Genomic DNA, 56,827 nt, shown 5'->3' with positions numbered 1-56,827 from the left:
CGCTGCGCCAGGCCGCCGCCGACCGCGAGGCGAGCACCGGTGAGCGATGAGACTGCCGCCCCCGGAGAGGAGGACGGCGAGGACCGTATCCGGCTCTCGCCCGCCGTGCTGCCGCTGCTGGGCCCGGCCGTGTCGGCGAGCGTGTTCTCGGCGGCAGCCAACCTGCTGGCCGAACTGCGCGCCACACCCGTACCGCCCCTGGCCCAGCCCGTCCCGGGTCGGCCGGGCTGGTACTCGGCACCACTGGCCCGGGACATCGGTCTCGCCGAGTACCACGTCGGCGATACCGAGCCGGGCGCGGACGGCCCCACCATCTATGTCGCCCGCATCGTGATCTCGGATGACTGGCCGGACTTCTGAGCCGCCGCCCGCATCCTGACCGCCGGGCCCGGGAAGCCGTCACCGAAGACCAGGCCGCACCTGCGAGCGGGCCGCCCGCGGTGCCGTACGCCACCTGACCGCCCTGGCCCGCCTCGGCCGCGCACAGATCGCACAACTCGGCGACTGCGTCACCGAGGTCGACACCCGCAGGCAGGGCGCCGTACTGATCCCGGAAAAGTTTCTGAGAAGCTGTGTCATATCCCCGTTTCGAGCTCTAGGCAGGCTCCACCCAGACATCGAAGTCCAGGCCGCCGATCTCCACCTTCAGACCGACGTCACCCCGGTACTCGCGGATCTCTTCGACGCGGGTGACGAGGGGGTGAGTTGCCAGCAGCTCCATGACCAGGGCTCGAACCCCGGTGCAGCTCGGCCCCTTGGTCGATGTGATCTCTAGGTCCTCGGCATCCACGTGCAGCCTCCAGCCTCGCCAGCCGTTGTGTCCGTTCTTGCCAAGGATGGCCGGAGACGTGGGTGCCGGGGGATATGACACAGCTTCTGACCGAACTCGTCAGCTGACCCGGTACCGGAAGCGGTCCTTCGCGTCACGAAGGACCGCTTCCCCGGCCAGCGACCGCCGGCCGGGGGCAACCGCCCCTACACGCGCTGGTACTCGACGTGGGTGTGGCCGCAGCCCGCGGCCAGACGGCGCAGGGCATCCCGCTCGGCACGGTCGACGGTCAGCGACCATCGGAGCTTGGTGCTGACCCAGTCGGCGGCGTACGTACAGCGGGCATCGGCCAGCGGTGGGAGCCAGGTCGACGGGTCCTGATCGGCCTTGGACCGGTTGGTCTTCGCGGTGACCGCCACCAGCGACCGGTCGGCGCCGAGATCGTTGGCGTACGCTTCGCGGCGCGCCGCGGTCCACTGCGATGCCCCGGAGTCCCAGGCCTCCGCGAGCGGCACCATGTGATCGATGTCCAGGCCCTTGGGGTCCGTCACGGTCACCCCGTCGTAGTACGAGAACCAGCGACCGGAGAGGATCTTGCACTTCGGGCCGATCTCGGGACGCTCCCGGGATTCGGCGATCAGCACTTCGGCGCGGGTGTTGCAGCTGTCGTGGTCGGTGTCGACCCAGTGCTTGAACGAAGTGCGCTGGTAGCCGGTGCGGGACTCGGCGGACAGCGGGAGCGTTTCGATGCCGTCGTGCAGGCTCGCGTACCGGGTGGGCGCGTCGTGCTCGTCGGCCTGGGCCGGGGAGGCGGCGGTCAGGGGCAGCAGGGCGAGGGCGGCGCCGGCGAGGGCGCGCGCAGTCATCTTGATCACCGAATCTGGATACCGGCTCGCCAGCCGGCATACGGCGGGATCGGCCCGCGACGACCCGCACGGGTGACGGCGTGGCCTCACTTCTCTTCCAGCGGCTGAGGGCGGGCGGGCGCGGACAGCTCTCGAAGGGGGGCCGAGTGCCACGGTGCGCCCGCAGGCAGCGGTTCGGCGCGGTGTCACCGGTGGGTAGATTCACCACCTGACGTCGATTCAGTTTCACCTGGACCGGGAGCCGAATTTGCACCCCCTCCGCCGCGCCGCGGCCTTCGCCTGCCCTGTTCTGCTGCTGTCCGTGGCGGCCTGCTCCGCCGGTTCACCCCGTACGGACTCCAGGCCTCCGAAGCAGGCCCCGGCCCCGTCGGCGCCGGGCGGGCTGGCGCTGGCCAAGGCCATCGACCAGCTCAAGGTCGCCCGCGAGAACCGCCGCGGCTACACCCGCGATGCGTTCAAACTGTGGGTCGACGCCGACCACAATGGCTGCGACGCCCGCCAGGAGGTCCTCCTGTCGGAGGCGGTGAAGAAGCCCCGCCAGGGCAATGGCTGCAAGCTCACCGGTGGCCGGTGGACGTCGTACTACGACGGCAAGACCGTCAACGACCCATCGAAGCTGGACATCGACCACGTCGTACCGCTGGCTGAGGCGTGGGACTCGGGAGCGTCGAAGTGGCCGGCCAAACGCCGCGAGGCCTACGCCAACGACCTGGACGCCGAGCGCGGCCTGGTCGCGGTCAGCTCCGGGCCGAACCGCGCCAAGGGCGACAAGGACCCCGCCGAATGGCTCCCGCCCTCCAAGGCCGCGTACTGCACCTACACCAGCGACTGGGTCTCCACCAAGCTCCGCTGGAACCTGAGCGCCGACACCGCCGAGCGCGCCGCGCTGCGCAAGCTCGCCGCCGGCTGCCCGAAGACCACGGTGACCTTCACCCCGGCACCGTAGCCAGACGCACCCATCGGGCCTCCGTCGGGGCCCGGGGCATGCGTACCGGGGCGGGCGTTGCCGCTCAACTAAGGTGGCCGCCTCAACACGGAGGGGAAAACGTGCAGGACCGGGCAGTGGCCACACGGCGCACCATCCTGACCGCGGCCGGTGATCATCGAGCGCGGGTACGGAGGCGCGTCCATCTCGCAGATCAGCGCCCGGGCCGGCGTGGTGAAAGGTGCTCCATAAGCAGTCGCGCATTTCATCTCGTTCCGCCGTAACGCTGAGGCTGATGCTCCGACTGGTGGAAGCGTTCAGGTTTTCGCGTTCCCGGGGTGCAGGCATTTCGTTGGGGCGGGCAGACCAGATGACGTCGGGAGGCGAAGACGGTGGGCCGGAGAAAGCCGGGCAAGCAGCGTCGGCCGCGGCAGGCGGCGTCCTACAGTCTGCACCAGTTGCAGCCGCCGGGGGACCTGTACGCGGAGTGGATTCGGGTACCGGCGGACATGGATTTGAGTCACGTGCGGGTGGATCCGCGGCTGGACGAGGAATCTCGCGACTTTATGGAGAGACTTGTAGTGATCGCACCCCACTACGGTGGCGAGGCGCCGATGGCTGCCATTGTCCTCGACTCCGCTATCGACGTCGGCCATCTCGGAGTTCTGGAAGGACCCGATGGGGGCCACATCTTGCCCCTGCAGCAAGCCGCTGAATTCATGGGGGCCGACTCCAATGCCATGCGGGACAGCATGCATCGCCTGCACGCCCACGGTGCCTTCCTCGTGGAGGAGTACGAGGACAAACCTTTCATCCGTTTCGTCGCCAAGCGGCCCGACCGCCCGGGCGATCAGTGGCTGTTCGTCGGTGACGAAGCGGCCGCCAACCTTCCTCGGGTATGCCTTCCTCGAGGCGCCTCCGAGGCTCTTACGGCCGAGGAGCTCTCGGCACTGATGTATATGCGAGCCAAGCAGGCGGAGCTGGAGCGCCCGGATCCGGAGGAGTACGGGGCCTTCGACGGCGTCGGCGGCACCGAGCACGCGAAGGAACTGTTCGCCGCGGTCGAGGCGACAGGATGGGCGGACCAGCGAGGCTGTGAGGCCTGCCCTGCAGGCCACCTCTGCACGAAATCGGGCACATAGACAAAAGACGCCGCGAAACCTTCGGCAGCGCCTTCGCTGGCCGACCGTGCGGTTCTGCCGTTTCATCCGGTCGGCGCTGGGTGCGTCCGGTTTCGAACGCGTGGCGTATCGCTCAAAAGGACGGTCTCTGCCGGCCTGGCGGCGTGGTCCCCCGGGCCAGGGGGACACTGACCCGATGCTGTACGCCGCGCACACGTACGAAAGGCGACGAAGCAGTGGCGACAGCGACGGGCGGGCCCGGGCGGCGATGGATCGTGCGTCTTGATCCCTACGGTCGTCCTGCGGCGGGCGTGGTCGTCATCAGCTGCAAGGGCAACGGCTCCTGCCCACCGGACCCGACACGTTTCCGAGACCTGACACTGGCCCGGATCAGGGCGCGGGAACATGTGGGGCGGCACATCGCCGAGACGGGCCTGCCACGGCCAGATGCCAGGTGCCGTTGCCGCTGGGACCAGTGCTCCTGGCACGAGTCCAGCCGCCTGTCCCGGTGCAGCGGCCCCACGGCCCTCGTGCTGATCTTCGACCGCTTCGACCGCGTATGGATTCTCGCGGAGACCTGCGCGGCATGCGCTGAGGCCATCCCCCGAGCCAAGGTGCTGAGCGGTGGCCGCACCCCGCCGCCCGCTGTCCCTCCGCCTGCCGCGGCAGAACCGGCTCGGGTCGTCCCCAGCGCCCGGCCCAAGATCTCGGACGGCGAGCGTGCCCGCAACTGCCCGGTGTGCGCGGCCGCCGCACACGCTCCCCAGAGTGGCGCCGAGGAGGACGCCGGAGACAACTTCGCTGGCGCCCCGCAGCGGGGAAGCACACCGGCCGTCTTCGGCGAGTACGCCATGGATGTCCTGGAGTACCTCGACCACGCGGGCGTGGGCACCAGTCCCGAATCCCGCGTCGCCGCACTGATGTGTGCCCTGCGCGCCCGGCCGGGTGGCCACTTCATACTGGCCTATGAGGACCTGGGCGAGCAGCGGTGGGACCTTCCCGACGCGGCACTCACCGAACTCATCGGCAGCGGCTGGCTGGATGCATCCTTGGACCAGATCCGGTCGGCAGCCCGCCCCGGACCCGCTCCTGGAGCCGTCCAGTGCCGCATCCCCGACCTGGACCAGGGCACCAGCCGAATGGGGCTTCCCACGAGCGCCCGGCCCCGCTGCAACGGATGGGCTCAGCGCCTGTTCGTCCACCCGCTGCTCGCGGGCCAGACGGCGGGCGTGCGGCTGGGGGCCTTCTACATCACCGCGAACTGCAAGGAGACCGGGCGCGGACAGATCCGCCCCCGGGAGATGGCGGCCTTGTGCTGCTACACCTCCCACGCCTTGGCCGTCCCGGTCATGCGCCGGCTGCTCCGTGCAGGCTGGCTGACCCGATGCGAACCAGCTGCCCGACCCAGCGCCCCGGTCAGCGTCCTGGTCTCCCAACGCGTCCGGGAGTTCGTACCCGGCGCGGTACGTGCCACGCAGGCCTCGCGGAGCCCAATGCCTGCCCCCATCAACTTGAGCGGTCGTGAATACGCCGTAGCGCGTTGGGTCGACGAGTACGTAACCCGGCACGGCCACGGCCCTCGCATCAGAGACCTGATCGCCTCCCAGTGTCTCGAAAACCCCGAGGCTCCCTGGGACGAGGCGCAGATGTGGCGGGCCGCCCGCGAGCTCGCCGATACCGGGTGGCTCCGGCTGGACGGAAACCGGTGGTACCGCATCCGGCCCGGCGCGAGTTACGAGCGCCGCCTGGCCCGCCGACGGAGCATCGGCCAGCAGCCGGGCACGCCTCCCCGAGGCGCCCCGGCCTCACCGCACCACAGCACGTCCCTCAGAGCACCTTGCTCCAGCTCTTCCGACACTGCTTGCCTCGACATGCCAGCCCAAGCAGCACATCAGCCACGGGCTGCCAGAGCGGCAAGCGAGGACGACGAGAGCCGTCTCAGCGGCCTGTGGCTGATCCCGGGAGCCGAAGCCGTCCTCGGCCCGCGGCCCGAATGACCAGGCCCTCGTGCCACGGCCACGCCTGCGCCACCAGGCGCCCATACGCAGAACGCTCGGAACGTGAGAAGGGGTCGATCCCACCGGAGCGGCCACGGAAATGAGGAACGTGTGAGCCGAGCTGTATTGCCTGCCATCCGGGAACGGGCACGCGCCCGCACCTGCCCGGACTGCCGCGCCATGCCAGGGCACAAATGCACGCCCGACCGAGCCGGCCGCTCTCAGCTGCACCGAGGCCGCATCCGCGATGCCGAGCAAGCCTTGGCACCGCTGCCGCCGCGCCAGATCCTGCCGCCCGACGCAGAAAAGGACCGCAACCTCCTGGAACTGGATCCCCACTCCTCTGACACCTTGGTGCTTTCGATGCACCGGGCCGTGAGCCGGGAACTGGCCCGCTCTCCCTACGAGGCCGCTGCGCTGACGTGGCTGGCTCTGCAACTGGCGGGGAATTCCCGGCCCGAGGGGCCGTTGGACATCAGAAACTGGATTCTGGGCGTCATTCTCACGCCACTCGACTACCTGACATCCGAAGAGGTCCTCGAAGCCATCGACCGGCTCGATAGGCGCGGATTCATCGAGCGGCTCGATTCCCAAAGCGTGTGGATCAACCCCGCAGCCGTCCACGTCATTGAGCGACGAGAACTGCCCGCCCGGCTCCTGATGAGCTGGAACGCCGACAAGGCCAGATGGAAGGGCAACACGCTTCCTCCGTCACCAGATCACCTGGCCTGATCCCGCGTAACCTTATCCATTGCCCTCCGTTTATGAATCGACAACGGAACGTAATCCTGTGGAGTGGTGGGCATGGGCAGGAAGTCACGGCAAAAGCGGACGATCAGACGTGCCCAGGAGGAGCAGCAGCATTCGGCGGCATGGCGGGCCGTCACCTGCGAAAGCGCAGCACTACCGATGCCATTTCTTCCCGGCTCCATGGGACTGGGCAGTGGGCTCCTGGAGTCGCCGTGGGAGGAGTTCACCAACACCTACGCGTCGGTCACCGACGCGCTCTCGGCGGCGGAGGCGGCTGGCGGGGCCCTGTCGTGCTTCTCCTTCGACGACTCCGGCGAATACGAGCGCAGCCTGCGCCACGGCCCGGACGGGTGGCGGTACGAGGTAGCGCTGTATCCGCGAGGGTCCCTGCGGGAGCTGGTGAAAACGAGTTGGCTGGACGCCAGCGACCAGATCCAGGCCGCAGAACAGCTGCGCCGTGCCCTGGCCGCGTACGTGCCCAAGGACCTGCGCCATCCGGGGCTGGAGACCGTGCAACGGCCGTCGACGACGAGCATGCCGCGCATCGGCTGGGCACAGAACCTGGCGGCGGCCGGGATGCAGACGTGGGAGGACGTGCGCCTGGCGGAGAAGGAGATGCCCCTGTTCGACCTGGCGCCGCTCGCCGACGGCACCGGCGAAATCTGTATGGTGCTGCCCGAGGAAACCTTCGCCCTGTTCCGTGCGCACGGCCTGTCCGCCCGCGAGTGCGCCGGCTGTGGAGCGCCGGTGACCGACCGGCACCCGCACTGGCCGGGAGTGCTGGTCAGCGTGGAGAACGAGTTCGGTCCGGTGTGCGACCGCTCCCGCCTTGGGGACGAGTCCCTGCAGCGGGTCGGCCACGTCCTCGATGCCGCTCAGGCCCGCCCGGCCGGGAAGCTGACCGGCAGTGAACAAAAGATCCAGTGCCAGCACTGCGACGTGCACGTCACCGAGCAGCACCCCGACTGGCCAGGGGTGTGGACCGAGGCCGGCGGATACAGCAGTCCGGTCTGCGCCGTGGTCGGCTCCGGCTGCGACGATGACCAGTCGTACGACTTGGTCGACTGCGTCTACCCGCACATCCCGGTCGGTGCTGGCAGCCCGGCCGCCGCTGCCATCACCACCGCGAAGAAGGGCGGCTACTTCTTCCAGCCGACCCTGCCGAGCTGGGTGCAGTAGCCCGGAGAAGACATCGGGGAGCCGCAGGTTGCCGGAAGACGTGAGGCCAGGTGGCCCGGGGCATGACCGGGGACCCGGCCTCGCGCCTGTCCGAGGTTGTCGGTGTTGGACACCAAGCCCCGAAGATCTTGGAGCCGTTCCGGGAAACCGATATGGACCAGCCGCGGTGCTGGGATTGCGTGGCCGGGCTGATCCCGCTTCCGTCGGTGCCGCTGCTTCTGGGACAATCACACGGTGCACGTACCACCCGTCGACCCAGGGACTGACATGGCTTCCGAGGACCCCATCGCTCACAACGAGCTGGAGGCGCTCAGCCGCCGTACCGTGGCCGTTGAGGACCGGGTCGAAGCCCTGCAGGTGCAGTCCGGCGGAAACTTCGCCGCGGTCATCGAGGGCCAGGCGGCGCTGCGCCGAGAGGTCCGCGAGGGCTTCACCGCGATGAACGTCCGCATTGATGCCCTCACCGACGAGGTACGCGCCGGCAACGCCCAGATCATCGAGCTGCTCTCCCGCCTGGTGGGCAAGGATCCCAGCGCGAGCTGAAACTCCGGCCGACGGACCGGAGCTGTTCCGAGGCCCGGCAGGTTGCCCATCACGAAGCCGATGCTGCCTGCCGGCCTCGCTGCTGTCCCGGCCAAACACACGCAAGCAGACCTTCACGGCGGGGGAGTACGCCCCGCGAGCCGGCGTTGGCAGGGAGTACCGCCATGACCTATCGCCCTCACGAATCTCCGTACGGGCCGGATAGCCCGGATTACGGCCTGTCCTACGAGCCCGACCCTTGGGCTGATCCCGAGCCGGTCGATGATCCGGACGCTTGGGAGAGCACCTTCCAGGAACAGGACCCGCACGAGGACCACGCCGAAGCCGGGTGGGAACAAGCTCTACGCGAGGGCTTGATCACCCGGGAGCAGTTCGCGCAGCGTCGCCACGCCGATGCCCCTGTTTCTCCGCGGCCTGAAGCACCGGGTCAAGGGCCGGTGATCAGGTCGGCGGTGGAGAAGCTGCGTGTCAAGCTGGCCGACCCCGGCCTCAGTGCCGAGGAACGGGCCGACGACGAGCGGACCCTGGCCACGCTGGAAAGCTGGCTCCAGGAGGAGCAGTAACCCTTTGGGCAGTCCGGGCTGCGGATTTCAGCGCCGGTGTGCGCGCCGTGTGGTGACCAAAGCGCGCCAGCGGTCGCTGCCCTCGAGCCATCGCGGCCGCGACCGGGTCTCCTCGGCGGGGAGCGGGAGGCCAGCCATGAAGTGGGCGATGTCGACGTAGTAGGCGTAGTAGTCCGCGCGGGTCAGCTCCCGCAGTCGGCCGATGCTGTCGGCGAGCGCCGTGTGGTTGTCGCGGACGACGTGGTGGAAGGCGAGGGCCAGCTCGAGCTTGGCGCGGCTGAAAGCGAGCCCAAAGCCGATGCGCACCGCGCCGCCGCGCCGCGCCAGCACCTCCTGGAGCAGGTCGGCGAGGGCTGTCTTGCCCGCGCCCGGGGGCCGGCCACGAACACCGCCACCGGCCGCTCCTGTACGACGGCGTCCTTCGTCCACACCGGCAGGATCAGCGTCTCCAGGATGTCCTGGTGCTCCTGGTTTGCCAGCACGACCGGCGCCACGTCGGCGTCTTTCACCGGGCCTTACACCTTTCTGAGCACGTCGTACAAGATGCGTCCTGCCCCGTCGGCGGGAGTGCCGACGGGTCGCGCGGCGAGTTGGACGGCCCGCCGCGGTCAGTCCCGGGCGCCGTAGGGGTCGGCGTAGGGGGCCACGGACTGGCGGACCTCCTGCTGGGCGCTGTCCATCCGGGGGCCGGGAGCGTAGAAGCGGGCCCGGGCCTTGCCGTGCGGCACCAGCCAGCCCAGGCGGACCAGTTCGCGGATGTCGCGGATGGCCTGCTGGTCGGAGAGTTCGGCGTCCTGCTGGTAGACCGTGCGGCGCACCTTCGAGCCCCAGAAGGCGGGCAGCAGCGCGTAGACCACGCGTTCGTCCAGCCCGGACTCCTCGGCGGCCTCGCCGAGATAGACCCAGGCGCGCGAGAGCAGGTCGGTGCGGCGCTGGGCCTGCTGGGCCTGGCGGTGATGGGCTTCGAGGCAGAAGCGGATCCACGGGTGGGTATCGCGCCGTGGCTCCCAGGCGGGGCCGCCGACCTGCTGCAGGACGCGGTAGTAGCCGTAGGTGTTCTGCCCGCGGCCGAGCCACTCCTCGATGGAGGAGAACTCCGGCGGCAGCAGGCTGTCGGCCTCGCGGGCGAACACCAATGTGGACAAGGCGCGGGACATGCGTCCGTTGCCGTCCTTCCACGGGTGGATGTTGACCAGGTTCAGGTGGGCCATCGAGGCCCGTACGTGCACCGGTGCGTCCAGGTCCCCGGTGTTGAGCCAGTCGATCAGCTCCGCCATCAGGGCCGGCACCTCCGTGCAGGCGGGGGCGGTGTAGGCGGGCACCATCGGGTCGTCGGGGCTGGTGACGAAGACGGGCCCGTCCCGCCAGCGGCCCGGCCGCTTGTCCAGGTGGTGGCCCTGCAGCATGAAGTGCAGGCCGTTGATCAGGCCCGCGTCGTAGCGGAAGTCGTCACCGGCGTCGGCCAGGGCCTGGATGTAGGTCATCGTCCGCTGGTAGCCCTCCAGCTCGACCCGGGTACGGTCGGCGGTCTCCAGCGGCTCCTCGCCCGTCATCAGCGCCTCGACATCGTCCACCGTCGCGGCGTAGCCCTCGATGGTGTTCGACCCGGCGATCGCCCGCGCGGTCAGGTTCCGCCGCAGCTGCCCCGACCAGCGGGGCTGGGTGCGCAGCACATGCCGCAGCTTCTGGCGCATCTCCTCGATCTCCGCGAGAACGCGGTGATCCTCGGCATCCAGTACCGGAGTCCCATACAACATGCCAGGATGTCACCATGACTAGATAATACTGTCAAGGCGATGTGGTGGGTGCGCGTTGTGCAGGGGGCGGGGTTCTTGGTGGGGCCAGGCCCAGCAGCACACGTGGAAAAACAACGGTGCAGAACCTGACCTGCGGGGATGCGAGACCTGGGGCGACGTGGTCTGGGAGGACGCCCCAACGGGCGGCCGCTACGGCGGCGGCCCGGCATCGGCGCGAAACCGGGCCGCCGTCCTGGTCCGGCTGTGGGGGAGAGCCGGCGCCCTGGACAACGCGGCCGCGTTGTCGACGTCACACTGCCGCTGCCGTACGGCACCCCGGCGTCCCGTACCGGGTAGCCAGCCGCAGCAGCCGTCGTTCCGCATCGGTACACCCCTGCCAGCGTCATCGCCTCCACTGCCCGGTCTGACTTCCTCCCTGTAGTCCCAACCACACCATGCGGCGGTAAGAGAAGAGCAGGGTGACCTTCGAAGCGGACACCGCCCGGCTCGGGCACTGTCCTCCGCCCGGCGGCGCACCGGACGCACCAGTACGCGAGGCGCCGGTGGAGACGGTCAACAGGCATCTCGCTCTGCGCGAGGGCGGGGTGCCGCGATGCGGGGTGCGACGGGGCCTCGACGAAGGTGCGACGGACGCCCCCTACCCGCGACGGCGTCGCGGCCGTACCGCGTTCACCGCGGCGCATCGCGGTCTCGTCGCGGCTTCCGTCGGAGCACCGCCATACGCGTTGACGCAGGTCAGCTATCTCGTCAGCCCGCACAGCACGCCCTGTCGCGGCGTACGGCCGCAACAGCGTCTCCCGGCCAGGCCGTCGCGTACCCCCGCTTGGTGAACACGCACCGGGCCTGCTCCTTCCTCAAGCCCTTCCTTCGGGGCGGACAACGCCCCCTTCAAGATCGAAGTAACCATGGACAACTGGTGGGTGGACGTACTGCTGGACTTCGTGCGGCCCCTGATACTGACCGTGGTGGGGTGGCGCTTAAGAACTTGGTGCCGTGCTCGTCGGCGTGCGGCCGCAGGCGTGCGGGCTCAGGGTGGAGGCATGGCCGCACCGATCACCGTGCACCGGCCGGCGGACTCCGGCGGCCGCCGCGTCTCCGTCCGTACCTCCGGCGTCGACCGCGACCTGGGCATCGCGCACTCGGACGCCGATGTCGAGGAATTCCTGCGGCGCGCCGGGCTGCCGGAAGGCGCTGCGATCCTCGATGACCCCGGGTGGGTGGAATGGCGCGGGGGACGACCTCACGAGTACCGGGCGGACACCAGCGCAGACGACTCGCGGTGACCAGGTGGCGGCAGGCTCACGGGAAGGTGCGCTCGGCGGTGTCCTGCTCGTCACCGTCGGGCGCATGGATCGCGCGGGCAGTCCGGCGGATCACGGGACCCGGGACGCTTGCCGGTAGGCGCCCGGGGTCGTGCCCGTTGCGGAGCGGAAGCGGCGGCGCAGGTTGACCGCGGAGGAGAGGCCGACGCGGGCTGCGATCGCCTCGACCGGCAGTTCCGTCTCCTCCAGCAGGGCCCGTGCCGCGGCCACCCGGCGGGAGAGCAACCACGCACCCGGGCTCGTGTCGAGCTGGTCGGCGAAGCGCCGGGCCAGGGTGCGGGACGAGACACCGAGGTAGGCGGCCAGGTCGGCTACCGACAGCGGTGTGCCGAGGCGCTCGTCGACCCACTTGAGCAGGCCGTCGAACGCGTTCCCGGGCGGTGGGGGCGGCGCGTACGGCGCTCGGCCGGCCTCGCGGTGTGGCGGCAGCACCATGTGCCGCTTGAGCACAGCGGCGTACGCGGCCCCGTGATCCTTCCGGACGAGGTGCAGGCACAGGTCGAACCCGGCGCCCGCGCCGGCGCTGGTGGCGATGTCACCGTGATCCACGTAGAGCCTGTCCGGTTCCACGCGCACCCGGGGGAATTCACGCCGCAGTTGCTCGGCATGCGCCCAGTGCGTGGTGGCCGAGCGGCCGTCCAGTAGTCCGGTGCGGGCCAGTGCGAACACCCCAGAGCAGATCGTGACCAGCCGGGCCCCACGCGCATGCGCCCGCAGCAGTGCCCGGCACACCGGGTCGGAGAGCGGCTCCTCCACCGGAAGCCAGCCCGGGACGATCACGGTGTCCGCGGTCTCCAGCACCGAGAGGCCCTGCGACACGGTCATCGCGTACCCGCCCGTGGTCGGCACGGGACCGGGCGTCTCCGCGCACGTTTCGAATGCGTAGTACTGCGGCACCCCCGGCCGCTTCGTGCCGAAGACCTCGACGGCGCAGCCGAGCTCGAAGACCGACTGCACCGGCCGTACCAGAGCCACCACGCGATGCATGGCAGGAAAGTACCCCATGGCGTCATCACAGTCTCTGTCTGCCCCGGCCCGCGCACGGCACTGTTGCAGACATGCACCCTGAAATCCTCGCGCAGGAGGGTTACACCTCCGTCTCTGTCGACGAATCCCCGGCCCGTGAGCTCTTCCCCGGGATCCGGCTGCGCCCCTTGTGGCGGGGGCCGGCCGGCGCACACGCCAACGTGCTGGAGATGGAGGCGGGTACCTCCTGGCCGCACCGCGATGTCCACGAGCCGGGCCCGGAGGAGGTCTACGTGGTCGCTGGCATCTTCAACGACGGAGCACGCGACTACCCAGCCGGCACATTCCTGCACGCCCCGGCCGGGTCGTGGCACGTACCCTCGACCGCCACCGGCTGCACGCTGTTCCTCTTCTACCCAGAGGGCTAGGCCGTCTCTGATGGCTCTTGTCGGGCGGCGGACCGTGGTGAACGGGGTGTTGTTCCGAGCCCGCACCGGAGTGCCCTGGCCGGATCCGCCGGAGCGGTACGGCCCTGGCAGACCGTGTGCGAACGGCATCGCCGCTGGTCGGCGGACGGCACCTGACAGCGGATCCTGGCCGAGCTGCAGATCGAGGCCGATGCCCGCGATCCCGACGGTGTCCTGGCCCGTGAGCTGGAGCAGGAGTGGGCGGTGAACATCGACTCCACCACGTGCCGGGCTCATCAGCTGCTTGCCGCCACGGCGGTGTGTCCGGCGGTGCACCCTCTCGCGTGAAGGTGGCGCGGGCCTCGCGCGCGGTGGCACCGAGGCGGGAGCAGGCTTCCGTCGCTGCACCGCAAAACCTCAGGGCGATGCCTTTGGGACGGCAGCCGATGCCGCCCGGGTCCGGGCAGCGGTCTCCTACAGGAGACTCGCCTGGGACGGGATGACGGACGCCGGGGTTCGTGGCGCGGGCAGGGCGATGCCTTGGGCCTGGGCAGCCTTGCCCGGGCGCAGAGTCCACGGCACCGTGCCGGTGTCCGTCAGCCACTCATTCGCCAGCAGACGCTTCACAACGAAGCCACGCAGCGGGCCCTTCAGCCCCCAGCCCAGGCCCGCGCACAACTGGGCGTACGAGGGGCCGTGTCCGTGCTCGGCCCGAAAGGCCACGGTGAATGCGGCGGCCTGTGCACCGCGATCGGGATGGGCGTCTTTCCACTCGCCGTAGGCAAGCTTGACGCCCTTGGGGAAGAAGTGGGAGGGGTTGGAGCCCGTGAAGGCCTCTGCGACTCGCTCCACCGGAAGGGCGCACACGTCGCAGTGCTCGACGGCCTCCACGTGGCGTCGCAGTGCAGGGGTGGCCCTGCTCTTCCACTGGTCCCATGCAGCGGCATCGAACGTGGCTTCGGGAGTTGTGGACCGTTCCTCGTCGGTGGGGCGGCGCTGTCCCGACAGGTGCCGAACCGAGGGATCGAGAAGGCATTGGTCTTCGGACAGCTCGGTCAGGAACCCCTTGTGCAGAAGCTCTGGCAGGGCGGCCCGGCAGGCCGCGGGAAGGTCCGGCGGGATCCGTCCCAGGCGCGTGGACGTGCTGTGGGCTGCGAGGAACAGGCTGGCCAGCCGTGCGGCGGGTGGGAGTTTCTTGACCGGTTTGGCGGACAAGGCCCGTGTGGTCCATCCGGAGACCCGTGAGCGTGTCTGTTTTCCGAAGGACAGAGGGTGGTCATTCTCCCGGGCCAGGGCGGGAACAGTGATTTGAACGGGTGTTGACGGATCACCGTCGAAGAGCGCGTCCGGCATCTGCCAGCCGAGGCTGCGCAGGGCGTCAATCGCGACCTGCGGATCACTCAGCCGTAGGGCGGACAGGTCGTCTCCGGTGAGGTTGCAGACGCCGCCCCGTGCGGCGCGGATGGCCACCACCACAGCGGTCAACTGAGCGTCGGGGCCGGGCAGAGGCAAGGAGGCCGTGTAGCTCAGCAACGTCCGTGCCGCTTCTCCTTGCGGTGAGGTCAAGACGAACGGCAGCGCTGGCGGTTCGCTGGCCGGGGCAGAGTTGGCTTCGCTAGGGCTGGATGCAGTGTTCGGCACGCCGCGTCCAACGCGTGCTGCAGGTCAGGGGCACGCTTTATGCGCCATCTGGCGGCCGCCGGCCTCGGGGCTCAGGACCGGTTCGAAAACGTCCGGGAGCGAAGTGCCAGCTGGGTCAGGAGCCGAGACCTGTCTTGATCTCCGTCTCCCAGACGGTGTAGGCGCGGTCGACGTGCAAGGCCGCCAGATACGCGGACAGCCGGTCGTCCTCGGCATCGGCCAGCGCATCGCGGACGAGCACGGCACGCGCCTGAGCCAGCCGGTCCTTCACCCGCCACCACCGCTGGTCGACTCCGGCCTTCTCCTGGACTGTCTCATATAGGGCCTGCAACGCGTAACGGACCGAGCGTACATCTCCTGGAACAACATCCAGGCGGGGAATAGTGGGGTCGACGGAGCTCCGCCCCCAGGTGTTGATCCGCGCGACGATCCGCCGCAACGAGACCTCCGACATCGGTACGCCGAAGGCGGAGTCATCACCGGCGGTTTCCTGCTGGCCCGGATGGGCCGGAGCGTTCGGCGTCAGGGCGAGCAGGCCGGCCTGTTCCAGCAGCCGCACCATGGGTCCGCAGGCGTCCTCGACCTGGTGGAACGGGCAGTATTCCGGGATCACTACAGGACCTTTCGCACTATCGGACGCCAGCGAAACCGGCACGCTCGGCAGTCGACTCGCCCACCGGGCGTGCCCGGCTTCCACCTTTTTGAGAGGAATTGCGGCTACGATACGCGTGCAGCGCTCAGGCGCTGATTCTTTGCAGCGTGGGTGGTGTCGGCGTGTACGCCATGCCGACACCACCGCGTTGCGGTACAAATCGCCTCCATGGTGAGGACCACCCGCACTCCGCCCAAACCGGCACGCGTGATCGCGCGCAGGCGTAACGGAGCGCCTCGGCGCATTGAGATCTCCGCCCAAGAGGTGGAGGAAGCCTTCCAGCTCCTGCACAGCGTGCCATCTCCGGCGGCCCGTCAGCTGCGGGACAAATTCGCTGCCGTACTTCGGCCGGTATGTCACTGGGCGTCGTCGCGCACGGCGCGAGGCTCCAACTACCCGGCCTGGGGCCCGTGCGGGGCGCCCGTCAGCGCGCCGAACGAGCGCTGCGTCGAGCACCGATGGGCCCTGCCTGCCGATGGGCCGGATCCCTTCCCCAACCGGTGCACCGTGACGCTGGATGAGGAGCTTGAAGACTTCCGCTGGGTGCGCTACTCCCGCGGGCTGCGCTGCCCTTTCGCACGCCGTACGGCAAGCGATCGGTGCCACCACCGTGACCCGCGCGACGACGAGCTGTGCGGGTACCCCGTGGACGACCATGGCGCCTGTGCGACCCCCGAAGGTGTCTTCGCGTGCGAGGACCACCGCCTTGAGCGACTCGCGGACTGCAAGAGCCGACTCGAACGGCTGCCGATGGACCTGGACTGCGGCTTCTGCGACGCCATCCCCGGCGAGAAGTGCACCAATAGCAACGGCCGGGCTGTCGGTTTCCATAAGAAGCGCGTCAGCGCCAGCCAGGGCTCGCAGGAGCATCAGGAGCTGTCCGACACGATCGAGTGGCTCAGACTCTGAGCGGTCCTGCGACGTCTGCAACCCCCTTCCCGACCGCCGGTAGCCCCAGGGACCGGTGTGGGACGCGCCGTGCTTTCGCCTCCGGACCGGTGTCACCCCCCGTATCGCCGACTCCCGGACCAGGACCAGGGCGGTCGCCGAGGCTGAGGGCTGTTTCTCCTCGTTGACCGCGGTGCACGAGAGGCACAGGGGCAACGGCTTTTTTCGCGGACCGCGGCAGACCTTGCTCATTGGACACCGAGCACGCGGTGCCGGTTCGTCAGTAACCACCCTTTTTGATGTTTCTCCGTGAAGGCTGAGATGGCTCCTGCACCACCGCACCCCGCCGCCCCTGTCTCCCACCCCGCGTCCGGTTCCCGTGTCGCGCTGGGGTCGGTGGATCCGCATGTCTTCTCCCGGCTCCTGGAAGCAGCGTGGCTCAACCGCCAAATGCCTCCAGAGCTTGTTGCTGAGGCAGCCGCCCGCGCTGGGTCCGGACGTCTCGGTATCAAAGACCTGCGTCTGCTGCTGATGCGAGTCCCGACGTCACTGCCCACTGCCCATGCGGCTGTCTCCGGTGCGTGGGCGATGGTCTCGGCACGCCCTGAGTTGGCCACTTCCGTACTCCATACCTACTGCCAGGACATCGCCGCCCCGGCGGCCTTCGAGATCCGTGAGGTGCCCAGCGCGAACCCGGAGCTGTTCAGCGCTCAAGCCGGGCTGCGGCAGCCCGGCTCAAGTGCCCACGGCGCGGTGGTGACACGCTCCAGCCGCAAGGTGGCCCATCAGTGCGCGGCCGCGAGCCTGCTCGGCCACCTCTGCGGAGCCGAACAGGTCGAGCAGGACAGCACGCTCACCGGGTGGGTGCCTGCCGGCCGGTTCTCCTCGGCGGCGCCGCCGGCCCAGGCCAAGGACGATTCCTTCCCGACCCGCCTGCAAGCCGCCCTGGAACGCCCTCACGTCGCGCCTGCCGAAGTAGCCGAGATCGTGATGCGGATCAACGCAGGAGAGCTGATTCCGCGCGACCTGCACGCGGTGCTGTTCACCGCCCGGTCCGCAGCGTGGCAGTCCGCTCGCGAAGCGGCCCTGGCCGCGACAGGCGCCCCCGGTGTCGCCGTGGCTGTGCTGACCCTGCACCAGTCGCTGCGCCACGGGCCGACGCCTTCTTACACCGAAGAGGTACGCAAGAGCGATCCGCCGCTCTTCCGAGTGCGTGCTACCTGCATTATCGACGGCGAGCAGATCAGCGAGCTCGGGCCGTGGCGCAACACCAAGCGGCAGGCGCGCGCAGCCGCTGCACACCGGCTGCTGGCCCAACTGGCCGACCTGCCGGTACAGGCGCCGCTGCCCACCCAGGCCGCGGAGCCCCGCGCGGCGACCGGCAACGGTCCCGCGCCGGACAAGGACCCGCAGGAACAACTGAAGGAGCTGGCCGAAGCCGCTGCGATCAGCGAGCTCGTCTTCAAGAGCGCGCCCGGGATCACAGGTCGGGAGCCGTTGTTCGTGTGCGTCGGCGCCTGCGTGCACCGCGGTGAACTGCTCACCGTCACCGCGCGGGGCCTGGGTCGCTCCAGCACGAGGTTGTCGGCCGCGCGTCAGCTGCTGGACACCGTCCAGCGGGCCGTGAAGGGCGGCCGCGGTCTGCGCGTCGGCCGCATCCCGGTGCCGGAGCTCGGCGGCAAGAACCCGCTGATGCTCCTGAACGAGCTCAAACAGACCGGCAAGATCAGCAAGCTGGGCATCGAGGACCCCGACAAGCGCTCCACGGGATTCGTGGCACGGATCACCTGCAAGGTGCACGCGGAGTGGCTGGAGGCCGTAGGGCAGGGGCCCACCAAGCGCGCAGCGCAGCGCCACGCAGCCGAGGACATGATCGAGTTGCTGGCCACTCCCGTGAAGGCGCAGGGCGACGTCCAGAACGCTCCATCCACTCCTGACCCGACGGCCGCGGCAGCCAGATCAGGAACCCTAGGGGCCCGCCGCAATCCGGCCGGGCCCCTCGCGGACCGCGAGCAGGCGAAAGCCGCCGAGGACACGCTGCGCGAACTGCTCCAGCAGGACACCGACATCACCATCGACTTGCAGGACGGCGCCGGCCGCTTCCTGCTCTACCGGACCGACGGCCTTCCGCTACAGGCCGTCTGCCACAGACCGATCAGATGCTGTACGGCGGCCCTGGTCCTGCCCGGCCAGGGACTCGCGGTCGGCCCCCAGCCGGTGGAATGCTGGCAGGTGCCCGTGCGGCTGCTGGCCAACGTCCTGGCCCGGACATCCGACGGCGACAAGATCACCCCGTCCGTCCGGCTGTGGCGTCAGGTGATCCAGCTGGGGCTGACCGTGGTAGCCGACGGCCGGGTGTATCCGACGCTGGACGGCAACGGCGCCGACGTGTGGCGCCTGGGCCCGCTCCACGAACACGAGCGCACGTACGCACGGCAGCTGCGCCAGGCCCTGGTGCCGCCCGCGCACTGCGGGGCAGCCACCGACACCAAGCCCTACCTCCTGTGGGCGCCGCGCATCGCGATCCGCGCCGGGCTCGATGCGGTCGCCGAGGCGATGCTGCGCGGTCCCGGTACCTCCACCGCCCTGGGCAACGCCCCGTTCACCGCCCCCACCCCGCAGCAGCAGCGCACCAGCGCACTGCACCAGTGGGCCGATCGCGCCGAAGACGACCGCGCCGAAGCACCGGCCGTGGACCTGAAGCTGTCCGTGAAGGCCCCGAAGGCGGGCAGTCCCAACGACACGGAACTGCTGTGGGCCGAACTGCTGGTCGCCCAGCCCACCGCGGAAAGCCGCAAGCAGCAGTTGTTCGGCCCGGTTACGCAGGTGGCCGACGACGCGGCAGTGGTGGGGCACATCCGCCGACGGCTGCGGCGTATCGCCGAGGTATGGGAGCCGGCCCGGAGACTCCTCGAATGCCCGCTACCCGATCGCTTCACGCTGCTCGCCAGCGAGGCCGTCCTGCTGCTGGGCACCGCACGGCAGCAACTGGAGCGGGCCGGCCTGAGCGTGCACTGGCACCAGCGCTGGACCGACCTGCTGCGCACCCGCGCAGTGGTCGGGGGACGGGCCGACGCGGCTGCGGCGGTGCCCCGGCCGCGGTTCTCCCTCGACGACGTGCTGGACGGCCGGTGGCAGATGTCGCTCGGCAACGCCGACCTCTCGGATCAGGAGATGGACGACCTCGCCCAGGCGCCACGGCCGCTGGCCAAGGTCCGGGGCCAGTGGGTGATGGTCGAGGAAGACACCGCCCGCCGTGCCGCCGACCGCCGCATCGGCCCGATCTCCGCGGACCAGGCCCTCCGCGCGTCCTTGACCGGCCACATCGACGTTGACGGACAGGCCTTCCCCTGCGAACCGACGGCCGCTCTCGCCGACCTTGTGAACTTCCTGCGCACCGGCTCCCGCACGACACCCGTCCCCGCGCCGCAAGCCCTGCAGGCAACGCTGCGCGACTACCAGCACCTGGGCCTGGCCTGGCTGGCGAACACCACCGACGCGGGCTTCGGCGCCCTGCTCGCCGACGACATGGGCCTGGGCAAGACCCTGACCGCCCTGGCGCTGCACCTGCATCGCCGGGAATCGGCGTCCGGCGCCACCGGGCCGACCCTGATCGTCTGCCCGGCCTCCGTCGTCATCAACTGGGAGCGGGAAGTCCACCGGTTCGCCCCGACCGTGCCGACCCTGCGCTACCTGGGAGCCGACCGCACCCTCGAGGACGCCACCTCGCGCACGATCGTCCTCACCAGCTACGAGACACTCCGCCGCGACGCCGACCTGCTGGCCCTGCTGGCCTTCGACCTGGTCGTCGCCGACGAAGCCCAGATGGTCAAGAACCACCGCACCGCCACCGCCCGCGCCCTGCGCCGCATCCGCACCACCGTCCGAGTGGCTCTGACCGGCACCCCACTGGAGAACAACCTCACCGAGGCATGGGCCCTTATGGACTGGCTCAACCCCGGCCTGTTCGGAACGCAGCGCGTCTTCCGTGACCAGTTCGCCCGCCCCATCGAGGACAACCTCGCCGACACCGAGCGAACCACGCGGCTGTCCGGGCTCATGAGCGCGTTCATGCTGCGCCGCCGCAAGGGCGACCCGGGCATCCTGACCGAGCTGCCGCCCAAGGACATCCGGCCGCGCATCGTCAGCCTCAGCGAGGAACAGATCCAGCTCTACCAGCAGACGGCCGACGACACGTTCCGGGCGGTCCGCGACAGTCAAGGGGTGCAGCGCAAAGGCCTGCTGCTGGAGCTGTTCAACAAACTGCAGCAGATCTGCAACTCACCCGCCCAATACCTCAAAGACCCCCTGGAGGACGACTACGACCCCGAACAGGCGGCATCCCGGTCCGGCAAGATCGGAGCCCTCGACGACCTGCTGCCCGCCTTGGCCGCTCCCGACGAATCCACGCTGATCTTCACCCGGTACCGGTCCATGGCCAAACTCCTCGTACGGCACCTGCGCAGCCACGGCCACGACCCCCTCTATTACAGCGGCGACATCCCCTCCGTACGCGAACGCCAGCGCGTCATCGACACCTTCCAGTTCCGCTCCGGCCAGCTCATGGTGATGACGGTCAAAGCCGGCGGCACCGGCCTCACCCTCACCCAGGCCAGCCACGTCGTGCTCTTCGACCGCCCCTGGAACCCCGCCAAGGAGAACCAGGCCATCGACCGCGCCCACCGCCTGGGCCAGCAACGCACCGTCACCGTGCACCCCCTCATCACGGAGAACACCCTGGAGGACCGCGTCGACGATCTCCTCAACCACAAGCGGGCCCTCGCCGACGCCGTGCTCGCCGACGGCTACTCCGCCCTCACCGAACTGACCGACGACCAGATCATCGACCTGATCGCCCTGGGAGCACAGCCATGACCCCCAACGCTTGGGCCCGCACGTGGGAGACCACCCTGCGGGCCGCCGTCAACGACGAAGCACTCTGGCTCGCCGGCCACAACGACCTGTCCGCAGGCGGCCTCACCCACCTCACGCTCGAACCCGGCCGGGCAACCGCCAGCGCCACCACCCGGCACACCGCCACACCAGCACACCCGACGATCACCATGCCGGTCCTCACCGACGACCAGATCACCGCCTGGCAATCTGCTTCCCCCCAGTGCGGCCACCACCAAGCCGTCCGCAACGGCAACCTTCCCGAATGCCTGAGCAGCCCGGCCCACACCGGCGGCGTACCCACCCAGCCCGCAGTCGACGAGATCGCCTTGAGCTGTGATTGCGCAGCCGCACCATGCCGTCACACCGCCGCCCTCAGCCACGCTGTCACTGCCCGCCTGGCCACTCGCCCCGCCGACTTCGCCACACTGCGCGGACTCCCCGAGTGCCGCCCGCAGCACCACCCCGCCACCAGCACGGACCAGCCGGTCACCCTCGGCCGCACGGTGCCCGGCGGAAAGACCCGCATCCCCGCTCACCATGCGTGGGCGTGGTACCGGGAATGCTCCGAACCACCCCTGCTGCCCACCTGCACACCCGACCTGACCGACGACCCGGTGCCGGATCTCCCAGTAACATCGGCGCCTCCCGCACCTGCACCGGAGCCGGAGCAAATCCACGCCCTCATCAGCGACGCCGCAGCACAGGCACGGGCGCACCTTCACGACGCCGCTCCTCTGGAGTGCGCACTGCACGAGGATGCACTCCGCCTGGTGGCCGCAGTCCCCGGCATCCGGCTTCCCGAAACGGCCGAGCGTCTGGCTATGGACATCGCCGAGCTGCGGGAACAGATCTCGGCGTATACGCCGACCCCACGACGGCGCTAACCGCCCTATTGGGAACGACCAGGTCGCGCGGGCGAAGGAGAGTCCTCACGGCGGGGGAGCGGCGCAGCACGGCGGGGGTGAGCGGGTGGAGGACGGCCAGGACGAGGGCGGCGCGGGGAGGCCGGGGTGTTGTGGAGTTCGGCGCGGTGCCGGGGACGGCGGCGGGTGCGTAGGTGCTGCCGGCGACGGCCTGTGGGGTAGTGGCGCGCGGACGAACCTGTCGAAGTAGATGTTTTATGTCTGCGGCGGCACAACCGTGATCCATCCAACACATAAGGCGTCGTCGCTTATGTCCGCTTTGGGTACCTTTATGCTCCTCTTATATCGGAGCTCGCCTCATAGGGTGGTGCGAGCTTTCCGAAAGGCGACGGAAATGCTTCTTGTTTATGACTCACGCACTTCAGGGGGGCGCTATGCGCTTCAAGTCTTCCGTCGTGGCGGCGGCCGCTTTCACCGCCTTCGCCGCTGTGGTTGCCACTGGTGGTTCAGCCCACGCCATGGCCAACCTTCGTAACTGCAGTAAGGGTGTAGCAGGACCTCTGTGCCTCTACTACAACTCCAACAACAAGGGCGCGCATGTGGGTGTCCAGGGGGATGTCTTCAATTACGGAAGTGCCATGGCGCCGCTCGCGGATCCCGGCATCAAGTTCAACAACAATGGCAACGGCGGCGGGCGTCACGTCAAGAACAGTGTTGCCTCTGTCTACAATTACGACACCTACATGGGGTACAACGTTTACGTCAACAGCGGCTATGCAGGGCCGTTCGACGCGTGGCCCCCTTACGGCTACGCCGGCTCCCGGCAGTGGTACGGCAACCTGAACAACACCTACAACAACAACGCTTCCCAGGCGCGTTCCTAAGCATGCTTCCGGTTCTGAATCGACAGGCCGCCGGACGCCCGGTCGGCAGGCTGCATCCGGCCCGCCGACCGGCGGGCGCCGTACTGGCCACAGCGGTTGCGTTGAGCATCATCACCGGCTGCGGAGATCAGGGAGGCGGTGCCGCCGCGCCGAGCGGAGGAGGCAAAGCGCTTCCCGTGCGCCCTTTGCCCATTGAGAAGTACCTGGTTGACACCTCGCAAGAGAAGCAGCTGCTGCAGGCGAGCAAGGTATTGATCGCGCAATGCATGAAGCGCTTCGGATTCGACTACACCGGCCCTGACTTCGAGGCCATGGGAGCGCAGCACAGCAGCCCCGCCAACAGGGAGCGCCGTTACGGAGTAGCTGACCTCCAGACCGCCCAAAGCAGCGGCTATCACTTGCCGGCGCCATCGAAAGCCTCGGGAAATTCCACTGCTCCTGAGCAGGAAATGAGCGAGGCTGAGGATCGCGTCTTCATCGGCGATGCCGACCCCGCAAGCGGTGTACGCAAAGGAGACAAGGTCAACGGTACGCCCATTCCCGCAGGCGGCTGCTCGGGCGAGGCCAGGCGCAAACTGGGAACCGACACAGGGCATGCGCTGGCCAATCAGATCAACACGGAAAGCTACGTCAAGTCCCTCTCGGATCCGGACGTGAAGAGCCTCTTCGGCGCGTGGGCTTCGTGCATGAAGAAAAAGGGGTATCGCTACGCGTCGCCCCCGGACGCCGCGGATTCAGCATCAGGGGAAAAAGCCGACCAGAAAGAAATCGCTACCGCAGTCGCCGATGTGGAGTGCAAGAAGGATGTTGACCTCCTGGACGCCTGGCACGACGTGGAATCCAGGATCCAGGAAAAAATGATCTCTGAGCATGAGGAAGCACTCGTCGCAGAGAAGAAGCACATGAGCGCGTCCTTGGGCGCCGCAGCCAAGGTCTTGGAGAATTCCCGATGAAACGCTACGTCTGGACCGTGGCCGCCTTGGCGGCCTGCCTCGTTTCCTGTGACACCTCATCGCCTGCTGCGCCGGCGGCCTCCCCCGACTCGTCATCGCCACGCGCTTCCTCGGCGAGTTCTCCGTCCCCCTCCACCGCTTCGGCAGGGGCTGAGGCAGAGCGCATTCAGCAGGCCCTGTCCCCTGCTCTCGACAAGCTGGCCTACACCCACGGGGAGGGCCGCAAGTCGCCTTGCAGTCCGGCGAAGACGGACCTGTTCACGCCCTCGTGCGCGGCCATGGCCAAGGATGTTTCTGCTCTCGCCGGGACAGCGCTGCGCGAGGTCAAGGGCAAGCAGGGGTTCGGCACCCTGCGCAAGGTCGCGACGTCGGCACGTGAGGCCGCGGCCCAGTACACCGAGCTGGACTGCGCAAGTCGGCCCACGAGCCTTGGGGACCAAGAAGGCTGCCGGAAGCACGGAGCAGTGATCGCTCAGGCGGCTCAGGATCTGCGCGACGGAGTAAACCTTGGTCTCACAGGACGGTGAAGCCAGGCGACGCAAGGGGCGCGCTGCGCCGGGGACCCGTCAGGGGATGGTCCGGCGCCGTCGCGTGCTGGGGGGCCTGCTGGCCGGCACGGTCGGTCTGGCGGCCGGAGGCCTGGGCGCCACCGTGTTCATCAAGTCCCCGGCCCAGGCAGCCGCCGAGAAGGCGGCCCCGCCGCAGGATGTACTGACCGCACCGGTCGAACACCGGGTCCTGTCCGACACCCTGGTCACCCGCGGATCGGTGACAGCCGCTCAGACCGTCACCGTTTCGCCCGGTGGTCCGTCGGACAAGAGCATCGCCCGGTCGGTCGTGACCAAGGTGCGCACGAAGAAGGGCGCGTCCTTGTCCTTCGGACAGGTTCTGCTTGAGATCTCGGGCCGGCCGCTCATCGTCCTCCGGGGCGCTCTGCCCTCGTACCGGGACCTGCAGCGAGGATCCCAAGGTGACGACGTGGCACAGCTCCAGACGGCGCTGACAGAGCTGGGACACGGAACCGGGACCGACCGCAAGGGCACCTTCGGCCCCGGCACCGAACAGGCCGTGACAGCCCTGTACCGATCGCGCGGCTACGCCCCGCTCCCCGCATCGGTGCGGGCCCACCCGTCCGGGACGGAGACGGGGGAGAAGGCACCGGCCACGCCCCGCACGGCGTCCTCAGGGCCGGTGGTGCCGTCGGCAGAGGTGGTCTTTCTCAGCTCCGGGCCGCTGCGCACCGATGCGGTCAACGCAGTGGTCGGCAAAGAAGCCGGGGAGAAGCTGCTGACCCTGTCGGCAGGGCAACTGGGCGTGCGCGGTTTCGTCGCCGCGCACGAAAAGGGGCTCGTCCACGCAGGACAGAAGGTGGATATCTTCTCGGAGATCTCCGGAGAACAGGTCACCGGTTCGGTGGTATCGGTGGCCGACGCCCCCGCGGAGGCCAAGAAGGACGGCGCCCCGGACCAGGGAGGCTATGCCGTCACCGTCAAACCCGACCGGGCACTGCCGGAGACGTTCGCCGGGCAAGATGTGCGGCTGACGATCGAAGCTGCGACGTCCAAGGGCAAGGTGCTGGCTGTGCCGTCCGCCGCCATTTCGGCCGGCGCGGACGGACGCACCTCCGTCACCGTGCAAGGACCGGACCGGGCACAACGCCGGGTCGAGGTGCGCACCGGCATGTCCGGCGACGGTTTCGTACAAATCATCCCCCAGGCCGCAGCGCGCTTGGCGGCCGGGGACCGGGTCGTGGTGGGAACAGACGGCGGCGGTACCAGGAAGCAGTCGCTGGGATGAACACTTCTTCCCGCGCTTCTGCGCCGCCGGTCATCGAGTTCCAGTCGGTGGAGCTGAGCTACCCGGGCCCGCCGCCGGTACAGGCGCTGCGCCCCTGCGACGTGCGTATCGAGGCGGGCGAATACGTCACTGTGGTCGGTCCCTCGGGATCGGGCAAGTCCACCTTCCTCAACATCGCCGGCCTTCTCGATGTGCCCAGCAGCGGTTGCTATCGCCTCGACGGTATCGACACCGGCGCGGTCTCCGACGCGGAACGCGCCGCACTGCGCGGAACGCGCATCGGATTCGTCTTTCAGTCCTTCCACCTGCTGTCCCATCGCAGCGCGACCGAAAACGTGGAACTGGCTTTGGTCTACCAGCGTGCTCCGCGCCGCGACCGGCGTGAACGCGCGCGCCGCGCCCTGGACCAGGTCGGCCTCGGCCACCGCGTCGACGCTCTGCCCACCCGCCTGTCGGGGGGCGAGCGGCAGCGGGTGGCCATTGCCAGAGCCTTGGTGACCCGCCCCTCCCTGCTTCTGTGTGATGAGCCCACCGGCAACCTCGACTCCGGTACCGCTGCCTCCGTCCTGGACCTCCTGGACGAACTCCACCGCGCTGGCATGACCCTCGTCGTCATCACCCACGATGCCCAGGTTGCGGCCCGCGGCGAGCGCACCCTCGTCCTGCACGACGGAGTCCTGACCGACCGACAGACTGTGGTAGATGCATGAGCCGCCGCCCCCACCGCCGTGAAAGAGTGCGCCGGTCCCGGCTGGCGCCGCGCGACCTGGTCACCGAAGCGCTCGCCGGGGTGTTGCAGCGCCCGGCCCGCTCGGCCCTGACCGCACTGGGCACCGTCCTCGGCGTCGGGACATTCATCGCTGTCCTTGGCCTGACCGGTACGGCGGCCTCCCAGATCGATGCCCGCTTCAACAAGCTGACGGCGACCGAAGTAACGGTGAACGACACCGGTGGCCGCGATGCCGACACGGTCCCTCTCGCCTTCCCCCAGGACGCCGACCGGCGCGTCGAACGGCTCAACGGCGTGGAGGCGGCAGGGGTCTCCTGGAAGGTACGGCTCGGCGCCGAGCAGGCCGTTCGCTCCTCGCCGCTGGCCGGTGCCACCAGTGCGGATACCCGTACCAGTGTGATGGCCGCATCCCCCGGTTTCCTGCACGCTGCCGGGGCCGAAATCGCTCAGGGCCGCCTCTTCGATACCTACCATGACGGCCACCGGCAGCGGGTCGCCGTGGTCGGTGCGACAACCGCCGCCCGGCTCGGCATCACAACGCTGCGCACACATCCGGCCGTGTTCATCGGTAACACCGCCTTCACCGTGGTCGGCATCATCGACGCGGCCGACCGGGAACCGGACCTGCTGATGTCGGTGCTCGTCCCGCGCTCCACCGCCGAACAGGTATGGGGGCCGCCCGATGATCAACGCGCCCACATGCTCATCTCCACTCAGCTCGGTGCCGCCGCACAGGTTGCCGACGAGGCGCCCACCGCCCTGCGTCCAGAGCACACCGAGTACTTCAAGGCCGTCCCGCCACCAGACCCGCGGGCCCTGCGATCGGCGGTCACCGGCGACCTGAACCAGCTGTTCCTCTTGCTGGCCACGGTCTGCCTGGTCATCGGCGCGGTCGGCATCGCCAACACCACGCTGGTCGCCGTCATGGAGCGCACCTCCGAGATCGGCCTGCGCCGGGCACTAGGGGCCCGGGGGGCCCACATCACCGTCCAGTTCCTCACCGAGTCGGCCGCGCTCGGGCTCCTCGGCGGCCTGGCCGGCACCTCCCTGGGCACGGTCACCGTCGTCACGGTCTCCGCCCTGCGCGAATGGACCCCGGTCATCGATCCGCTGGCCGTGGCCACCGCCCCCGCGCTGGGGCTTGCCACCGGCCTGCTCGCCGGCCTCTACCCCGCCTGGCGCGCCGCCCGCATCCCGCCGGCCGAAGCCCTTCGCCGCTGACCCAGGACCCGACCCTTCTCACGAAACCCCCACATTTTGTTGCTCTCCGCCCCGGCCGCGACGCGCCGCGGGCCGTGCCGGCCCCACCGCCGTGCGGCGTCCTTGCGCTGCCCGAGACCGCCCCCGCCCCGCCCAGGTCACCTCGTACGGATACGCCCGCGGCCTGGCCGCGGTCAACCAAGGACATCTCTTGAGACATCGCTTCACCAGCAGATGGCGAGCCCCCGTCGCCACGGCGGTCACCGCCGCCCTGTTCACCTCCCTCCTGCAAACCGTCGCTCTGGCGGACGACCGGCCCCGGGACACCGCGGCGCCGCAGCGTTCCTCGGTGGTCAAGAACGCCGACCGGGACACGGTGCTGGGCAAGAACTGGCACAAGTCCCAGGACCGGGCCTGGACCACCAGCGGCGACACCGAAGGCTTCCACGTCCTGGTCGCCGACCAGAACCAGGCCTACCAGTGGCGCACCGCCGCAACCCTGCGCGAGCCCGGCTTCGACGCCGACATGTGGATCGGCAACGCGTGCGTGACCGGCTCCGGCAGGCGGGCCGTGGTCGCCTACGCGCCGCGCACCTTCACCAACAAGCCGGAACTGATGGCCCGCGGCGCGTTCACCGCCGTGGTCGACCTCGCGACCGGCGCGGTGACCAAGCTGAACCGGCAGGCGTCGCTGGCCTACTTCAGCCCCGGCTGCGGCACCGGCGAGACCGCGGTGCTCACCCAGGACGGCGGCGAGGACAAGAACGCCACCCGCCTGATCGAGGTCGACGCCGCCACCGGCAAGCTGAGCGACCCGGTCGAACTCAAGGGTCAGATCACCTCGGCCGTACCGGTGGGCAAGGGCTTCGTCGCGGCCGACTCCAACCGCCTGGTGAAGATCGACAAGTCGGGCGGGCGCCGCACCATCGCCCACACCGACCGGATCCCCTTCCAGCTCAAAGCGGACGCCGACGGCGGCGTGACCTACCTGGACCGCCCCGCCGGCACATCCGGCCCGAGCCCCGCGGCTTACACAGCTCCCGCCGCCCGCTCAGCCGCCGTGACCAGGAGCCGGGGCCAGGACAAGGGCGAGGCCCGACGCGTCACCGCAGGTGACATCGACCGGGCCGACGCCCGGCGGGCCAAGCCGGCCGTGCTGGCCCGCGGCCCGCTGCACAACATGGACCTGTCCAGCAGTGCCACCGGCAAGGTCTTCATCACCGGTGAGACACAGGAAGCCGACCGGCTGCCCAGGGCGGTCGCGCGCCGTACCGACGTTCCCAAGGACGCCCGGGCCACCACCCGCGGCGAGGCGCTGGTGACCCGTACCGAGTGGTCGGACGGCAAGGATTCCCGGAACGCTCCGGCAAAGGCGCCCGCGCCTCGCTCCGCGGACGTGGACCTGAAGGTCCTGGACACCGGCAAGCAGGCCGAATTCCGTGTCGAGCCCGGGGACCAGGCGGTCGGCAACCCGGCCCAGGGAGCCGAGCCATCCCCGGCGCTGACCTCCCCGGCCGGCTCCGCCACGGCCCGTACCGCGGCCTTCCACGCGCGGACGGCCAGTTCCATCGATGACACGGCCGAGCCGGGCCGGTACTGCTCCGTACCCCGCAACGACCCGCGCAAGCAGGCCCTGCAGCCCAAGCCGCGGCAGATCGAGTGGGCGGTGGACCAGGCCATCACCAACAACCTGAACAAGCACATCTCCCGGCCGGCCAACTGGAAGAACCTCGGGATGGGCGCCTACAAGCCGCAGTCCCTCTTCCCGCTCCTGCAGCTGGAGGGCGGCGGCCGGATCCCGGCGCAGGTGATGCTCGGCGTCACCGCGCAGGAGTCCAACATGTGGCAGGCGTCCCGGGTCGTGGTGCCGGGCGTCACCGGCAACCCGCTGGTCGGCAACTACTACGGCATCAAGTACGCGGCCAACGGCCAGCAGAACGACCCGTGGGCCATCCACTGGGACAAGGCCGACTGCGGATACGGCATCACGCAGGTCACCGACGGCATGCGCATCCAGGGCAAGGAGAAGCCGGAGGAGCAGCTGAAGACCAAGCTGCAGCAGGAGGCCGCGGCGCTGGACTACACGGCCAACATCGCCGCGGGCGTCAACATCCTCGCCGACAAGTGGAACCAGACTCACAAGGACGGGCTGACCGTCAACAACGGCGATCCGAAGTACATGGAGAACTGGTTCTTCGCCCTGTGGGCCTACAACTCGGGGTACTACCCCAAGTCCGAGGCGGGCAAGAACGGCGGCAAGTGGGGCGTGGGCTTCACCAACAACCCGGCCAACCCGCTGTGGAAGGCCAATCGCCGGCCCTTCCTGGAGAGCGCGACCGGCGGCGACAACTACAAGGACGCCGCGCACCCGCAGGACTGGCCCTACCAGGAGAAGGTGCTGGGCTGGGCCGCCCGTCCGCTGGAGGCCCTGGAGTCCCCGGGCAAGATGGTGCACGGATTCCGCCAGGCATGGTGGATGAACTTCAGGGACCGTACGACCGTCAAGCCGCCCGAGGGGCTGTTCTGCACGGCCGACAACGACTGCGACCCGAGCAAGATCGGCCCGGACGACAAGAACGAACCGGGCCTGGGCGCCTGCAACCGCAAGGACCTCAAGTGCTGGTGGAACAAGCCGGTCACCTGGAAGAACTGTGACAAGGGACAGTGCGGCAATGAACTGCTGCGCTTCAACGACACCTACAAGGAGGAAGCGGACGGCACCGCCTACCCGCCCAACTGCACCACCTCGGGCCTGCCCGGCAACGCACTGATCGTCGACGACGTTCCCGACGGCACCCCGGTCATGCGGCCGGGATGCGCACAGCCGAAGAAGAACAGCGGTACCTTCAAGCTCGACTTCGCCACCGACTCGGCGAAAATCGACTTCCAGCAGCTCGGCGCCGGTTACGGCGGCCACTTCTGGTTCGCCCACACCCGCAAGGACGACGCCAAGGGCCAGCGGTTGAAGACCACCGGCACCTGGAAGCTCGACAAACCGATCGACAAGGCCGCCAAGGTCCTGGTCCACATCCCCGATCACGGCGCGCAAACCACAAAGGCAACCTACAAGATCAAGACCGCGCACGGCTGGCGCGAGAGCACGATTTCCCAGAAGGGCACCAGCAACCGCTGGGTAAGCCTCGGGGCCTACCAGTTCAAGGGCGGGCCGGCTCCCGAGGTCCAGCTCTCCTCCATCACCCCCGACGGCACCGGCGACGACGACATCGCCTTCGACGCCGTGGCCTTCATCCCCGGCGACTACGCGGACATGCCCCGCATCACCCTGCCCGCCCCGGACGAGAACGCTCCGGAACTCAACTACGACGCCATTCCGGACAAGCCTCTGGCCGTGGCACCGACCCACCCCGTACTGCGCAGCGCCCCCAGCGCAGCTTCGCCCCAAAAGAGGCGGATGGCCCGCAGCGCGCAGCCGGACGTGCCGCTGTGCACCTATGGCAGCGACAGCAAACCGATCGTGCTTACCCGTGATTCGGCATGCATGTACCGGGAGTCGGCCTTCGAACGGGTCAACAACAAGGGAGAACGCGGCACCGCCACGTTCCGCGTCCAGCAGCAGATCCAGCTCGACCTGTCCAATTCGGAATTCACCGAGACGCTGTCCGTCACGCCCATGCACCACGACCCGGTGGTGGGGCCGGTGAGCCTCAACGAGCAGTTCTACTGCCAGTCCGCCTGTGACACCGGCCTGCCCCAGTGGAAGGGCGCGCCCACCTGGGCCCCGGGGGACTTCCACACAGCTCAAGCCACGGTGAAGCACAAGTGGACCAACTCCCAGAAGTCCGACGAACTCCACCTTTCCTGGACCGACAACTGGACAGTAGGCGGCAAGAAGCGAACGGAAGACTGGGACGAGCGCAAGGTAAGGGTTCGCTGCGACAACCTGTTCACGAAGCGCAAGGCGGGATGCGTATTCCCGGAATACATCCCCACCTACCCGGTCAACACAAAGAAGTACCCGGCCGCAGCAGCTCTGTACTGGGTTCTGATGGAAAAGCTGCCCTCCCACCCGGGTCGTGTCCCTACCGGTGGTGACAGCGGGCACCCCTTGCACCGGCTCGCAGATGAAAAGGCCCAGGAGAAAAACCGGCAGAAGATGTGCAAGTCGGCTGCTGCCAAATACCTCAAGCATCCCGACACCCCGACGTCGAGCTGCGACGAGTACCCCTTTGCGGCGAGCAAGGAAAGCGGCGGGACACAGGTGGCGACCGGCCAGGAATGTGTACAGCTGTACACGACCAACAAAAACGGTCCGTGGGAGCTGCTCTACGATGACCGGTGGCCTCTTCCCAACTGGAAGAAGGCGGTGTGCGGGCGGGGCAGCGTCCCGCAGAAGCAAAACACCAGTGCTGGCGGCGGCCTCGGCCGGTTCGCACGCAGCAAGCGCGTCGCCGACCAGGAAGCCTTCTATGTCCACACGCCTGGGTTCGAAGGTTGCGACGCCGATGATGTCTGCAAGGTCCACCCCTAACGGAAGACCCTGAGCATCACCTGCAGGGGGCGGACACCGGAAGGTGGCCGCCCCCTGTCTCTTCCGGTTCACAGATCATCCGGAGAGCCGAGCCCCCAGAAGCTGGCCGTGCTCAACCTCATTACGCGGCAGGCCGATACCGAACGCCTGCTCAGCCATCTGCAACACCCGACGCTCGCTGCCCTCCACATCATTACCTTGCTCATGCGGAGACGTCCCGTCGGGCAACAGCAGTCCAACCTGCTTAAGCTCTTCCACCAGGACGTCAGGAGCTGCCCCGGTGCGCTCATGCTCCAGGCCTGGCTCGAACTCACACAAAGTCTCACCGTCCTTCGCGTGTACGAACCACGTGTCGGCGTTCACAGTGCGGGAGACAGAAACTACCTCCGTACCCGCAGAGGCCGCCTGCACAAGCTCGTCAGTGCGCTCGCTCAAAGGCCCGTATTCGGCAACGGCGAAAGCCCACCCTCGACACGAACCGACGCGGATGACTTGCTCATCTTCGTCCTCTGATTCCATTTCCAGCTCGACGGCGTCATCCCATGACATCGGCGTCATCGCAGAAACATCCCCCTCCAGACGCGACACCAGTTCTTCCACCGACAGGCCACGGGCAAAAACAAGCCAATACCCCATCTCAAAAGCCCCACGCTCCGCGACCCACTGAAGCCCGTCAGACATACCTCTCCTCAACGATCGCCCTACAGGAAACCACCAGCATGACGCACCCGCCGTTAGGACCCGCCACGGGGTAACTCTGCAGCATCCTGATCCGGGCATACTCCCGGTACTAGACAACAGATGTTGCCTATCTAAGGGCCGACCCGTTCATCGGGCGCTGGGTGAGATGGCTGGCATGTGACCACCACCTCGGAGACTGCCGCCCACCGCTGCCCGGACATGCTGCGTGTCCCTACCCGCCGCGGAGGCCGCCGACCGGGCCGGCCAATCCCTCACCGAGCGGCTGTTCGGCCCCGGACGGAGAGCGCCGGTCCCTGAGGTCTGGATGTGGTGAGCGGTGCGGGGACTGGCGAGGTGCGGCCGTGGGCACCTTTGCCCACTCCGGCGTGGGCCTGCCGACGGAGCACCGTCCACCCGCGCTCTCCTTGCCCGCATCGGCGCGTCATCGAACACCTACCGAGCAATGATAGGAGTCAGGTATCATTCAGCTTATGTTGTATCTGACGCCTCACCTCGGTGCCGAGGACTGCCGGGTCCTGGAGGAGATCAATTCCTTGCAGGAGCAGCTGCGCCACGCGGTGCAGCAGGTGCCGACGAAGTGGACGCAGGATCTGCGCAAGGCGCTGACGGCCAGCGCGATCGCCGCGTCCAACACCATCGAGGGCTACCAGGTCGACGCGAAGGACGTCGCCGACCTGATGGACGGCGAGCGCGATGCGGTCGATGCCAGCGAGGAGAACAAGGCCGAGACGCTCGCCTACCAGCAGGCGATGACCTACATCCAGTCCCTGCACGACGCGCGCGACTTCCGCTACAGCAAGGAGTTGCTCAATTCCTTGCACTGGATGCTGCAGGGCCATCACCACCCGCTGCGGCTGGCGGGCCAGTGGCGGCGCACCGCGATCCGCATCACCGCCCCCGGCGACGAGCTGGCCACCGACTACGAAGGCCCCGACGCCGACCTGCTGCCCGGGCTGATGGGCGAGCTGGTGGACTGGCTCAACGACGGCGACCTGGACGCCCACGTCCTGGTGCGGGCGGCGATGGCGCACCTGAACCTGGTCAAGATCCACCCCTGGTCGGACGGCAACGGCCGGATGTCCCGCTCCCTGCAGACGCTGGTCATCGCCCGGGGCGGGGTGCTGGCGCCCGAATTCTCCTCCATCGAGGAGTGGCTGGGCATGCCGGGCAACACCTGGGAGTACTACAAGGTGCTGCGCGAGGTCGGCGGCCCCATCTACTCGCCGAAGCGCGACACCGGGCCCTGGATCCGGTTCAACCTGCTCGCCTACCACCAGCAGACCCAGCGGGTGCAGCGCCGCGTGGATCGCTCCAACGACTGCTGGATGCAGCTGCTGGAGGCCGCCGACACCTTCGGGGTGACGGAGCGGCAGGTCACCGCGCTGCACGAGGTGGCGATGGTCGGGCGGGTGCGGCGCTCGCGGTACGAGAAGGCCGAGGCCATCAACACCCAGCAGGCCACCCGGGACCTGCAGGCCCTGACCAAGGCAGGGCTGCTGACCGCGGTGGGCCAGACCAAGGGCCGCCACTACGTCGCCGGCCCCCGCTTCCCCGAAAACGTCCTGGCCACCGCCCGGCGCCCGCACACCATCACCGACCCCTACGCCCGCTGACCCCGGCCCGGGCCGCTCCCGGTTGTTGTGCATCTCGTGTCCCGCACCGTGACCCGTTCGTGGAGGAGTACGTGAGTTCGCCGTCCCAGCCCACGCCGCCGGCACCGGCCGCGGATCCGGCCGACGACTGGTCCCAGGCGGTCCTGACGGCGACGGTGCTCCCCGGCGCCGTGCGCGGCGCGGTCGGACAGCAGCATCCGGTGGTGGTGTTCGTCGCGGGGCAGGCCGGCAGCGGCAAGACGCTCGTGGTCGACCTGGTGCATGCGGCGCTGGCGCGGCGGGGCGGCGCGGTGCGGGTGGACCGCGACGCGTACAAGGCCGCCCACCCGCACTACCCCGCCTTCCTGGCGCAGGATGTGCGCACGGCCGGGGTGCGGGTGCGGCCCGAGACCTATGCCTGGCAGGCCGCGGTGGAGGCCCACGCCCGGGCGCACCGCTACGACGTGGTCGCGGAGGAGGCCCTGGCCGACCCGGCCCGGTGGCGGGCCACGGCGGCCGCCTACCGCCAGGCCGGGTACCGGATCGAGGTCGTGGCCCTGGCCGTGCCCGAGGCGGTCAGCCAGCTCGGCGTGCTGGACCGGTACCTGCGGCTGGCTGAGGAGTCCCGGGCCCGGTACGTGTCCTCCGGCAACCACGACGCCTGCGCAGCCGCGCTGCCCGCCACCCTGGCTGCCATCGAGGCGGAGCACCTGGCCGACCGGGTCGTCATCGTGCGGCGCGGCGCCCAGGTGCTGTACGCCAACGACCTCACGGACGGACGGTGGGCCCGCCCGCCGGGCGCGCGCGAGGCGCTGCTGGCCGAGCGCTCGCGCCAGTGGAGCGCGAAGGAGACCGGAGCGTTCCGCCGCCAGCTCGCCGACGCCGACCGGCGCGCCCACGATCCGCGGCTGCCGCAGGACTGGGCCCTGGCCGTGCGCCGCGACGCCGAGCGCGCCGCGGCGCTCGCCGAACCCGTCCGGCGCATCGCCCAGCCCCGGCGGGAGGCGCCCGGGGTCGACTACCACCGGCTCTCCGCCGAGGAACACCGCTTCATCTTCGACGAGCTGATCGTGCCGGACCTCCTGGCACGCAGCACCGGGCAGGAGCGGCCCATCGTCGTATACGTCATGGGCCAGCCCGGCGCGGGCAAGACCGCGATGACCCCCATGATCCGGCGCACCCTGCGGGGCCGTCCGGTGCGCATCAGCGGCGACGACTTCAAGACCGCCCACCCCGACTACCTCCAACTGCTGCGCGAGGAACCGCGTACGGCCGGCGCCCGCATCCGCGCCGACTACCGGGCCTGGCAGGCGATGGCCGAGGCGTACGTACGCCAGCGGAGCAGCGACGCGGTCGTTGAGATCACCCCTGCCAGCGCCGCCGCCTTCGTCAATGCCGCGGATCTCTACCGGCAGGCGGGCTACCGGGTCGAACTCGTCGTGCTGGCCGTGCGCGCGGCCGACTCCCTCCAGGGCACCGCCGCCCGCTACGCGCAGGTCAGCCGGTACGGCGGGCCCGCCCGGTTCACCACCACCGACGGGCACGACACCCACTTCGCCGCCCTCGCCGACGCGGTCGCCGCCGCCGAGACCACGCAGGTGGCCGACGCGGTCACCGTGCTGCGGCGGGATGCCAGCGTCGTCTACCGCAACCAACGCTCCCGTACGGGCCGCTGGACGCGCCCGGCCGGCGCCGCCGCTGCCCTGCTCCTCGAGCAGTCCCGCCCCTACACCGCCGCCGAGGCCGCACGGTTTTGGGCCACGCACCGCTGGCTGCGCTCGGCGATGCCGCACTACCGCGACGCGCTGCGCCACATCGCCCACCGGGCACGGCCGCTGATGCCACCGCACCTGCAGCCGCACCAGCTGCCCGGGCCCGGCGCCGTGGCCGCCCTGCCCCTGCCCCGCACCGAGCCCCTTGACGGCTACTGCGGCCCGGGGGCCTCCAGCTCCTTGAGCCGGGCCGCGTAGAGCGCGGTGATCCGCGCCACCTCCTCGGGGCCGGCCTCCTCCAGGCGGTGGCGGTCCTCCACGCACGCCTGCCGCCGGGCGACCAGATCCTCAAGGCGCTGCGGGGGCGCCCCGGCACGGCGTTCCGCCCGGATCCGCTGGCTGTACCAGGAGATCACCTGCCCCACGACCTCCTCGGCCACCCCATAGTCGGCGCCGTCCGGCGGCCCGGCCCCGGCTGGATCCTGGGCATTGTGCGGGTTGGGGCCAGGGGTCGCGGAGTCGTGCACGGCAGCCACCAAGAAGACGAAGACAAGGGGACTCATTCTCAGCACACCAGAGCACCCCATCAAGCCACGCCACCTGCTGAACAGCGCGCAGCCCGGCCGGGGGCCCGGATGTTTCCTTCTGCCGGACCCGCCAGCGCGGCCGGCGCCTGGCGCAGGGCCGCCGTCCCGTACCGGTCGCCAGCCGCACAGGTGCTCGTCCGCCTCTATCCCTACCGGTCGTGGGCCAGAACCAGTCCCTCACCGACACCACTTCGGCCCGCATCCCCGCCCGGACTGTCACCGGGCACCTTGCGCGGCATAGATTGAATCTGCAGGTGATCATCTTTGGGGGGACACGACATGGCCGACCTTCGTGCGCTGTTCAGCTCGAACGACCCCGTAGGCGACCGCGAGACGTTCACCAACCGCCAGGCCCAGTGGACCCTGGCGGCCACCGCCATCGAGGAGCACCTGCGCCACCTCGCCGCCCCGGCCTTCGACGTCGAGGACCTCGAGGCCCCCCGCAACAACCTGGTGGTGTTCTACGGGGTGGGGGGCATCGGCAAATCCACCCTGCTGCGCAAGCTCGAAGCCTCCCTCACCGAAGCCGAGCAACGCCCCCAGCAGTGGGGCGCCCCGGCGTGGGCGGGGGAGAAGATCCTGCCCATCCGGATCGACCTCGCGCGCAGCCGGACCGCGACCGGGTCGGTCTTCGAAAACGTCGTCCTGACCGTCCGGCTCGCGCTGGCCGCCGCCGTCGGCCGGCCGCTGCCCAGCTTCGACCTGGCGCTGCGCCGCTACTGGGACGCCCAGCACCCCGGCGAACCGCTGGAGGAGTACGTACGGCGCACCGGCCTGGCCGGGCGATTCGGGCAGCTGCTGCCGCAGCAGATGCAGGCCGCGGTCAGCGAAGCCATCGGCGCCCTGCAACTGCCCGGCCTGGTCGGGTCGGCGGCCGGACAGGTCACCACCGCCCTCGTCAAAGCCCTGCGCGAGCGCCGGGACCGGGCACGGGCCCTGGCCGGCTGCACTCGTACCGCAGCCTTGCTGGAGGCCGATCCCGACCTGGAGGCTCTCTCCTTCTACCCGCACCTACTGGCATGGGAGATCAGCCGCCTGCCCGCGAAGAAGCAGGTGACCCCGGTCATCCTGCTCGACACCTTCGAGGACACCGAAGACCGCCACCGCGACACCGAGCGGCTCCTACAGCGCCTGGTATGGCTCATGCCGAACGCTCTGTTCATCATCAGCGGCCGCAACCGCCTGCGGTGGGCCGACGACGCCCTCCAGGGCCAGCTCGACTACACCGGCCCCCACGCCTGGCCCGGCCTGGCCCCCCAGCCCGGACAACCGGCCCGGGCCGCCGGGCAGGGCGGCGCCCGCCAGCACCTGATCGGTGATTTCTCGCCGCAGGACTGCGACACCTACCTCGCCGGTCGCCTCACCCACGACGACGGCCGGCCGCTGATCGGCGCGGACATCCGGACCGTCGTCACCCAGCGCTCGCACGGTCTGCCGCTGCACCTGGACCTGGCCGTCGCCCGCTTCCTGGAGATCCGCCGCACCGGCCGCACCCCGACCCCTGCCGACTTTGACCACACTTTCCCCGCCCTGATCGCCCGGACCCTGTCCGACCTGAGCGCCGACGAGCGCCATGTCCTGCGCAGCGCCAGCTTGCTGGACGCCTTCGACCTGGACCTGGCCACCCGCGCCGCGGGCCTGGCCCACCAGGCCGCGGCCCGCCGGCTCACCGAGCGGCCCATGGTCACCGAAGACGCGTACGCGATCTGGCCCTACCACCTGCACGGCGCCATCCGCACCGCCCTGCGCGCCACCGACCCCCACACCGAGGACGGCTGGACGCCGACCGACTGGCACCGGGCCGCCGAGCGCGCCCTGGACGCGCTCGGCCGGCAGTGGCGAGACGCCCATGCCCGTATCCCCGGCCGGACCCTGCTGGTCGCCTGCCTGCGCCAGGGCCTGCGCCTGGCCCGCGACCACCACCTGGGCGACCTGACCTGGCTCACCGACGCCGCCTTCGCCTACACCGACGACTCCGTGTGGGAGCCCCTCGCCCCGCCCACCGCCGCCCCGGCCCCCGACGAGGCCTCGGTGGACACGCCCGCCGACGCGCTGGCCGAAGTGCTGACCGCCATCGCACGCCGCCAGCACGAGCACCGCGCCCGCACCGCCGAGCGCCTGACCGCCATCCTGGAAACCGGCTTGCTGCCCGGCGAACTCACCGAACTGGCCACGTATTACCGGGCCAAGGCGCATAAGGATCTCGGCCGCACCGACGACGCCCTGACCGGCATGCGCTACGTCGCCGACGCCGGCGGCCGGCTCGCCCCGCGCGCCCGCCGCGGCCTGGCCAACCTTGCGCGCATCCGCGGCGACTTCCCCACCGCTCTGGCCGCTGTCCCCTCCCTGGGCTGGGAAGGCCGCCATCACCGCGTCCTGGCTCACATCCACTTCCCCCACGGCGACATCGACCGCGCGATCACCGCCTTCGAAGCCGCCCGCACCGAAGCCGAAGAACACGACGCACCGGGCGAGCGGGCCATCGCCCAGTCCCTCCTCGCCCTGGTCACCGCCTTCGCCGACCCGGTGCGCGCCGACGACGAACTCACCCTCGCCCACCAGCTCCTCGACCAGCTCGACCAGCGTGCCACCGTCCTTTACGCGCGCGTCGCTGCCCTCGTGCGCGACGCCGGAACCGACCGCGACGTAGCCAACCGCGCCACCGTGCTGCGCACCGAGGCCACCACCGCCGGCCTGCCCTGGATCCTCCCACTGCTGGAGACCGCCCTCGCCTTCCACCACGCCGTACGCGACGCCAACGACGACCTGGCCGCCACCCTCGACCGGCTCCGCGAAGCCACCTCGAACGGTGATTTCGGCTACTACGTCCACATTGTCACAGGCATGGGCGGCCTCCCCCGACCCACCGCCCCCGCCATCCGCTGGCTCGACGGCGAAACCGCCGTCCGCGCCCGATGGCGCGCCTTGGTCTCGCGCCGCCGCGGCCACCTCCGCACTACCCGTTGAGCAGATCGCGCGGCTGCTGGAGACGTCTCCGTGCGTCGGGAAGCCGAGCGACTGGCATGGCGGCCCCGGGCTCCGCGCGCGGGCGATCGCCGTTCCCCGATGCCCGGCTGATCGCGCATTCACCGCTCAGGGACGCTCCACCACCAAAGCCGACGCCCGCACTGCCGCTGCGGCCAACTTCCTCCAGCAGCTCGACGCCAACCTCGACTGACGACCACGCCTTCCGCATGACTGCGCGCGCATGGCAGAGACCTCACCGCATCGTGCGTCACTGCAGGTTGACGGCCTGCCCACCGCACGGAGATGGCGTCAGCCGGTCAGCGGCATAACGCACACCCCTGGGCCGGACATCTCGTTGAACGCGCGGACCTTCCGATGCCCTCAAGGTCAAAGTCCTGTCATGTCTGTAGGCATCCAGCGGAGTGGCTTGATCTCGCGGACAGCAATCGTCAGACGAGAAGGAGAACAGAAACATGCCCGAATCCCAACCCACCGGTGCTTGTTCCACTGTGTGGCCCTCGTTGTACGACTACGCGCTCGCCCACCGTTGCCCCGTCTGCAGCGCTCAACCGTTCACTGACTGTCACGCCCCACAGAAGAACGCACGGCTCGCTCGCCTCCCTGGGGACAGCGACCCGGCCGCCCGGATGCACGCCGCCCGGCAAGACGCCGGGCTCCGGCACTACCACCGCGACCTCGCCCGAGCGCCATGGCCCGAAGAGCGCCAAGCAGGGCGCCGATACGACACCCTGCCGACAGCCGACAACGTTGGAGAACTCCCGGGATGGAGCACGGAGACCTCATGACCAAGACGATGACCAAGGCCCTGTTGCGTACCGATGAGACAGGCCTGGTGACCATCGCGGCCTCGCCCCAGTGGTGGCGGGATCGGGCGCAGGACCCTGACTGGCCGGAGTACGCCGAGATCTTCGCCCAGGCCGGCGAGAGCGCCTGCTCCGACGACGTGTGCGGAGAACTGGGTCGCACTACCCATCGGCCCTGCCGCCACAACACGCGGCGCTACGGGCCCTGCCCGCACCACTGCGACACGCCGCTTCCCTGCCACTGTGCTGTACCGCGAAAGAGCGGCGGCTGGTGCCGATCGGACCTCCGTAACGGCCCTTGCAAACACCACCCCGAGTCATACGAGGAGTACATGGCGGCGATCCGCGCCGACGAGGAGGAGGAGCTGAGGCTACAGGCTGTCCGTGAGCAAGAGGCCCGCAAGACAGCCGCGGAACGGCGCGAGGGGATCCTCAAGACCACGTGTCCGTACTGTAACGCCCAGCCCGGCAGGAACTGCGTGCGGAAGAACGGTGAACAGCAACCCAACCTGCATAGCGCCCGGGAAACTCTGTGGCTGCACACCGAGACAGCCAGCGCAGCGCCCTGTGCCTACTGCAAGGCGGCAGTCGGGGAGCTGTGCCGCACGTCCAGCGGGAACATCGCCAGCCAGGCACACGCTGACCGCTGACAACAGATGATCCCGCTGAACGGCAGCGGCGGCGGCACCGGGCGGCGCCCCCTGCCTGACCGGGCAGACTCTGCTGCACGGGGCCGGCATCAGGACGGCCAGGACAGCGCCGTCAGCAGGACGACGCCGGTCACGAGAACGAGCGCGATCGTGGCCGGCCGACGCGTGCGGCCCGGTCCGGCACCGACCGCGATCAGCGCGACGGCGACCGCAGAAACCAGGAGCCACACGGCAAGCCACAGGGTCAGGGTCGGGGAGACGCCCGCGGCCCGGGAGGCCCAGGTGGCTGCGCGGCCCAGCACCAGGCAGGCTGCCCCGGTCAGCAGTGCCCAGATGGCGCGGGCGGTCCGTTTCGCGGTGGGATCGGTGCTGTCGATGTCGCGGTGCAGGCGGGACCAGAGTTCGAACCAGCGGCGGCGCAGCCAGGAAGTCACCGGGCTAGTGTGCCGACCGCCATCTCGAGAGGGGCACTGTTCCCCGAATCATCTGCATTCCTCATCGGGACTGGCGGATCCAGCCTGGGCGTGGCAGTCAGCCGGCTTGGCGGCGGCCGGTTGCCTTCTTCTTCGCCGCGCTCTTCTTCGCTGGTGCCTTGGCGGTGGTCTTCTTGCCGCCGGCCTCCTTCGGCGTACGGGCGCTCTTGCGAGTGGGGGAGCGCTTGGCGGTTCCGGCGACCTTGTCCTCGATGGCCCGCAGCGGCGTCACCGACGCCTCCGTACCACCGGCGTCTTCGCCGCGGGCGCTCCTGGCAGCGCGGACGCTGTCCTCCAGCGCGGCCATTAGGTCCAGGACCTGCCCGCGCGGCTGGGGAGCCTCGCCGGGGGCTGCGACGTCGCGGTCTTCCAGCTTGGCCGTCACGATCTCCTCGACCTGCTCGCGGTAGTGGTCGCGCAGGTCCTCCTCGTCCAGAGGGCCGTAGCTGTCCATGAGCTCCTCGGCCGCGGCGAGCTCGTCGTCGCTGATGTCGACCGGGCGGTCGGGGACCACGTCGGCGGGGGTGCGGATCTGGTCGGGCCAGCGCAGCGAGTGCAGCACCAGCACATCGCCCATCGGCCGTACCAGCGCGAGGGTCTCCTTGCTGCGCAGGGCGATCTTGCCGATGGCGACCGAGCCGTGGTCCTCCATGGCGTCGCGCAGCAGGACGTACGGCTTGTTGGCAGCCGGGCCGGTGGGGGCGACGTAGTAGCCGCGCTCGATCTGCAGCGGGTCGACGTCGCCGGCCGGCACGAAGGCGAGGATCGTGAGGGTCTTGGCGGTCGGCAGCGGCAGCTGGGCCAGGTCGTCGTCGGTGAGCGGAACGACGCGATCGCCGGTCACGTAGCCGCGGCCGATCTCCTCGGCCGGCACCTCGGCGTCATCTTCCAAAGAGCACACGGCCTGGTTGCGTACGCGTCCGTTGTCGTTCTTGTGCACGCGGACGAAGGAGACGGACGGCCCGCTGTCGGTGGCGGCGTGCAGGGAGATCGGCACGGTGACCAGCCCGAAGCTCAGAGCCCCCTGCCAGAGCGAGTGCGGCATAGCTGACCTGCCCTTTCCTGGGCTTTTCAGCGTAAGACGGGCTTGGCGTAGGGGCACTTCGGTCAGCTCACGACTCCCGCTCACCGCTGCCTCCGAAAGAGGGTCCGTACGCAATTCGTACGCGGTTCGTACGGTAAACGAACGCCATCAGTGCGGTTTGTGGGATAGAGTGTGGGCCAGGAGGTGTTTCATGTCCGAGTTGTTTGATGCGGTCGATGCGCTGGTCGCATCCCGCTCTCCGCTGCCGTCGGCGGAAGAGCGCAAGCGGCTGCGCCAGGCGCACGGCCTGACGCTGGACGATGTGGCTGGCGCGCTGAAGGTGCGCCGGGCCACGGTGTCCGCCTGGGAGTCGGCGAAGAAGCCGACCGAGCCGCGCGGCCCGGAACGCGAGGCGTACGCACGGCTGCTCAAGCAGCTCGCGGAGCTCTACCCCGCACCGCAGGAGCAGTCCGCCCCGGTGCCCGCCACGTTCACCGGCACATCCGACCCGGCGGAAGCCGGGACTCTGTCCACAGCCCCGGCGCCCGAGGCTGCGGCCATGACTGATCACGAGAGCACCCAGGCCCCTGCTCCCGTCACCTCCGCTCCGGCGGCCGCGCCGGCGCGCACCACCAGGCTGGCGTCGACGTCGCGCCGTCCGAGCGCGCGGAAGGCGGCCCCGGCCGGAACCCCGGCGGGCGGCACCGACCCGCGGTTCGAGAACGGGCCGCTGGCCGTTGTCGACGTCGAGGACGGGCAGATGCTGGCGTACTGCACCGGCGGCCTGGTCCTGGACGTGCCCGCCAAGTCCCTGCCGTCCCTGGTGGACTGGACGCTCAAGGAGGCCAAGCTCGGGCAGCCGAAGCTCTCCGGCCCCGGCAAGGACGCCGATCCGCTGCTCGTGCTCACCGAGGCCGCGCTGGAGCGCTACGGCCTCCCGGCCACCCTGACGGAGGAGGAGCGGGTCGCCGGGCGCATCCTGGAGGGCCACAAGGTCATCAAGCAGCTGACCCGCGCGCAGTGGCAGCTGACCAAGCGCGGATTCGGGCCGTGGGCACGGATCTACCGCCCCGCGCAGGGCTCGGAGCGGGCCTGCGTACAGCTGTGCATCCCGTCGTGGAACGCGCTGGACACCCGCCACTGGGGCGCGGCCGGGCAGCTGGCACCGGCCGACCTCGCCCGCGTCCTGGGCGTGTACGCATCGAGGGTGATGACGCCGCGCGGCTCCACCGCCGTGACCGGCCTGGAACTGATGACCGCGCTGCACCCGCCGACCCGCGCCACCGCGCCGGATGAACATGGCAAGCGCACCTCGGAGCGCAACCCCGGCTCGCTGGGGAAGGACCCGATCGACCCGATGGACTGGCCGCCGTGCGAGGTTCCCGACGGGCACCCGGTCCTCAAGGACCTGCCGCGCTTCCACGTGCGCGGCCCGGCGGAGAAGCTGTTTGAGGAGTCGTTCGACTGGGCGCGGACGCTGACGGATGCCGAGTGCACCCTGCGGCATCTGGTCGGCCTGGATGTGAACCTCGCCTTCGGCGCCGGCGCGAACGGCCTGACCGTCGGCCTGGGCGCGGCCACGCACGTCAAGGCTCCGGCCTTCGACCCGAAGCTGCCCGGTTCGTGGCTGGTCGACCTCTCCCACGTCGACCTGTCCCGGGTGAAGGTCGGCAAGGAGTGGGTGGAGCTGGATGGCAGCCTGCTGCCGAGCCCGTTCACGCCGAAGGGTGGGCGGCCCGAGGGGCCGGCCTGGTACGCGACGCCGACCGTGGCGTACGCGGTGGAGCTCGGTTACGAGGTACGCCCGCTGGAGGCGTGGGTGCGGTACGAGAACGGCCGCTACCTGGACGGCTGGTACACCCGCCTGCGCGACGCCTACCTTGCCACCATGGCCGACCTCGGTGTCGACGCCGACCTGGCGCCGGCCGACTTCCTCGCGGCGATGGACGGCTACAAGGACCGCGACCCGCAGCTGGCGATCCTCGTCTCCGCGATCAAAGCCACGGTCAAGGGCGGCCTCGGCAAGCTGCGTGAGCGCCCCCGGGGCGAGGGCTGGCGGCCCGGCGAGCCGTGGCGCGCCCTGTCCCGCCCGACCTGGCGGCCCGATATCCGCGCGGCAGTCATCTCCCGCACCCGGATCAACCTGCACCGCAAGATCGTCAAGCACGCGGCATTCACCGGCCAGTACCCGGTCGCCGTCAACCACGACTGCGTCGTCTACGCGGCCGACGGACCGTCACCGCTGGACTTCCTGCCCTACCGGGACGGCAAGCCGCTGCCCGGCGGCTTCAAGCTCGGCATCAACCCCGGCCTGGTCAAGCACGAGGGCACCCAGACCGTCTTGTGGGGAGAGGAAGCCCGCGACCGGTACAACGCCCCGGAGCTCAACCTGGCCCGGTACATCAAGGACGGCACCGTCACCGACGTCGACAACGGAGAGTAGGAGAGGGCCACGATGAGCAGGTTCGGGGACGGCCTGGACGCCGCGGTGCACAAGGCGTTCACGCGTCCGGCGCCCAAGAGCGCGGGCGCGCAGATGCGGTACCTGGTCAAGCAGCTCAAGGGCACCAAGGCCGTCGCCCAGCTGCTGCGGATCTCCCAGCGCACCGTCGAGCGGTACGTGAAGGACCAGATCAAAAGGCCGCGAGCGGACCTGGCCGCGCGCCTGGAGCGCGAGACGAAGGCCCGGTGGCAGCCGCAGATCCGGGCCAAGGCCCGGCAGAAGGCGGCGACGACCGACGGCATCGTCATCGACGTCCACGCCCGCCTCGGATATGCCGGGGCGCCGATCGGCACGACGGACGAGGACCGTATCCGGCACCTGACCGTCGCCCTGCCGCCCGAGCACGCTGCCCGCCTCTTCGACGCCCAGCAGCAGGGCGCCGACGACGACCGGCTGCGCGAGCTGACCGCCGAAGCCCTCAAGGAGGTCTACTTCCAAGACGGCGGCAGCCGCGCCGGCTCCCTGCAGGAGGTGCAGATCAACGACGTGATCCACCTGGACTTCGAGCTGTAGAAGCCGCGCCCCGAACAGCGAGCGGGCCCGGATGTGACTGAGCGCTTGGGTTGGCGAGTTAGCAGTCGAGATGGCGGATTGTGCCGCCAGGCGCTTGTGGGGGAAGGGGAGGAATCCTTCCCCCACAAGCGAAGCGCTGGCAACATCCGACGCATGGCTTTCCCAGCGCCCACGGCCGACCAGAGGCAGAGGTTGGTCGACGACCATGCGGCCCATCGGACATGGATGCGGGAAAACAAGATCAACGAGCATCCGTACGCCCTGACGGAGGATCCCTTTACCGGGCTCATCCTGGCTGGCCTGCTGGACCCGGAGTCCGCCCCATCCGTGTGCTGCGCTCTGCTCGATGGCCCCAATCCATCGTCACGGGCTGACGACGCCCGACCCCTGTCGGCCTACTGGCCGTCCAGCGGCGTCGATCTCGTAGTCGAAGCCCAACAGCGCGATCGTCGCGAACTGGTCGTGGTCGAGCACAAGCGCTTCGCCTCCCCTTCTCACGCCCCGGGGTACAAGAAGAACCCCGACGCGCGTTGGCAGACTGACCAGGTCTACGAAGCCGCGACCAGTGAGCGCTGGCCTCGATGGATGCATGAGACCGACCCGACTCTCCCAGTGAGATTCATCGTTCTCGACGGCTACGGAAAGCCCATGGAGCAGCTGTATCCGCGTGGGCTTTACAACGAGAAGTGGGCAGTCACCAGCTACTCGCAGTTCGGAGCGACCCTCAGGGCCGAGCACGACCGGGGAGTGAGAGGGCTGATACCGCTGCTGGCCACCCTGTATGCCGGAGCGCCCGAATCGTAGCCGCCTGACCCAGCGCACGCTCAACTCGCCAACTGAGGCGCTCAGTCACACCGGACCGACTCGGTCCGGGCCCGCTCACGTTTTCCGCGGGGTGGTCGTTCCTGCACGCGATGTCGTGCTCAACGACCTCGCGACGCGCCGGTCATCCCGCGCCCGGCGTGGCACCGGGCTTGCTCACGGCGAGCCATCGCTCAAGCCGAGCGGTCTGTCACGTCAACCCGTCGCAGGGGGCGCGGCAAGGCCCTGGACGCCCTCGTACGGGCGGAGCGCAAGGTCTTCACCCGGCCCGCGCCGAAACCCGCGACCGGTCACTCGGCAGGCTCTCCCGTAGGCCCCGTCCAGAAGTTACGAATTGGCCGGGTTCGCGCTGTGACGATGCAGGCTTGTTGGCAAGAATCGGAGCAGGCTGCCGCTGGTCAGAGAGCTATGACGCCATGTAGTTGGCGAGGGTGACGCAGGTTAGTTGGCAATCCGTAATCACGGCTTGTGATCTGACTGTCCGAGGGCTGTGCTGGCGTAGTCCGGCAGGAGGTCGTGGAGGTGGGGTGTGTCGCTGATGGCGAAGGTGGGGTGGGAGGCTTCGTCCAAGAGGGGTTCGACGGCGTAGCGGGTGCTGGATGTCATTCGTGCGGACCGAGTTCCAGGCCAGTGGGTTCATGGGTTGAGATGCCGCCACATCCAGGCGATGTCGGGGTATGGGGGCGGGGTGAGGTCGTCGGGGTTCCACAGCAGAGGAGTGGGACTGGGGGTGAGGGTGGGCAGCGCCGCGGGGCTGTCCTTGTCGCTGGTGGTTTCGGGGTTGAGATAGCGGGCGCTGGCGGTGGTGAAGTTGAGGGTGGCGGGAATCCACTGGGGCAGCTCGGCGGCATAGCGGGCGACGGCGGGCCGGGGGTCCTGCAGGAGTCGTTGCTGTAGGCGGAGCATGAGGCAGAGGATGCGTTCGTAGAGTTCGGCGGCCTTGAACAGAGCGGTGGCGGTGTCGAGGGACTGTTCGGCGGCGAGGGCGGAGAAGAGGTTGACATCGCCGTCCTGGGCTTCCTTGGCGAGGCTGCCGAGGTCGTTGATGATGAGGCAGGGGTAGAACGTCGCCAGGGTGAAGGCCCGTACCAGCGGGTCGTAGAGCTCGGCTGGTGTCATCAGGTACCCGGCGCCCGGCGCGGTGTAGGCGGCCAGGGGGCTGGCGCCCGCTTTTGACCAGCGCATGCGCAGGTATTCGCCGACCGTGGGGACGGCCGTACCGGCGGACCGGAGTGCGACCTTCCACAACTGCCCTCCCAACCAGTGGGTGTTCTCGGAACGGACAGCTTCCATGCCGTCAGTTCCCAGGCACTCCTCCATCTGCTTCCGCAGGGCGCGCAGGCTGCTGAGAAATGGGGCAGCCGGCAACGGGGCAGCCGGCGGCTCGTACAGGACCCGGTTGGCCTCACCGGTCAGCGCGACCGCCCGGGCAAGATCGCTAGTGAGAGTGTCAAGATGGTCGTCCCACTTGAACGCCCAGTAGCTGTAACACGTCATGGCGATCCCCGCCGCTTCGGTGACGAAGGGCATCCCATGGGCGATGAATGCTCCGATGTTCATCCGTGTCAGGCGGGAGCCGGGGGCGCACAGCCCCTGCTCGACAGCCCAGGCGGCGCCGGCTCCATCGAGCACCTGGCCACCAGCCGGATGCTCCCGCAGGGGCACCGGGCAGTACAGGCGCAGGCCCTCGGGAGGCAGGTTGCTCACGAGTTTGCTGAGAGTGGTCGTCATGCGGTGCCTCCACGGTGGGTCCTGTGCCGGTCTGCTACGAGTCGTCAGTGGTCGCGGGCGGTGAGCAGGCGGGCCAGGGCCACGAGCTCGGCCCCGGCAGCCGGTTCAGGCCCGGCGGCGTGCAGGCGCTCCAGGGCCAGCCTGGTGTGCCGTTCGCACACGTTCTTCGCCCAGGCGCGTCCCCCGGCCTGCTCCACCAGACAGGCCGCCAGTTCCCGCTGCGCTGGCGACAAGGGGCCTGGGCCTGCGTACAGCTCGCGCAGCCGCTGCGCGGCCGGCCCGTCGGCGCCCAGCGCGGCCGCGACGGGGAGGGACTTCTTGCGAGCGGCCAGATCGGAGCCGACCGGTTTGCCGGTGCGCCGGGGGTCACCCCAGATAGCCAGCAGGTCATCGACGAGTTGGAAGGCAGCACCCAGGTGGGCCCCGAACATCCGCAGGTGTGTGACCCGATGTTCGTCCCCACCGCCAGCCAGTGCCCCCAGCGCGCACGCGGCGGCCATCAGGGCGCCGGTCTTGCCCGCCGCCATCGCCTGGACCTCCTCAAGAGAAGCCCCGGCCGCGTTCTCCAGCTGGACGTCGGCGTACTCCCCCTCGATCAGTTCCTGCACTGCCGCAGTCAGTTCCCCCGCTCCGGCGGCTCCCCGTGGGGGAGGGACCTGGTCGAGGACCTGCATGGCGAGGAAGAACAGCGCGTCTCCGGCCAGGACCGCGGCCGCGGTTCCCATCTCGGACCACACCGCCGGCCTTCCGCGGCGCATCCGGTCCCCGTCGATGAGGTCGTCATGCAGCAACGAGGCGTTGTGCACCAGTTCCACCGCCACAGCCGCCGGCACACCCGCCGCGGTCTGTCCGCCGACTGCCTCGCACGCCAGCAGGACAAGCGCAGGCCGCATCATCTTTCCCGCCCGCCCCTGAAGCGGCCTGCCGGAACTATCCCACCACCCCAAGTGCATCCCCACCGGGCGCCGGATCCGCTCCGGCAACCGGCTCACCGCCTCCCGCAGGCCCGGGCCGGTCGCCGCGGCGGCATCGGACAACACCTGCCCCACCTCACGGGCCGGGCGAATCAAAGGCTCCGCCGTCATCCCACACTCCACCCCAGTAGGCAGCACGACAGCGCACGCAGTCCGCCCCGGCACGACAGACCGCGACGGCGACATCTTCCATTGACGCGGCCGCGCCGCTGCGGCGGTAGAGCGCGAATTGGACGCCCCTTTGGCTTGATGCTGGATACCGGCCGCAGACGATCACCACCTCAGCCGGTGCTCGTCACCCTGTGGCCACGTGCCATGCCGCCGTCCACCGACTCGCCCAGTTGGCCCCTGCACCAGTCGCGTACGGAGCTCATCCAGGGCCCGCTGCGACATCAGTTCATCCAGGACCCATGCATCGGAACGGACGTGGACATCCAACTTCGGATGCAAGTTCCAGCACAGACGATCACAAGTGATCGCTCCGAAGAGTAACCGCAGCCCCACAGCGGCGACGTTTGCCAACAAGCGTGCTGATTTGCCAACTGAGCTGCGTCGTCACACGCGCCAGAAGGTGGCCTCACCTGCGTGGCCGTGAGGATCTTGTCCACAGGCGAACCATGGGTTCCTGGAGGTATGAGCGATCACGAGCAGCAGCCGGCCCCGCGGCGCGGCAAGGTCCTGGACGCCCTCGCGCGGGCGGAGCGGAAGGTCTTCACCCGGCCCGCACCGAAATCGGCAAAGGCTCAGGTGAAATTCCTTCTCACGCGGGCGAAGGGGTCGACCAAGGCCCTGGCGGAGCGCCTGGGCGTCTCACGCCGGACGGTGGAGCGCTACCGGGCGGGGACGCTGACCACACCCCAGAAGCGCCTCCGGGCCGCACTGGTGGAGGAGACCGAATCAGCGTGGCAACCGCAGGTCAGAGCCCAGGCACGCGAGCAGGCAGCCACCTCCGGCGGCATGATGGTGGACGTGACGGCGCACTTCGGATTCACCTGCAAGGGCAGCTCGGACGACGGCCGTGAGCGCACCATCACCACGGCGATCTCCCCCACCTACGCCGCTCAGATCCTCCAGCTCCAGGAGGCCGGTGCGACGGAGGAGGACCTGCATCCGATCGTCGCGAAGGCCATCACCGAGTCCTATTTCACGGAATGGGGCACCCGCGCCGCTGGCCTGCGGGCAGATTTCACGGACGTAAAAGCAATAGAATTCCGGTTCTGATACGGCCGAATCCAGAGCCTGCTGTAAACCGTATTCAGCGGGCCGCCGTCCAGCGCTCTGGCGGTGGCCCGCTCCCGAATCCGCATCACGAATACGAGGCCGAAGATGACCACGCCCTGGCCGCCCCGGCGCACAGCGCGGAGTCCGTACGCTCCGCACGTCGCCGCGCCCCGGGAGCCGGTCGACCCCGCCCGCATCGGCCGCCGTGTCGTACGGCGCCGGGCGAAGGGCATGGACGCCGGCGCCGTCGCGGCGGCCCTCGAGGACGCCCTGTTCGACGCCCGGCAGGACTCGCGGCACGAGGAGCTGGCCGACGACGTCCGCGGCTGCGCGGAGCTGGCGGAGTGGGAACAACGCATTGACCAGCTGCTCGCCGCCGTTCCAGGCATGGTCTACGACCCGGACAGCGACGATGTCGTCCAGGCCGAACTCGCCGCCGCCGCGGCCGCCGCCGCCCGGGAAGCCGAGCTGCGCGAAGCCGCCCGGATCGCGGCCCGCGCCGACGAGCTCCAGGGCTGCGCAGGCTCGGCGCTCTGGAGCAGGCCCAGCCCCGCGACGGGGACGAAGCCGTACGCGAGGAGCTCACCCGGCGAGCCGGCGGGTACGTCCAGGCCGATGTCGACGCCTGGCTCGCCCGCGCACCTCGGGCGCTACCGCGCCCCGGCCGCCCGCGAAGCCGCCGCCGGCCTTCTGCCTCAGCCGGTCCTCGCACACGCCGCGCTGCTCGCCGAACTCGCCCGCCTGGTCCCCGGCACCGACACCGACCAGCTGGCGTTCGCGGCCCGGCTCGCCACCACCGACCCCGAAGCCACCGGCGCCCTGGCCGCGTTCCTCGCCCGCGCCCGGTCGTAGCGCAGCATTTGCACGGCCTGCTCCGACACCTCCGGTCACGCTCCGCTGTCCCCTGTCCCCCAGTACCTGGGGGACAGGCCTGTGAGGACTGGGGGATTGGGGCACGAAATGCCTGGAATGGCTGTGATGTCTGGTGGGTTGGGGGGCTGTTTGCCCAGGCAGACATGTTCCTGAGGGGTGGCTAGTGAGCTGGGAGGTAGCGGGGGGAAGCCATACCCGCGATCACTAAGAGTGACTGTCGCGCTGTCACGTCTGGGGTGTCACGCGCCCCCGATCCGGCTGTCACGCTGAGGTGTCACGCTCTCCGTCCGGCCCGGAATCACGGGCCTGAACCCCGGCTTCGGGCCTCGCGCCGATCAACGTGACACCCCTCCCGAACCGACTACAGTCCGCAGCAGCAGGCCGATCCGGGTGACCTTGGCGGATCCGTCACGGGAGGGCGAGCGAGTGCGGAACAATCCCCGGGGTGACCACCGACAGCACCACCGCCGCGCTCTACGCCCACGCCCTGCAGAGCACCGCCGCCGACCCGAGCCGCTGCACCGTGCCATGGGGCGTGTGCCCCGAACACGGCGCCACCCTCAAGTCACGCGCGCGACCCACCGAGGGCTTCGACTCCTGGTGCATGGACTTCACCTGCTTCAACGTCTGGCCGTACGACCGGCTGGACGCGGCCTGCACCGAGCCGGCCACCCACACCATCCAGGCCGACAACGGCGACCGCTACGTGGTCTGCGACGGCCACGCCCTGACCGCCCGCACCCAGATCACCGACGGCCAGGTCCTGCCCGACCTGCCCGCCTGAACACCCTGGGAGGCGCGATGACGCAGCACGAGTACCAGGTCGTGGCACGGTGCACCGACCCGTCCCACCCGGACGCCACCACCCTGATCTACACCACCCACGCCGCCTCAATCGAAGAGGCCGCGCGGAAGGTACAGGCGTTGCGCCTGGCCAAGATGACTTCGGGGCTCTACCGCATCACGCAGGTGACGGAGCGCGAACCGGAGTGCACCTGCGCCAACCCCGGCTTCGGCGGGCAGTGCGCCGGCGAACCTTGGTGTCTCAAGCTCAAGGTGGAAGGCGCCTCGGCCGCGAGCCCTGTGCCCGAGTGAAGCTGAGGGGCCCCACGGCCGCCGTAGGGCCGATAGCGTGGTGGCACACGCCCGTTCGCGCCCTGGAGGCCCTCGATGAGCGAACAGCCAGCCCCCGCCGACTCCACCGTCCGGCAGCAGATGGAGCCCGCGGCCGCCGACGGACTGCGCGCGTACGCGGCCAAGACCCGCGAGAACGCCGACCAGCTCGCCGCCGTCCTGGAGGACATCGCGACCAACGGGCTGCCCTCGGTGGAGGACTGCACGCCGTGGGAGGAGCTGCGCGAGGCCCACCTCGCCCGCCTCGCTCGCCAGCGCCCGGCCGTCGCCTGATGGCACCGCAGCACGGTCCACGCCGCGCCCGGATCGCGTTCTCCGAATCTGCCGCCAAGCAGTTGGAGAACATCACCAGCGAGACGGAGATCCATGCCCTGGACCGCGCCCTGGTCGTCATCTCCGTCGACCCGACATCGGCGAACCGATCCCCGGCGACACCACCGGCCCGCAGTTGCGCGAGTACGCCGACGAAGTCGAGCGCGTACGCCTCTTGTACTGGGTCACGGCGCTTCGCACCGTGGTCGTCGTCGCATACCTCGAGGTCTGACCCGCGAAGGAGCCGGCTGTGTCGTCGATCGTCCAGGAGCTCTCCGGCCACCGCGATCTCGGAGGGCTCCGCACCGTGGTGGAGTGTCCGTTCAAGGCCACTGTGCTCCGCGAAGGCCCGGCACAAGACGCCGGGACGGGCGCGGCCTGGCTCGCGTTCCTGTGCCCGGTGCACACCGTGGATCTGGACGGGTGGCCCGGCGCTGAGGACCACCCGGATACCAGCGCGATGCCGTGCGGCACCGTGCTCGACTACCGCTCACCCGAGGGACGGCTCCAGTCGCACGCCGACCTGTGGCTGACACCGCTGACCGGCGTCGACCCGGCGGCGTACGGCGGCGCGTGGTCTGACGTCCTGGACCAGGCCGACCGCGTGCTGCTCGCCCGGGCCGAAGCGGCTGAGGCCGCCGGCGAGGACAGTCCGCTGCAGAACATGCTGGCGGTCATGGGCGTGGTACGGCGATCCGCAGCCGAAGATGATCTCGGGGTGGCGGCGACCGCCCTCGGGTACTGCGAGACCCTCGCCCAGAGCCTCTGACCTCACTCGACACCCGCCTTAGCACCGCCCATGGCTCCGGGGGCCGTGGCCAGTGGAGCGCGTGGACGGTTCCGCAGACGGCCTTGCACCCCATTAGTAAGTAGTACAGGTAGTACCTACCTGCGGGTTAGAGATCTCTCCCCCTGAGAGCGAAGCTCGCCGTGCGGGCGCACGCCACCCGCCGCCACCTGTACCGCGATGTCCGTTCCCGCCCGCCCGGCGCACATGATCCTTCTCGGCCCTGTGTGGCCGTCTGCGGCGTCCTGACGCCCTCCGGGCCACCCTGGTGCGATCAAGGCCCTCACAGGCGCCCACAGCGGCGTACAGCGCCTTTACCTCTCGTGCGGCGTCGTCGACTGGAGGGGCCACCACCGGCAGACCGCGCACGGCCACCTCCCGCCGTTCCCGGCCCGAGCTCGGCTCTCAGGGGAAGGGATCTACAACCCGCACATAGGTACTACCTGTACTACCTACCAATGGGGTGCAAGACGCCTCAGCGCAGTATTCGCACGAGCCAGCGTTTACGCGGTCACGCCTGCTGTGCCGCCCCGGCCTGCGGGTGTAGCAGCCATTGCTGCACCGGCTGCTACACCTGGTGGTGAAGGGTGCAAGGCCACCTGCTGCTGCTCGCTGCCCGGCCGACGGAGCAGCATCGCCCGCCCGAGCAGCACATGGGTGCTGCTCGGGTAGCAGGCCGGCTCCGTCGTGCAGCAGCTGCTCGCTGCCCGAGGAGGTGCTGCTTGCAGCCGGCGTCTGCTGCTCCGGCAACGGCAGGAGCCTCGGGCTGCTGCATAACAGCGCAGATCTGCGATGTTCCACGCGAGATATATGCACGGCTGCTGCATGCGGCGCCCCGAGCGGGCCGCCGCGTTTGTTCTGCTGCTCCAGAACAAGCCGGTACACCTGGTGCTACCACCCCTCGCTGCTCGCAGAGCAGCACGACACCTCCGGAGCGCGTCGCGTTGTTCTGCTCTCCCAGAACAACCCGGTTTACCTAGTGCTACCGGCAGGTGCACGAAGAAGGCGCTGCACCAGGGGTGCAGCGCCGTGGGGGCCAGGATCTCGGTGGGCGGGGCTGGCGGACGTTCAGCCGGCAGTGGCGAGGTTGGCCAGCTGCGCGGCGAACCGGGCCCGTCGTTGCTCGGTGAAGCTCTCGGGGTCTGCGGCCTTGATCTCGGGCACGGCCATGGGGGAGGAGACCGCGCCGCCGGTCAGCAGCGGGTGGAGCTGGTACAAGCCGTCTTCCAGAGCCCAGGCGAGTCCGCACTCGCGCAGCTCCTTGAAGCCGCGGTTCACGGTCGGCTTGCTCGCGCCCAGTTCGCGTGCCATCTCGTTCTGGCTGATCGAGGCAGTGCCGGTCTCCGGGTCGCTGAGGTACAGCAACTGGTCCAGGACGCGGCGGCCGGCGGTGGAGACGTCGACCAGGGCCAGGAGGCGCAGGACGTCACGGGAGATCGTGACGGGGGCCTCTGTGGGAGGGCTGGGGACGTAAGAGCTGCTCACGGAGCCTCACCACTTCCGATCAGGTCGAGACGCTGTAAAGAGGATATGCCGCGCGAGGTCATGCGCTCGCCTTGCGTACGGGCCGCCGCTGCCGCAGCGTAACGACCTTCTCCTTGCGGCGGGCGGCCTCGGCGGCCTTCTTCTCCGCCTCCCGCGCCCGGCGCCACTCGGTGGGGTAGTCGGGGTGCGGGATGATGCAGGCCGGGCCCTTGGCGTCGTTCCAGAGCTTCTGCCACTTCTCCTGCTCGCCGGAGGTGCCGGCCACCGTGAGCCACGGGTTCAGCTGGAGGATGCCGCGCTTGGCGGTGCGCATCCAGCCGATGTGCGCGAAGAACTGACTGGCCTCGTTCACGGAGGCCGCCGAGAGGTTGCACCGGGCCTGGAGGGCGCGCTGGTTGGTCTTCACGAAGCCGCGGGGGGCCGCGCGCTCCTTGTCGTCGGCCCGGTTGGCACTCTGCAGCGCCATGAGCTGGCACCACACCTGGAACCAGCTCCCGGGCATCTTCAGGCTGCCGAGCACGTTCAGCAGCAGCCGGGCATCCAGCACGTAGCCGCTGACCTCCGCGCTCGCGGCGAACTCGCGGCCCTGGATCTTCTCCACGCCCAGGATCAAGCCGCCCTTGCCGTCCGACCGCGCGACCACGCGCTCGCCGGGGCGGACGATCGGCAGCTGTTCCATCAGCACAGTCCTCCAGAGATGATCAATGTTTCGGGAAGCACGGTAGCACTAGGTAAACCGGTTTGTTCTGGAGGGGCAGAACAAACGGTGGCTCACAGTCACCTGACGGTACGTCAGCTACGGGGGGTGTTTGTTCTGGGTCTCCAGAACACTCGGGACGCGTTTGTTCTGGAGACCCAGAACAAACGCTTTCACATCGCCGCAGGTCAGGGCCCGTTTCGGCACGGAACGCTCTTATGTGTCACTAGAGCTCAACCACCACGCGAACCTCGCTCGACACGCCACGGTGCGTACGGGGCAAACGGCTGGCAGCGGCGGGCGTGTCGCCGTCGGCAACCACCGGATCGTGGGCGCCGGCCTCTGTGGCTGAGCTCGCTTCGCGTGCGGCACCATGCCCAAGTGCGGGTCGTGGACAGCAGCAGCGGCTCTGCGTCTCGGGTGGTACCGACCGTGACGCTCAAAAGCACGGAGGCGTGGCCGATGCCGGTGGGCGGTTCCGCCGCCCGGCCCAGGGGGCCGTTCGGCTCCGGTACCTCCGTATGCCGGAACTCCGTCTTTCCGATATCCGGGGTACTGTTCTGTGGCTGAGGTTCGAAGCGTCCCAAGTCGTAATTCCTCGCCTGAGCGGGGGAGCGAAATACCGGCGCTAACCACTCATCAAATTGCGAACCCCGTCCGGCCGTTCCGGGGGTGTCCCGTGTTTTCGCCAACGCTACATGCTGCATCAACCTGATGCACGCGCTATACTGAAACCCGACCCGAACGAGCGCCCCCCCACCCCTCACAGCCAGCCGGACCCGCGGAGCGGGTCTTCGGGAAGTGAAGGCGCAGCCGTAACGGACCGTCAGAGCGGGGGAGCGCAGCGGACCCGCCCCGGAGTGCACAGCACTCCGCAACACCCCATAGGAGGCCCCACAAGCCGCACCAGGCACATCCGACCGACCGAGCCGCGCACCGCGCGGCCGCCGGACGCGCAGCGGCCGGCCCCACCGATCCCCGAAGCGCAGCGCAGGGGATCACCCGCTGCTCCGCAGCGGGTGCGGAGCAGCGCAGCGAACCGCTTCGCTTGCATATCGCGCAGCGATATGTTACCCGCTCCGCGGG

51 protein-coding genes and 2 pseudogenes (1 of these 53 cut by a window edge) are annotated in these 56,827 nt (G+C 69.5%); 37 read left to right on the top strand and 16 right to left on the bottom strand.

Annotated features, from left to right (window positions below; genetic code table 11):
* A protein-coding gene (locus tag ACZ4Z1_RS38875) for a hypothetical protein (protein ID WP_398486898.1) crosses the window boundary here: on the top strand, positions 1–50 show its 3' end. The gene continues 256 nt to the left of window position 1, outside the view; 50 of the gene's 306 nt are visible here — the last part of the coding sequence; its start codon lies beyond the left edge, outside the window; it ends in the stop codon at positions 48–50.
* Entirely contained in the window at positions 40–360 is a 321-nt protein-coding gene (locus ACZ4Z1_RS38870) for a hypothetical protein (protein ID WP_468491413.1), read from the top strand. The genes ACZ4Z1_RS38875 and ACZ4Z1_RS38870 overlap by 11 nt, the downstream gene beginning before the upstream one ends.
* Before the next feature lie 235 nt (positions 361–595).
* On the opposite strand, the gene ACZ4Z1_RS38865 is transcribed toward ACZ4Z1_RS38870, so the two are convergent.
* Together ACZ4Z1_RS38865 and ACZ4Z1_RS38860 are read right to left on the bottom strand one after the other, a co-directional pair.
* On the bottom strand, positions 596–790 hold the full coding sequence (locus tag ACZ4Z1_RS38865) for a hypothetical protein (RefSeq protein WP_468491412.1): 195 nt from the start codon (positions 788–790) through the stop codon (positions 596–598).
* A gap of 185 nt (positions 791–975) precedes the next feature.
* A complete protein-coding gene (locus ACZ4Z1_RS38860; RefSeq protein ID WP_468491411.1) occupies positions 976–1,644 on the bottom strand; it encodes an HNH endonuclease family protein in 669 nt (222 codons plus the stop codon).
* A gap of 238 nt (positions 1,645–1,882) precedes the next feature.
* On the opposite strand from ACZ4Z1_RS38860, the gene ACZ4Z1_RS38855 reads away from it, so the two are divergent.
* The 8 genes from ACZ4Z1_RS38855 to ACZ4Z1_RS38820 all read left to right on the top strand — a co-directional run bounded on the left by ACZ4Z1_RS38855 (position 1,883) and on the right by ACZ4Z1_RS38820 (position 8,713).
* Positions 1,883–2,581: an HNH endonuclease family protein gene (locus tag ACZ4Z1_RS38855; RefSeq protein WP_468491410.1), complete on the top strand. Its 699-nt coding sequence runs from the start codon at positions 1,883–1,885 to the stop codon at positions 2,579–2,581.
* A 150-nt stretch (positions 2,582–2,731) separates the two neighbouring features.
* Positions 2,732–2,812: a TetR family transcriptional regulator gene (locus ACZ4Z1_RS38850; protein WP_468491420.1), complete on the top strand. Its 81-nt coding sequence runs from the start codon at positions 2,732–2,734 to the stop codon at positions 2,810–2,812.
* Positions 2,813–3,141: 329 nt separating this feature from the next.
* Complete coding sequence (locus ACZ4Z1_RS38845) at positions 3,142–3,702, top strand: hypothetical protein (RefSeq protein WP_468491409.1); 561 nt, start codon at positions 3,142–3,144, stop codon at positions 3,700–3,702.
* Positions 3,703–4,211: 509 nt separating this feature from the next.
* A complete protein-coding gene (locus tag ACZ4Z1_RS38840; RefSeq protein ID WP_468491408.1) occupies positions 4,212–5,678 on the top strand; it encodes a hypothetical protein in 1,467 nt (488 codons plus the stop codon).
* Between the two features lie 111 nt (positions 5,679–5,789).
* On the top strand, positions 5,790–6,410 hold the full coding sequence (locus ACZ4Z1_RS38835; protein ID WP_468491407.1) for a zinc finger domain-containing protein: 621 nt from the start codon (positions 5,790–5,792) through the stop codon (positions 6,408–6,410).
* Positions 6,411–6,608: 198 nt separating this feature from the next.
* Positions 6,609–7,607: a hypothetical protein gene (locus ACZ4Z1_RS38830; RefSeq protein ID WP_468491406.1), complete on the top strand. Its 999-nt coding sequence runs from the start codon at positions 6,609–6,611 to the stop codon at positions 7,605–7,607.
* 267 nt (positions 7,608–7,874) lie between these two features.
* Positions 7,875–8,150 (top strand): hypothetical protein, encoded by a 276-nt coding sequence (locus ACZ4Z1_RS38825; protein WP_468491405.1) that lies wholly within the window; start codon positions 7,875–7,877, stop codon positions 8,148–8,150.
* A gap of 164 nt (positions 8,151–8,314) precedes the next feature.
* Positions 8,315–8,713 (top strand): hypothetical protein, encoded by a 399-nt coding sequence (locus ACZ4Z1_RS38820; RefSeq protein WP_468491404.1) that lies wholly within the window; start codon positions 8,315–8,317, stop codon positions 8,711–8,713.
* Positions 8,714–8,740: 27 nt separating this feature from the next.
* On the opposite strand, the gene ACZ4Z1_RS38815 is transcribed toward ACZ4Z1_RS38820, so the two are convergent.
* Both ACZ4Z1_RS38815 and ACZ4Z1_RS38810 read right to left on the bottom strand, forming a co-directional pair.
* The gene (locus ACZ4Z1_RS38815) at positions 8,741–9,142 is read right to left on the bottom strand and encodes a hypothetical protein (RefSeq protein ID WP_468491403.1); all 402 of its coding nucleotides are present in this window, start codon (positions 9,140–9,142) and stop codon (positions 8,741–8,743) included.
* Positions 9,143–9,321: 179 nt separating this feature from the next.
* Positions 9,322–10,470 (bottom strand): Fic family protein, encoded by a 1,149-nt coding sequence (locus ACZ4Z1_RS38810; protein WP_468491402.1) that lies wholly within the window; start codon positions 10,468–10,470, stop codon positions 9,322–9,324.
* A 1,040-nt stretch (positions 10,471–11,510) separates the two neighbouring features.
* On the opposite strand from ACZ4Z1_RS38810, the gene ACZ4Z1_RS38805 reads away from it, so the two are divergent.
* Complete coding sequence (locus tag ACZ4Z1_RS38805) at positions 11,511–11,753, top strand: hypothetical protein (RefSeq protein ID WP_468491401.1); 243 nt, start codon at positions 11,511–11,513, stop codon at positions 11,751–11,753.
* Between the two features lie 90 nt (positions 11,754–11,843).
* On the opposite strand, the gene ACZ4Z1_RS38800 is transcribed toward ACZ4Z1_RS38805, so the two are convergent.
* The gene (locus ACZ4Z1_RS38800; protein WP_468491400.1) at positions 11,844–12,779 is read right to left on the bottom strand and encodes a GlxA family transcriptional regulator; all 936 of its coding nucleotides are present in this window, start codon (positions 12,777–12,779) and stop codon (positions 11,844–11,846) included.
* A gap of 71 nt (positions 12,780–12,850) precedes the next feature.
* Here ACZ4Z1_RS38800 and ACZ4Z1_RS38795 point away from each other — a divergent pair, with 71 nt between their 5' ends.
* Both ACZ4Z1_RS38795 and ACZ4Z1_RS38790 read left to right on the top strand, forming a co-directional pair.
* Complete coding sequence (locus ACZ4Z1_RS38795; protein WP_468491399.1) at positions 12,851–13,186, top strand: cupin domain-containing protein; 336 nt, start codon at positions 12,851–12,853, stop codon at positions 13,184–13,186.
* 10 nt (positions 13,187–13,196) lie between these two features.
* Positions 13,197–13,465, top strand: a pseudogene (locus tag ACZ4Z1_RS38790) (transposase); the annotation flags it as partial.
* A 174-nt stretch (positions 13,466–13,639) separates the two neighbouring features.
* Here the strand turns inward: ACZ4Z1_RS38790 and ACZ4Z1_RS38785 are convergent.
* Entirely contained in the window at positions 13,640–14,698 is a 1,059-nt protein-coding gene (locus ACZ4Z1_RS38785; protein WP_468491398.1) for a hypothetical protein, read from the bottom strand.
* A gap of 223 nt (positions 14,699–14,921) precedes the next feature.
* Entirely contained in the window at positions 14,922–15,419 is a 498-nt protein-coding gene (locus ACZ4Z1_RS38780; RefSeq protein WP_468491397.1) for a hypothetical protein, read from the bottom strand.
* 207 nt (positions 15,420–15,626) lie between these two features.
* Between ACZ4Z1_RS38780 and ACZ4Z1_RS38775 the strand changes: the two genes are divergently transcribed.
* From ACZ4Z1_RS38775 to ACZ4Z1_RS38730, 10 genes are all read left to right on the top strand, one after another.
* Entirely contained in the window at positions 15,627–16,367 is a 741-nt protein-coding gene (locus ACZ4Z1_RS38775) for a hypothetical protein (protein WP_468491396.1), read from the top strand.
* Between the two features lie 588 nt (positions 16,368–16,955).
* Positions 16,956–21,221, top strand: a complete 4,266-nt coding sequence (locus ACZ4Z1_RS38770) for an SNF2-related protein (protein WP_468491395.1) — start codon at positions 16,956–16,958, stop codon at positions 21,219–21,221.
* Positions 21,218–22,126, top strand: a complete 909-nt coding sequence (locus ACZ4Z1_RS38765; protein ID WP_468491394.1) for a hypothetical protein — start codon at positions 21,218–21,220, stop codon at positions 22,124–22,126. The genes ACZ4Z1_RS38770 and ACZ4Z1_RS38765 overlap by 4 nt, the downstream gene beginning before the upstream one ends.
* 413 nt (positions 22,127–22,539) lie before the next feature.
* The gene (locus ACZ4Z1_RS38760; protein WP_468491393.1) at positions 22,540–22,989 is read left to right on the top strand and encodes a hypothetical protein; all 450 of its coding nucleotides are present in this window, start codon (positions 22,540–22,542) and stop codon (positions 22,987–22,989) included.
* Between the two features lie 101 nt (positions 22,990–23,090).
* The gene (locus ACZ4Z1_RS38755; protein WP_468491392.1) at positions 23,091–23,942 is read left to right on the top strand and encodes a hypothetical protein; all 852 of its coding nucleotides are present in this window, start codon (positions 23,091–23,093) and stop codon (positions 23,940–23,942) included.
* Positions 23,939–24,469: a hypothetical protein gene (locus ACZ4Z1_RS38750; protein ID WP_468491391.1), complete on the top strand. Its 531-nt coding sequence runs from the start codon at positions 23,939–23,941 to the stop codon at positions 24,467–24,469. Before ACZ4Z1_RS38755 ends, ACZ4Z1_RS38750 begins: the two co-directional genes overlap by 4 nt.
* 46 nt (positions 24,470–24,515) lie before the next feature.
* Complete coding sequence (locus tag ACZ4Z1_RS38745; protein WP_468491390.1) at positions 24,516–25,739, top strand: peptidoglycan-binding protein; 1,224 nt, start codon at positions 24,516–24,518, stop codon at positions 25,737–25,739.
* Complete coding sequence (locus ACZ4Z1_RS38740) at positions 25,736–26,449, top strand: ABC transporter ATP-binding protein (RefSeq protein ID WP_468491389.1); 714 nt, start codon at positions 25,736–25,738, stop codon at positions 26,447–26,449. The genes ACZ4Z1_RS38745 and ACZ4Z1_RS38740 overlap by 4 nt, the downstream gene beginning before the upstream one ends.
* Positions 26,446–27,690 carry an ABC transporter permease gene (locus ACZ4Z1_RS38735; RefSeq protein ID WP_468491388.1) on the top strand — a complete coding sequence of 415 codons (1,245 nt, stop codon included), beginning with the start codon at positions 26,446–26,448 and terminating at the stop codon, positions 27,688–27,690. The genes ACZ4Z1_RS38740 and ACZ4Z1_RS38735 overlap by 4 nt, the downstream gene beginning before the upstream one ends.
* A gap of 190 nt (positions 27,691–27,880) precedes the next feature.
* On the top strand, positions 27,881–32,158 hold the full coding sequence (locus ACZ4Z1_RS38730) for a golvesin C-terminal-like domain-containing protein (protein ID WP_468491387.1): 4,278 nt from the start codon (positions 27,881–27,883) through the stop codon (positions 32,156–32,158).
* Between the two features lie 75 nt (positions 32,159–32,233).
* Here ACZ4Z1_RS38730 and ACZ4Z1_RS38725 read toward each other — a convergent pair whose 3' ends face one another.
* Positions 32,234–32,839 (bottom strand): DUF6461 domain-containing protein, encoded by a 606-nt coding sequence (locus ACZ4Z1_RS38725; RefSeq protein WP_468491386.1) that lies wholly within the window; start codon positions 32,837–32,839, stop codon positions 32,234–32,236.
* Between the two features lie 491 nt (positions 32,840–33,330).
* Between ACZ4Z1_RS38725 and ACZ4Z1_RS38720 the strand changes: the two genes are divergently transcribed.
* The gene (locus tag ACZ4Z1_RS38720) at positions 33,331–34,473 is read left to right on the top strand and encodes a Fic family protein (protein WP_468491385.1); all 1,143 of its coding nucleotides are present in this window, start codon (positions 33,331–33,333) and stop codon (positions 34,471–34,473) included.
* A gap of 71 nt (positions 34,474–34,544) precedes the next feature.
* Positions 34,545–36,422 (top strand): zeta toxin family protein, encoded by a 1,878-nt coding sequence (locus ACZ4Z1_RS38715; RefSeq protein ID WP_468491384.1) that lies wholly within the window; start codon positions 34,545–34,547, stop codon positions 36,420–36,422.
* Here the strand turns inward: ACZ4Z1_RS38715 and ACZ4Z1_RS38710 are convergent.
* Complete coding sequence (locus ACZ4Z1_RS38710) at positions 36,377–36,727, bottom strand: hypothetical protein (protein ID WP_468491383.1); 351 nt, start codon at positions 36,725–36,727, stop codon at positions 36,377–36,379. The genes ACZ4Z1_RS38715 and ACZ4Z1_RS38710 overlap by 46 nt on opposite strands.
* 303 nt (positions 36,728–37,030) lie before the next feature.
* Between ACZ4Z1_RS38710 and ACZ4Z1_RS38705 the strand changes: the two genes are divergently transcribed.
* Positions 37,031–39,718 (top strand): ATP/GTP-binding protein, encoded by a 2,688-nt coding sequence (locus ACZ4Z1_RS38705; protein ID WP_468491382.1) that lies wholly within the window; start codon positions 37,031–37,033, stop codon positions 39,716–39,718.
* 802 nt (positions 39,719–40,520) lie between these two features.
* Positions 40,521–41,192, top strand: a complete 672-nt coding sequence (locus ACZ4Z1_RS38700) for a zinc finger domain-containing protein (protein ID WP_468491381.1) — start codon at positions 40,521–40,523, stop codon at positions 41,190–41,192.
* Between the two features lie 89 nt (positions 41,193–41,281).
* On the opposite strand, the gene ACZ4Z1_RS38695 is transcribed toward ACZ4Z1_RS38700, so the two are convergent.
* Both ACZ4Z1_RS38695 and ku read right to left on the bottom strand, forming a co-directional pair.
* Entirely contained in the window at positions 41,282–41,626 is a 345-nt protein-coding gene (locus tag ACZ4Z1_RS38695) for a hypothetical protein (RefSeq protein ID WP_468491380.1), read from the bottom strand.
* A 97-nt stretch (positions 41,627–41,723) separates the two neighbouring features.
* On the bottom strand, positions 41,724–42,710 hold the full coding sequence (gene ku, locus ACZ4Z1_RS38690; RefSeq protein ID WP_468491379.1) for a non-homologous end joining protein Ku: 987 nt from the start codon (positions 42,708–42,710) through the stop codon (positions 41,724–41,726).
* Between the two features lie 190 nt (positions 42,711–42,900).
* Here ku and tap point away from each other — a divergent pair, with 190 nt between their 5' ends.
* The 3 genes from tap (at position 42,901) to ACZ4Z1_RS38675 (ending at position 46,509) form a co-directional block, all read left to right on the top strand.
* Positions 42,901–45,132, top strand: a complete 2,232-nt coding sequence (tap, locus tag ACZ4Z1_RS38685; RefSeq protein WP_468491378.1) for a telomere-associated protein Tap — start codon at positions 42,901–42,903, stop codon at positions 45,130–45,132.
* A gap of 12 nt (positions 45,133–45,144) precedes the next feature.
* Complete coding sequence (tpg, locus tag ACZ4Z1_RS38680) at positions 45,145–45,705, top strand: telomere-protecting terminal protein Tpg (RefSeq protein WP_468491377.1); 561 nt, start codon at positions 45,145–45,147, stop codon at positions 45,703–45,705.
* Between the two features lie 225 nt (positions 45,706–45,930).
* Complete coding sequence (locus ACZ4Z1_RS38675; protein ID WP_468491376.1) at positions 45,931–46,509, top strand: hypothetical protein; 579 nt, start codon at positions 45,931–45,933, stop codon at positions 46,507–46,509.
* Between the two features lie 477 nt (positions 46,510–46,986).
* On the opposite strand, the gene ACZ4Z1_RS38670 is transcribed toward ACZ4Z1_RS38675, so the two are convergent.
* From ACZ4Z1_RS38670 to ACZ4Z1_RS38660, 3 genes are read right to left on the bottom strand one after another with little or no spacing between them, the layout of a single operon-like run.
* Positions 46,987–47,133 carry a hypothetical protein gene (locus tag ACZ4Z1_RS38670; RefSeq protein ID WP_468491375.1) on the bottom strand — a complete coding sequence of 49 codons (147 nt, stop codon included), beginning with the start codon at positions 47,131–47,133 and terminating at the stop codon, positions 46,987–46,989.
* 30 nt (positions 47,134–47,163) lie between these two features.
* A complete protein-coding gene (locus tag ACZ4Z1_RS38665; protein WP_468491374.1) occupies positions 47,164–48,258 on the bottom strand; it encodes a terpene synthase family protein in 1,095 nt (364 codons plus the stop codon).
* A 44-nt stretch (positions 48,259–48,302) separates the two neighbouring features.
* Positions 48,303–49,343: a polyprenyl synthetase family protein gene (locus ACZ4Z1_RS38660; RefSeq protein WP_468491373.1), complete on the bottom strand. Its 1,041-nt coding sequence runs from the start codon at positions 49,341–49,343 to the stop codon at positions 48,303–48,305.
* A 522-nt stretch (positions 49,344–49,865) separates the two neighbouring features.
* Between ACZ4Z1_RS38660 and tpg (ACZ4Z1_RS38655) the strand changes: the two genes are divergently transcribed.
* The 7 genes and pseudogenes from tpg (ACZ4Z1_RS38655) (at position 49,866) to ACZ4Z1_RS38625 (ending at position 53,541) form a co-directional block, all read left to right on the top strand.
* The gene (gene tpg, locus ACZ4Z1_RS38655) at positions 49,866–50,453 is read left to right on the top strand and encodes a telomere-protecting terminal protein Tpg (protein ID WP_468491372.1); all 588 of its coding nucleotides are present in this window, start codon (positions 49,866–49,868) and stop codon (positions 50,451–50,453) included.
* Positions 50,454–50,558: 105 nt separating this feature from the next.
* Positions 50,559–51,305: a hypothetical protein gene (locus tag ACZ4Z1_RS38650; protein WP_468491371.1), complete on the top strand. Its 747-nt coding sequence runs from the start codon at positions 50,559–50,561 to the stop codon at positions 51,303–51,305.
* Between the two features lie 466 nt (positions 51,306–51,771).
* Positions 51,772–52,110, top strand: coding sequence for a hypothetical protein (locus tag ACZ4Z1_RS38645; protein ID WP_468491370.1), 339 nt, complete (start codon positions 51,772–51,774; stop codon positions 52,108–52,110).
* 17 nt (positions 52,111–52,127) lie between these two features.
* Positions 52,128–52,421, top strand: a complete 294-nt coding sequence (locus ACZ4Z1_RS38640; protein ID WP_468491369.1) for a hypothetical protein — start codon at positions 52,128–52,130, stop codon at positions 52,419–52,421.
* Positions 52,422–52,496: 75 nt separating this feature from the next.
* Entirely contained in the window at positions 52,497–52,733 is a 237-nt protein-coding gene (locus ACZ4Z1_RS38635; RefSeq protein WP_468491368.1) for a hypothetical protein, read from the top strand.
* Positions 52,733–53,004: pseudogene (locus tag ACZ4Z1_RS38630) on the top strand (hypothetical protein). Before ACZ4Z1_RS38635 ends, ACZ4Z1_RS38630 begins: the two are co-directional and overlap by 1 nt.
* A gap of 18 nt (positions 53,005–53,022) precedes the next feature.
* Complete coding sequence (locus ACZ4Z1_RS38625; protein WP_468491367.1) at positions 53,023–53,541, top strand: hypothetical protein; 519 nt, start codon at positions 53,023–53,025, stop codon at positions 53,539–53,541.
* A 1,086-nt stretch (positions 53,542–54,627) separates the two neighbouring features.
* On the opposite strand, the gene ACZ4Z1_RS38620 is transcribed toward ACZ4Z1_RS38625, so the two are convergent.
* Both ACZ4Z1_RS38620 and ACZ4Z1_RS38615 read right to left on the bottom strand, forming a co-directional pair.
* Positions 54,628–55,044, bottom strand: coding sequence for a helix-turn-helix domain-containing protein (locus tag ACZ4Z1_RS38620; RefSeq protein WP_468491366.1), 417 nt, complete (start codon positions 55,042–55,044; stop codon positions 54,628–54,630).
* A 58-nt stretch (positions 55,045–55,102) separates the two neighbouring features.
* Positions 55,103–55,723 (bottom strand): hypothetical protein, encoded by a 621-nt coding sequence (locus tag ACZ4Z1_RS38615; protein ID WP_467763865.1) that lies wholly within the window; start codon positions 55,721–55,723, stop codon positions 55,103–55,105.
* Positions 55,724–56,827: the final 1,104 nt, after the last annotated feature.

It is taken from the genome of Streptomyces sp. NPDC030165, from assembly GCF_055573595.1.
The sequence above is the reverse complement of the archived record's forward strand: the minus strand, read 5'-3'. Positions and strand labels throughout refer to the sequence as shown.

What these genes read in the sequence shown, in the direction of transcription:
- ACZ4Z1_RS38830 (WP_468491406.1), top strand. Translation starts at nt 6,609, where the DNA reads ATGGGACTGGGCAGTGGGCTCCTGGAGTCGCCGTGGGAGGAGTTCACC.
- ACZ4Z1_RS38825 (WP_468491405.1), top strand. Translation starts at nt 7,875, where the DNA reads ATGGCTTCCGAGGACCCCATCGCTCACAACGAGCTGGAGGCGCTCAGC.
- ACZ4Z1_RS38820 (WP_468491404.1), top strand. Translation starts at nt 8,315, where the DNA reads ATGACCTATCGCCCTCACGAATCTCCGTACGGGCCGGATAGCCCGGAT.
- ACZ4Z1_RS38810 (WP_468491402.1), bottom strand. Translation starts at nt 10,470, where the DNA reads ATGTTGTATGGGACTCCGGTACTGGATGCCGAGGATCACCGCGTTCTC.
- ACZ4Z1_RS38805 (WP_468491401.1), top strand. Translation starts at nt 11,511, where the DNA reads ATGGCCGCACCGATCACCGTGCACCGGCCGGCGGACTCCGGCGGCCGC.
- ACZ4Z1_RS38800 (WP_468491400.1), bottom strand. Translation starts at nt 12,779, where the DNA reads ATGCATCGCGTGGTGGCTCTGGTACGGCCGGTGCAGTCGGTCTTCGAG.
- ACZ4Z1_RS38795 (WP_468491399.1), top strand. Translation starts at nt 12,851, where the DNA reads ATGCACCCTGAAATCCTCGCGCAGGAGGGTTACACCTCCGTCTCTGTC.
- ACZ4Z1_RS38775 (WP_468491396.1), top strand. Translation starts at nt 15,627, where the DNA reads ATGGTGAGGACCACCCGCACTCCGCCCAAACCGGCACGCGTGATCGCG.
- ACZ4Z1_RS38765 (WP_468491394.1), top strand. Translation starts at nt 21,218, where the DNA reads ATGACCCCCAACGCTTGGGCCCGCACGTGGGAGACCACCCTGCGGGCC.
- ACZ4Z1_RS38760 (WP_468491393.1), top strand. Translation starts at nt 22,540, where the DNA reads ATGCGCTTCAAGTCTTCCGTCGTGGCGGCGGCCGCTTTCACCGCCTTC.
- ACZ4Z1_RS38750 (WP_468491391.1), top strand. Translation starts at nt 23,939, where the DNA reads ATGAAACGCTACGTCTGGACCGTGGCCGCCTTGGCGGCCTGCCTCGTT.
- ACZ4Z1_RS38745 (WP_468491390.1), top strand. Translation starts at nt 24,516, where the DNA reads ATGGTCCGGCGCCGTCGCGTGCTGGGGGGCCTGCTGGCCGGCACGGTC.
- ACZ4Z1_RS38740 (WP_468491389.1), top strand. Translation starts at nt 25,736, where the DNA reads ATGAACACTTCTTCCCGCGCTTCTGCGCCGCCGGTCATCGAGTTCCAG.
- ACZ4Z1_RS38735 (WP_468491388.1), top strand. Translation starts at nt 26,446, where the DNA reads ATGAGCCGCCGCCCCCACCGCCGTGAAAGAGTGCGCCGGTCCCGGCTG.
- ACZ4Z1_RS38725 (WP_468491386.1), bottom strand. Translation starts at nt 32,839, where the DNA reads ATGTCTGACGGGCTTCAGTGGGTCGCGGAGCGTGGGGCTTTTGAGATG.
- ACZ4Z1_RS38720 (WP_468491385.1), top strand. Translation starts at nt 33,331, where the DNA reads ATGTTGTATCTGACGCCTCACCTCGGTGCCGAGGACTGCCGGGTCCTG.
- ACZ4Z1_RS38710 (WP_468491383.1), bottom strand. Translation starts at nt 36,727, where the DNA reads ATGAGTCCCCTTGTCTTCGTCTTCTTGGTGGCTGCCGTGCACGACTCC.
- ACZ4Z1_RS38705 (WP_468491382.1), top strand. Translation starts at nt 37,031, where the DNA reads ATGGCCGACCTTCGTGCGCTGTTCAGCTCGAACGACCCCGTAGGCGAC.
- ACZ4Z1_RS38700 (WP_468491381.1), top strand. Translation starts at nt 40,521, where the DNA reads ATGACCAAGACGATGACCAAGGCCCTGTTGCGTACCGATGAGACAGGC.
- ku (WP_468491379.1), bottom strand. Translation starts at nt 42,710, where the DNA reads ATGCCGCACTCGCTCTGGCAGGGGGCTCTGAGCTTCGGGCTGGTCACC.
- tap (WP_468491378.1), top strand. Translation starts at nt 42,901, where the DNA reads ATGTCCGAGTTGTTTGATGCGGTCGATGCGCTGGTCGCATCCCGCTCT.
- tpg (WP_468491377.1), top strand. Translation starts at nt 45,145, where the DNA reads ATGAGCAGGTTCGGGGACGGCCTGGACGCCGCGGTGCACAAGGCGTTC.
- ACZ4Z1_RS38675 (WP_468491376.1), top strand. Translation starts at nt 45,931, where the DNA reads ATGCGGGAAAACAAGATCAACGAGCATCCGTACGCCCTGACGGAGGAT.
- ACZ4Z1_RS38670 (WP_468491375.1), bottom strand. Translation starts at nt 47,133, where the DNA reads ATGACATCCAGCACCCGCTACGCCGTCGAACCCCTCTTGGACGAAGCC.
- ACZ4Z1_RS38665 (WP_468491374.1), bottom strand. Translation starts at nt 48,258, where the DNA reads ATGACGACCACTCTCAGCAAACTCGTGAGCAACCTGCCTCCCGAGGGC.
- ACZ4Z1_RS38660 (WP_468491373.1), bottom strand. Translation starts at nt 49,343, where the DNA reads ATGACGGCGGAGCCTTTGATTCGCCCGGCCCGTGAGGTGGGGCAGGTG.
- tpg (WP_468491372.1), top strand. Translation starts at nt 49,866, where the DNA reads ATGAGCGATCACGAGCAGCAGCCGGCCCCGCGGCGCGGCAAGGTCCTG.
- ACZ4Z1_RS38650 (WP_468491371.1), top strand. Translation starts at nt 50,559, where the DNA reads ATGACCACGCCCTGGCCGCCCCGGCGCACAGCGCGGAGTCCGTACGCT.
- ACZ4Z1_RS38640 (WP_468491369.1), top strand. Translation starts at nt 52,128, where the DNA reads ATGACGCAGCACGAGTACCAGGTCGTGGCACGGTGCACCGACCCGTCC.
- ACZ4Z1_RS38635 (WP_468491368.1), top strand. Translation starts at nt 52,497, where the DNA reads ATGAGCGAACAGCCAGCCCCCGCCGACTCCACCGTCCGGCAGCAGATG.
- ACZ4Z1_RS38615 (WP_467763865.1), bottom strand. Translation starts at nt 55,723, where the DNA reads ATGGAACAGCTGCCGATCGTCCGCCCCGGCGAGCGCGTGGTCGCGCGG.